Annotated in this window: 50 protein-coding genes and 1 tRNA gene (2 of these 51 cut by a window edge); 6 read left to right on the top strand and 45 right to left on the bottom strand. The window is 65.1% G+C overall.

Annotation, left to right across the window (positions count from 1 at the left end; all coding sequences use genetic code 11):
• From VIN30_RS03160 to argC, 5 genes are all read right to left on the bottom strand, one after another.
• Nucleotides 1–923: the 5' portion of an argininosuccinate synthase gene (locus VIN30_RS03160; protein ID WP_338209230.1), read on the bottom strand. It extends 469 nt beyond the left edge of the window; 923 of the gene's 1,392 nt are visible here — the first part of the coding sequence; it begins with the start codon at nucleotides 921–923; the stop codon falls past the left edge of the window.
• Between the two features lie 592 nt (nucleotides 924–1,515).
• Nucleotides 1,516–2,751 (bottom strand): acetylornithine/succinylornithine family transaminase, encoded by a 1,236-nt coding sequence (locus tag VIN30_RS03155; protein WP_338209228.1) that lies wholly within the window; start codon nucleotides 2,749–2,751, stop codon nucleotides 1,516–1,518.
• 9 nt (nucleotides 2,752–2,760) lie between these two features.
• Entirely contained in the window at nucleotides 2,761–3,708 is a 948-nt protein-coding gene (gene argB / locus VIN30_RS03150; protein WP_326423919.1) for an acetylglutamate kinase, read from the bottom strand.
• On the bottom strand, nucleotides 3,705–4,997 hold the full coding sequence (argJ, locus tag VIN30_RS03145) for a bifunctional glutamate N-acetyltransferase/amino-acid acetyltransferase ArgJ (protein WP_338209225.1): 1,293 nt from the start codon (nucleotides 4,995–4,997) through the stop codon (nucleotides 3,705–3,707). Before argJ ends, argB begins: the two co-directional genes overlap by 4 nt.
• Nucleotides 4,998–5,008: 11 nt before the next feature.
• The gene (argC, locus tag VIN30_RS03140) at nucleotides 5,009–6,070 is read right to left on the bottom strand and encodes an N-acetyl-gamma-glutamyl-phosphate reductase (RefSeq protein WP_338209224.1); all 1,062 of its coding nucleotides are present in this window, start codon (nucleotides 6,068–6,070) and stop codon (nucleotides 5,009–5,011) included.
• 257 nt (nucleotides 6,071–6,327) lie between these two features.
• On the opposite strand from argC, the gene VIN30_RS03135 reads away from it, so the two are divergent.
• Entirely contained in the window at nucleotides 6,328–6,756 is a 429-nt protein-coding gene (locus tag VIN30_RS03135; RefSeq protein WP_326423924.1) for an FKBP-type peptidyl-prolyl cis-trans isomerase, read from the top strand.
• Between the two features lie 106 nt (nucleotides 6,757–6,862).
• Here the strand turns inward: VIN30_RS03135 and VIN30_RS03130 are convergent, their stop codons facing one another.
• The 10 genes from VIN30_RS03130 to VIN30_RS03085 all read right to left on the bottom strand — a co-directional run bounded on the left by VIN30_RS03130 (nucleotide 6,863) and on the right by VIN30_RS03085 (nucleotide 18,310).
• A complete protein-coding gene (locus tag VIN30_RS03130; RefSeq protein WP_326423925.1) occupies nucleotides 6,863–7,141 on the bottom strand; it encodes a hypothetical protein in 279 nt (92 codons plus the stop codon).
• 180 nt (nucleotides 7,142–7,321) lie between these two features.
• Nucleotides 7,322–8,470, bottom strand: coding sequence for a helix-turn-helix domain-containing protein (locus VIN30_RS03125; RefSeq protein ID WP_326423926.1), 1,149 nt, complete (start codon nucleotides 8,468–8,470; stop codon nucleotides 7,322–7,324).
• Nucleotides 8,471–8,479: 9 nt separating this feature from the next.
• Nucleotides 8,480–10,054 carry a U32 family peptidase gene (locus VIN30_RS03120; RefSeq protein ID WP_338209221.1) on the bottom strand — a complete coding sequence of 525 codons (1,575 nt, stop codon included), beginning with the start codon at nucleotides 10,052–10,054 and terminating at the stop codon, nucleotides 8,480–8,482.
• A gap of 177 nt (nucleotides 10,055–10,231) precedes the next feature.
• Nucleotides 10,232–11,791, bottom strand: a complete 1,560-nt coding sequence (cysS, locus tag VIN30_RS03115) for a cysteine--tRNA ligase (protein ID WP_338209220.1) — start codon at nucleotides 11,789–11,791, stop codon at nucleotides 10,232–10,234.
• Nucleotides 11,792–12,056: 265 nt separating this feature from the next.
• A complete protein-coding gene (locus tag VIN30_RS03110; RefSeq protein WP_338209218.1) occupies nucleotides 12,057–12,827 on the bottom strand; it encodes a GTP pyrophosphokinase in 771 nt (256 codons plus the stop codon).
• Between the two features lie 341 nt (nucleotides 12,828–13,168).
• On the bottom strand, nucleotides 13,169–13,849 hold the full coding sequence (locus VIN30_RS03105) for a hypothetical protein (protein WP_338209216.1): 681 nt from the start codon (nucleotides 13,847–13,849) through the stop codon (nucleotides 13,169–13,171).
• Nucleotides 13,794–14,405: an RNA polymerase sigma factor gene (locus VIN30_RS03100; RefSeq protein ID WP_338209214.1), complete on the bottom strand. Its 612-nt coding sequence runs from the start codon at nucleotides 14,403–14,405 to the stop codon at nucleotides 13,794–13,796. The genes VIN30_RS03105 and VIN30_RS03100 overlap by 56 nt, the downstream gene beginning before the upstream one ends.
• 155 nt (nucleotides 14,406–14,560) lie before the next feature.
• Entirely contained in the window at nucleotides 14,561–15,217 is a 657-nt protein-coding gene (locus VIN30_RS03095; RefSeq protein WP_338209213.1) for a helix-turn-helix domain-containing protein, read from the bottom strand.
• Nucleotides 15,205–15,900, bottom strand: a complete 696-nt coding sequence (locus tag VIN30_RS03090) for a DUF3990 domain-containing protein (protein ID WP_338209212.1) — start codon at nucleotides 15,898–15,900, stop codon at nucleotides 15,205–15,207. The genes VIN30_RS03095 and VIN30_RS03090 overlap by 13 nt, the downstream gene beginning before the upstream one ends.
• Nucleotides 15,901–16,030: 130 nt before the next feature.
• Nucleotides 16,031–18,310: an oxidoreductase gene (locus VIN30_RS03085; RefSeq protein WP_338209210.1), complete on the bottom strand. Its 2,280-nt coding sequence runs from the start codon at nucleotides 18,308–18,310 to the stop codon at nucleotides 16,031–16,033.
• 277 nt (nucleotides 18,311–18,587) lie between these two features.
• Here VIN30_RS03085 and VIN30_RS03080 point away from each other — a divergent pair, with 277 nt between their 5' ends.
• A complete protein-coding gene (locus tag VIN30_RS03080; RefSeq protein WP_338209208.1) occupies nucleotides 18,588–20,213 on the top strand; it encodes a response regulator transcription factor in 1,626 nt (541 codons plus the stop codon).
• Here VIN30_RS03080 and ispF read toward each other — a convergent pair.
• The 10 genes from ispF to tatA all read right to left on the bottom strand — a co-directional run bounded on the left by ispF (nucleotide 20,210) and on the right by tatA (nucleotide 33,392).
• A complete protein-coding gene (gene ispF, locus VIN30_RS03075; protein ID WP_338209205.1) occupies nucleotides 20,210–20,704 on the bottom strand; it encodes a 2-C-methyl-D-erythritol 2,4-cyclodiphosphate synthase in 495 nt (164 codons plus the stop codon). The two genes, VIN30_RS03080 and ispF, sit on opposite strands and share 4 nt — an antisense overlap.
• 297 nt (nucleotides 20,705–21,001) lie before the next feature.
• On the bottom strand, nucleotides 21,002–21,844 hold the full coding sequence (gene ispD, locus VIN30_RS03070; RefSeq protein ID WP_338209203.1) for a 2-C-methyl-D-erythritol 4-phosphate cytidylyltransferase: 843 nt from the start codon (nucleotides 21,842–21,844) through the stop codon (nucleotides 21,002–21,004).
• Between the two features lie 75 nt (nucleotides 21,845–21,919).
• Complete coding sequence (locus VIN30_RS03065; RefSeq protein ID WP_338209201.1) at nucleotides 21,920–24,448, bottom strand: homocysteine S-methyltransferase family protein; 2,529 nt, start codon at nucleotides 24,446–24,448, stop codon at nucleotides 21,920–21,922.
• A 13-nt stretch (nucleotides 24,449–24,461) separates the two neighbouring features.
• Nucleotides 24,462–25,217 carry a vitamin B12 dependent methionine synthase gene (locus VIN30_RS03060; RefSeq protein ID WP_338209198.1) on the bottom strand — a complete coding sequence of 252 codons (756 nt, stop codon included), beginning with the start codon at nucleotides 25,215–25,217 and terminating at the stop codon, nucleotides 24,462–24,464.
• Between the two features lie 12 nt (nucleotides 25,218–25,229).
• A complete protein-coding gene (locus VIN30_RS03055; RefSeq protein ID WP_338209196.1) occupies nucleotides 25,230–26,096 on the bottom strand; it encodes a methylenetetrahydrofolate reductase in 867 nt (288 codons plus the stop codon).
• Nucleotides 26,097–26,335: 239 nt separating this feature from the next.
• A complete protein-coding gene (locus VIN30_RS03050; RefSeq protein WP_338209194.1) occupies nucleotides 26,336–28,918 on the bottom strand; it encodes an ATP-dependent Clp protease ATP-binding subunit in 2,583 nt (860 codons plus the stop codon).
• Nucleotides 28,919–29,231: 313 nt separating this feature from the next.
• Entirely contained in the window at nucleotides 29,232–30,263 is a 1,032-nt protein-coding gene (locus VIN30_RS03045) for an ion transporter (RefSeq protein ID WP_338209192.1), read from the bottom strand.
• Between the two features lie 136 nt (nucleotides 30,264–30,399).
• Nucleotides 30,400–32,364: a lysine--tRNA ligase gene (gene lysS, locus VIN30_RS03040; RefSeq protein WP_338209190.1), complete on the bottom strand. Its 1,965-nt coding sequence runs from the start codon at nucleotides 32,362–32,364 to the stop codon at nucleotides 30,400–30,402.
• Nucleotides 32,365–32,552: 188 nt separating this feature from the next.
• Complete coding sequence (greA, locus tag VIN30_RS03035; RefSeq protein WP_338209187.1) at nucleotides 32,553–33,023, bottom strand: transcription elongation factor GreA; 471 nt, start codon at nucleotides 33,021–33,023, stop codon at nucleotides 32,553–32,555.
• 96 nt (nucleotides 33,024–33,119) lie between these two features.
• The gene (gene tatA / locus VIN30_RS03030; protein WP_326423954.1) at nucleotides 33,120–33,392 is read right to left on the bottom strand and encodes a twin-arginine translocase TatA/TatE family subunit; all 273 of its coding nucleotides are present in this window, start codon (nucleotides 33,390–33,392) and stop codon (nucleotides 33,120–33,122) included.
• Nucleotides 33,393–33,781: 389 nt separating this feature from the next.
• Here tatA and VIN30_RS03025 point away from each other — a divergent pair, with 389 nt between their 5' ends.
• Nucleotides 33,782–34,189, top strand: a complete 408-nt coding sequence (locus VIN30_RS03025; protein ID WP_338209185.1) for a metallopeptidase family protein — start codon at nucleotides 33,782–33,784, stop codon at nucleotides 34,187–34,189.
• Between the two features lie 65 nt (nucleotides 34,190–34,254).
• Here VIN30_RS03025 and VIN30_RS03020 read toward each other — a convergent pair whose 3' ends face one another.
• Entirely contained in the window at nucleotides 34,255–36,081 is a 1,827-nt protein-coding gene (locus VIN30_RS03020; protein ID WP_338209183.1) for an FAD-dependent oxidoreductase, read from the bottom strand.
• Nucleotides 36,082–36,353: 272 nt separating this feature from the next.
• Between VIN30_RS03020 and VIN30_RS03015 the strand changes: the two genes are divergently transcribed.
• A complete protein-coding gene (locus VIN30_RS03015) occupies nucleotides 36,354–36,956 on the top strand; it encodes a TetR/AcrR family transcriptional regulator (RefSeq protein WP_326423958.1) in 603 nt (200 codons plus the stop codon).
• Between the two features lie 28 nt (nucleotides 36,957–36,984).
• Here VIN30_RS03015 and VIN30_RS03010 read toward each other — a convergent pair whose 3' ends face one another.
• Complete coding sequence (locus VIN30_RS03010; RefSeq protein WP_338209180.1) at nucleotides 36,985–37,344, bottom strand: helix-turn-helix transcriptional regulator; 360 nt, start codon at nucleotides 37,342–37,344, stop codon at nucleotides 36,985–36,987.
• A gap of 244 nt (nucleotides 37,345–37,588) precedes the next feature.
• Between VIN30_RS03010 and VIN30_RS03005 the strand changes: the two genes are divergently transcribed.
• Nucleotides 37,589–37,882, top strand: coding sequence for a hypothetical protein (locus VIN30_RS03005; protein ID WP_326423960.1), 294 nt, complete (start codon nucleotides 37,589–37,591; stop codon nucleotides 37,880–37,882).
• A complete protein-coding gene (locus tag VIN30_RS03000; RefSeq protein WP_326423962.1) occupies nucleotides 37,879–38,295 on the top strand; it encodes a putative toxin-antitoxin system toxin component, PIN family in 417 nt (138 codons plus the stop codon). Before VIN30_RS03005 ends, VIN30_RS03000 begins: the two co-directional genes overlap by 4 nt.
• Before the next feature lie 360 nt (nucleotides 38,296–38,655).
• On the opposite strand, the gene VIN30_RS02995 is transcribed toward VIN30_RS03000, so the two are convergent.
• From VIN30_RS02995 to VIN30_RS02910, 18 genes are all read right to left on the bottom strand, one after another.
• Nucleotides 38,656–38,988 carry an RNA polymerase sigma factor gene (locus VIN30_RS02995; RefSeq protein ID WP_338209177.1) on the bottom strand — a complete coding sequence of 111 codons (333 nt, stop codon included), beginning with the start codon at nucleotides 38,986–38,988 and terminating at the stop codon, nucleotides 38,656–38,658.
• Between the two features lie 67 nt (nucleotides 38,989–39,055).
• A complete protein-coding gene (locus VIN30_RS02990; protein ID WP_338209175.1) occupies nucleotides 39,056–40,270 on the bottom strand; it encodes an acetate/propionate family kinase in 1,215 nt (404 codons plus the stop codon).
• 54 nt (nucleotides 40,271–40,324) lie between these two features.
• Nucleotides 40,325–40,401, bottom strand: a tRNA-Pro gene (locus VIN30_RS02985).
• 65 nt (nucleotides 40,402–40,466) lie between these two features.
• Nucleotides 40,467–40,943: a PaaI family thioesterase gene (locus tag VIN30_RS02980; RefSeq protein ID WP_326423967.1), complete on the bottom strand. Its 477-nt coding sequence runs from the start codon at nucleotides 40,941–40,943 to the stop codon at nucleotides 40,467–40,469.
• 6 nt (nucleotides 40,944–40,949) lie between these two features.
• Nucleotides 40,950–42,203: a lysylphosphatidylglycerol synthase transmembrane domain-containing protein gene (locus VIN30_RS02975; protein WP_338209171.1), complete on the bottom strand. Its 1,254-nt coding sequence runs from the start codon at nucleotides 42,201–42,203 to the stop codon at nucleotides 40,950–40,952.
• Between the two features lie 44 nt (nucleotides 42,204–42,247).
• Entirely contained in the window at nucleotides 42,248–43,912 is a 1,665-nt protein-coding gene (locus VIN30_RS02970) for a lysylphosphatidylglycerol synthase domain-containing protein (RefSeq protein WP_338209170.1), read from the bottom strand.
• A 123-nt stretch (nucleotides 43,913–44,035) separates the two neighbouring features.
• Nucleotides 44,036–45,904: a Spy0128 family protein gene (locus VIN30_RS02965; protein ID WP_338209168.1), complete on the bottom strand. Its 1,869-nt coding sequence runs from the start codon at nucleotides 45,902–45,904 to the stop codon at nucleotides 44,036–44,038.
• 178 nt (nucleotides 45,905–46,082) lie between these two features.
• On the bottom strand, nucleotides 46,083–47,237 hold the full coding sequence (locus VIN30_RS02960) for an ATP-grasp domain-containing protein (RefSeq protein WP_338209166.1): 1,155 nt from the start codon (nucleotides 47,235–47,237) through the stop codon (nucleotides 46,083–46,085).
• A gap of 83 nt (nucleotides 47,238–47,320) precedes the next feature.
• Nucleotides 47,321–48,031, bottom strand: coding sequence for an ECF transporter S component (locus VIN30_RS02955; RefSeq protein ID WP_338209164.1), 711 nt, complete (start codon nucleotides 48,029–48,031; stop codon nucleotides 47,321–47,323).
• Entirely contained in the window at nucleotides 48,028–49,818 is a 1,791-nt protein-coding gene (locus VIN30_RS02950; RefSeq protein ID WP_338209162.1) for an ABC transporter ATP-binding protein, read from the bottom strand. Before VIN30_RS02950 ends, VIN30_RS02955 begins: the two co-directional genes overlap by 4 nt.
• Nucleotides 49,791–50,687, bottom strand: coding sequence for an energy-coupling factor transporter transmembrane component T family protein (locus VIN30_RS02945; RefSeq protein WP_338209161.1), 897 nt, complete (start codon nucleotides 50,685–50,687; stop codon nucleotides 49,791–49,793). Before VIN30_RS02945 ends, VIN30_RS02950 begins: the two co-directional genes overlap by 28 nt.
• 66 nt (nucleotides 50,688–50,753) lie before the next feature.
• Nucleotides 50,754–51,257 (bottom strand): DUF4430 domain-containing protein, encoded by a 504-nt coding sequence (locus VIN30_RS02940; RefSeq protein WP_338209159.1) that lies wholly within the window; start codon nucleotides 51,255–51,257, stop codon nucleotides 50,754–50,756.
• 365 nt (nucleotides 51,258–51,622) lie between these two features.
• Entirely contained in the window at nucleotides 51,623–52,615 is a 993-nt protein-coding gene (locus tag VIN30_RS02935; RefSeq protein WP_338209157.1) for an XdhC family protein, read from the bottom strand.
• A gap of 262 nt (nucleotides 52,616–52,877) precedes the next feature.
• Nucleotides 52,878–53,501 carry a phosphoribosylglycinamide formyltransferase gene (purN, locus tag VIN30_RS02930; RefSeq protein WP_338209155.1) on the bottom strand — a complete coding sequence of 208 codons (624 nt, stop codon included), beginning with the start codon at nucleotides 53,499–53,501 and terminating at the stop codon, nucleotides 52,878–52,880.
• Nucleotides 53,501–54,574 (bottom strand): phosphoribosylformylglycinamidine cyclo-ligase, encoded by a 1,074-nt coding sequence (purM, locus tag VIN30_RS02925; protein WP_338209153.1) that lies wholly within the window; start codon nucleotides 54,572–54,574, stop codon nucleotides 53,501–53,503. Before purM ends, purN begins: the two co-directional genes overlap by 1 nt.
• Before the next feature lie 136 nt (nucleotides 54,575–54,710).
• Nucleotides 54,711–55,640, bottom strand: coding sequence for a class B sortase (locus VIN30_RS02920; RefSeq protein WP_326423986.1), 930 nt, complete (start codon nucleotides 55,638–55,640; stop codon nucleotides 54,711–54,713).
• Between the two features lie 57 nt (nucleotides 55,641–55,697).
• Nucleotides 55,698–55,823 (bottom strand): hypothetical protein, encoded by a 126-nt coding sequence (locus VIN30_RS02915; protein WP_326423987.1) that lies wholly within the window; start codon nucleotides 55,821–55,823, stop codon nucleotides 55,698–55,700.
• A gap of 159 nt (nucleotides 55,824–55,982) precedes the next feature.
• On the bottom strand, nucleotides 55,983–57,533 hold the 3' portion of the coding sequence (locus VIN30_RS02910; RefSeq protein WP_326423989.1) for a polyphosphate--AMP phosphotransferase. Its footprint extends 162 nt past the window's final position; 1,551 of the gene's 1,713 nt are visible here — the last part of the coding sequence; its start codon lies off the right edge, out of view; it ends in the stop codon at nucleotides 55,983–55,985.

Below are 57,533 nucleotides of genomic sequence, written 5' to 3'. Positions count from 1 at the left end.
AGGGTGAGGGCCGCCGGCGCCTCGTAGCACTCGCGGCTCTTCACACCCACGAGCCGGTTCTCCACCATGTCGATGCGGCCGAAGCCGTTGCCGCCGGCAATGTCGTTCAAGGCGTAGATGATATCGAGGAAGGGCATCGTCTCGCCGTTCAGGGCGCAGGGCACGCCGGCCTCGAAGTCGATTTCCACGTAAGTGGGCGCGTCGGGCGCCTCGGTGGGATCCACGGTCATGGTGTAGATGTCCGCCGGCGGCTCGCACCAGGGGTCTTCCAGCACGCCGCACTCGATGGCCCGGCCCCACAGGTTATCGTCGATGGAATAGGGCGCCTCGGCCGTGGCTTTCACCGGCACATTGTGAGCCGCGGCCCAGGCTATCTCATCGGCCCGGCAGCCCAGATCCCAGTCGCGCACCGGCGAGAGGATCTGAAGCGCGGGATCCAACATGAGCACAGAGGATTCGAAACGCACCTGATCGTTGCCCTTGCCCGTGCAGCCGTGGGCCACGTACTTGGCCCCGAACTGATGGGCCACGGCCACGAGGTGCTTGGCGATGAGCGGGCGCGACAGGGCGCTCACGAGGGGATACTTGTTCTCGTACATGGCGTTGGCCGCGAGCGCGCAGGCAAGGTACTCGTCGGCGAAGGACTGTCTCATGTCCACCACCGCGCATCCGATGGCACCGGTAGCGAGCGCCTTGGCCTTCACGGCCTCCAGCCCGTCGTGCTCCTGGCCGAGATCGCCTACCACGGCGATGACGTCGAGGCCGTATTCCTCCTGGAGCCACTTGATGCACACCGACGTGTCCAGGCCGCCGGAATAGGCGAGCACCACCCGCTCCTTCTCGCCCGGCCCGGGCTGGGACGAAAGCTGCGGAGCAGCGTGGAGCGATGAGGCGACAGGGCTGGTTTGGGTGTTCTGGGTCATGATAGTGCCTTTCACGAAGGGGCGTTATGCCACGGATACGGAAATGCCCGGTTCGCAAAGGCGCGATTTAAGAAGAGCGGAATGTGAGCACCATAGCTGTTCTCGCGGGCCCGGACGGCCCGGATTCGGTCCGTCGGGAAAAGGAGACGGACCGCGGGGAGAACCCCCGCGCGTTCGTCTGCGTTACGCGCGTCGGCGTCGCAGACCGCAGCTACGTCGGCGTCGGTCGGCGATGGCCATGGTGAAGATGGGAGAGGGCGCGCACGGGGCAGCCGCGGCCAAGCCGACGGCGTTCGCGATATGTGCGGTTCCGTGCATCACGGGTGACTTCCTCTCGTTGCCGCCCGGCCGTCCGAGTTATGGGGCGCGATGCCCTCGGCCGATGCGTTGGCGGTATTATGCCCTGAATTGCTGAGCCGTCAACCCATATTTCGGAAATTTTTTCGGAAACGGTGGAATTTTCGTTGTGCAGAGCCCTGTGCACATGCACAAAATATGTGCTGATTTACCTGGGAAATTGCTCATGCAAAACCGAGGGCGCTACCTTGCTTTTGTGCAGCAGCGCCCTCGGATCTTGTTCTTTGTGCAGATTCTACAGCAACTCGCGCAGCTTCTCCACGAGCACGTCAACCTCGGCTTCGGTGCAGATGAGCGGCGGCAGGAAGCGCAGGGTATGAGGGCCCGTGGCGTTCAGCACAAGGCCCGCTTCCAAACCCGCGGCCACCACATCGGGCGCAGCTGGCGCCTCGTGGGTGAGGTCGATGCCGTTCATGAGGCCCAAGCCCCGTACCTCCTGCACATGAGGCAGGGTTGCCAGACGCTCGCGCATGTATTCGCCCACCTTCTGGATGCGCACGTCCTCGCCGGGGGCGAGCAGCGTGGTGAGCGTGGTGTGGGCGGCGGCCATGGCGATGTTCGAGCCGCCGAAGGTGGTGCCGTGGTCGCCCGGCGCGAAGGTATCGGCGATGGAGGCGCGCGCCGCGCAGGCGCCGGCCACGATGCCGGAGGCGATGCCCTTGGCCATGGTGACGATGTCGGGTTCAACGCCGAAGTTCTGGAAGCCGAAAGGCAGGCCCGTGCGGAAGATGCCGCTTTGCACCTCGTCGCAGATCATGAGCGCGCCGTGCTCAGCCGTAAGCCGGCGGATGGCGCCGATGAACTCCTCGGTGCACGGGTGCACGCCGCTCTCGCCCTGGATGCACTCGATCATCACCGCGCAGATGCGGTCGCCCTGGGTGGCGAACAGCTGCTCCAGGGCCTCCACGTCGTTGATGGGCGTGGCGGTGAAGCCAGCGGGCAGCGGCTGGAAGGCCTCCTGCTTGGCCGGCTGGGCCGTGGCGGCCAACGTCGCCAGCGTGCGGCCGTGGAAGCTCTTCGCCAGGGTGACGATGAGGCGCGGCGCCAGCTCCGGGTCGCGCCCGGCCGCCTCGGTGCGACGGCGAGCGTACAGCCGGGCCAGCTTGATGGCGCACTCGTTGGCCTCAGCGCCGGAGTTCGCGAAGAAGGTCTTCCACACCTCGGGGTGCTCGGCGTCAACCTCGGCGTTCAGCATGCTCGACAGCAGCTGGGCCACTTCCCCGCGGCGCTCGATATAGTAGTAGTTGCTCACGTGGATGAGCTTGGCGGCCTGGTCGCTCACGGCGGCCACAATGGCGGGATGGCAGTGGCCGAGGCTGCACACGCCGATGCCGGAGAGGAAGTCGAGGTATTCCTTGCCGGCATCGTCAATGAGCGTCATGCCGCGGCCTTCCACGAATTCCACGGGCTTGCGGGCGAACGTGCCCATGACGTACTGGGATTCCAGGGCCTGTTCTCGGGCGAGGGTCATGGCTTCCTCCTAGCGGTTCTCGATGAGCTTGGCGGCGAACTTGCCCACCGGCGACAAGTTCAGGAACTGGGCGGACGCGAGACCGGTGACCATAGTGCCCATACCGGAGTCGGTGAGCATTTCCAGCAGCAGCGCGTGGGGCACCTTTCCGTTGATGATGTGGGCGCCGTTCACGCCCGACTCCAGGGCGCGCACGCAGCTGGTGAGCTTGGGGATCATGCCCGAAGCCAGCTTGTCGCCGCGGATCATGGCCTCAGCCTCGCCGAGCGACATCTCGGCGATGAGGGAAGCCGGGTCGGGATAGTTCTCGTAGAGGCCGTCCACGTCGGTGAGGAAGATGATCTTGTGGGCGCCGATGGCCGCGGCGATGTGCCCGGCGGCGATATCGGCATTCACGTTGTAGCAGCCGCCGTCCTCACCGATGGCGATGGAGGCGATGATGGGGATGTAGTCGTCGGCCACCAAGTCCTCGATGAGGGGGGTGTTGATGCGGGTGATCTTCCCCACGCGGCCCAGGCGCTCGCTAGCCTGCTCGGCCACGATGACGCCGGCATCGGTGCCCGACACGCCCACGCCCATGTTGCCGTGGGCGTTCATGGCCTCCACCAGCTGCTGGTTCACTTCTCCGGTCAGCACCATGCGCACGAGCCCCATAGCCTCATCGGTGGTCACACGCTGGCCGTCGACGAATTCCACGGGAATGTCAAACTTGTCGAACACGCGGTTGATGGCCTTGCCGCCACCGTGCACGAGCACCGGGTTGATGCCGATGATCTTCAGAAGCACGATATCGGCCATAACCTCGGCGGCCAGCTCCGGATTCTCCATGGCCGAGCCGCCATACTTGATGACGATAGTCTTGCCCGTGACCTGCTTGATCCAGGGCATGGCCTCGTAGAGGATTTCGCCGGCAGTGCTGGAGGGGCCGTCGGCGCGAACGACGTTTGCGTACTTCATGAGCGGTAGTCTCCGTTAATCGTTACGTACTCGTGAGAGAAATCGCAGGTCCACATGGTGGCCGACTCCTCCCCCGCATGCAGGTCCACCTCGATGGCCACCTCGGGCTCCTCGAAGCGCCGCAGCGCCTCGTCCTCGTCGAAGTCGACCACGAGGCCGGCGCGGCACACGGGCAATCCCAGTATATCGATGTCGACGTCTTCCTGCCTGAACTGCGCGCCGGAACGTCCGAGGGCGGCGGCAACGCGGCCCCAGTTGGCATCGTGGCCGTACACAGCCGTCTTCACGAGCGGCGAGTTCGCCACCGTGCGGGCGGCGGCATCGGCGTCGTCGGCCGTGGCGGCCCCGCGCACCCTGACGGTGATAAGGCGCGTTGCCCCCTCGCCGTCGGCGGCCATGGCACGGGCCAGCGTGGTGGTAAGCGCATCGAGCGCATCTTGGAAGGCGGCGAAGGCCGGGGTGCCGGGCGCGAAGGCGGGGCCAGCGGGAGCCGCGGCGCCCGAGGCCAGGGCGAAGCAGGTGTCGTTGGTGGAGGTGTCGGAATCCACCGTGACCTTGTTGAAGCTCTTATTCACCGATGCGGTAAGGGCCGCCGACAGGTCGGGGGCGGCCACGGGCGCGTCGGTGGTGATGACGGCGATCATGGTGGCCATATTCGGCATGATCATGCCGGCGCCCTTGGCCATGCCGCCCACGGTGAAGGTGGCGCCGGGATACCCAATGGCATCGCCTTCGAAGGTGACTGCGCCGTGCTTGGGGCGCGTGTCGGTGGTCATGATGGCCCGGGCCGCCGTAAGGCCCTGAGCGGTGCGCTCCTCGGGCGATGCGGCCACTTTCGTGGCTGCAAGGGCCGCAGGCACGCCCGTGGCAAAGGGCTCGAGGCGCAGGTGCTGGCCGATGACGCCCGTGGAGGCCACGAGCACCTCGTCGGCCGGGCATCCCACGGCGTCGCCTACGATCTCGCAGGTCTCGCGGGCCGTCTGAAGCCCGCGTTCGCCAGTGGCGGCGTTGGCGATGCCGGAGTTGATGACGACGGCGCGGGCGCAGCCGTAAGCGGGCTGGCCGGGTGCGCCCTCGTTCAGATGCTCGCGGGACACGCGCACCGGGGCCGCGCAGAACACGTTGGTGGTGAAGGTGGCCGCCGCCGCGCAGGGCTCGTCGGCCACCACGAGCGCCATGTCGAGCCGCTCGGGATCGGGTCGGAAACCCGCATGCACGCCGATGGCGGAAAAGCCCAGCGCCGAGGCGGGGCTTCCGTTCTCGTTGAAGGTGAAGGTCGCATCTGCCATGGGGTTTCTCCTTACACCGGGTTCGCGATTTCTTCCAAGCCGCAGGTTTCGGGCAGGCCGAACACGATGTTGGCGCACTGCACGCCCTGGCCCGCAGCCCCCTTGCCCAAGTTGTCGATGGCACCCGTGGCCACGATGACGCCCGCGGGGTGCGCGGCCACGCCCACCTGGGCGCGGCAGGTGCCCGCCACCGAGGCAGTGCGGGGCTGCACGCCGGCATCCATGACCGAGACAAGCGGGCTCATCTCGTAGAAGTCGCGGTAGAGGGCCACCAGTTCTTCGGTGGTGGGGGCCTTGACGCCCGGGGCCAGCGGCAGCGTTACCGTAGACAGAAGCCCGCGGTTGAGCGGCGCCAGGTGCGGGGTGAACACGAGGCGGCCCTCAAGCCCCAGAATCTGCTCGATCTCGGGGGTATGGCGGTGGGTGCCCACACCGTAGGCCTCCACATTCTCGTTCGCGAAGCAGAAATGCGTGCGCTCGGTGGCCTTCTTGCCCGCGCCGGTCACACCGGAAACGGCGTCGGCCACCACAGGTGCAGCAGCATCCACGAGTCCCGCGCGGATGGCCGGGGCCGCGGCGAGCGACGTGGCCGTGGGGTAGCAGCCGGCGCAGCCCACGAGCACGGCCTCGCCCGCCGCCCGGCGCTCGGCCGCGGCAGCCAGCTCGTCGCCAGTGAGCTCGGGCAGGCCGAAAGCGGCGCGCGCCAGCAGGTCGGGGGCCGTGTGCGGCGCGTACCACTGCTCGTAGACAGCAGGGTCCTTCAGACGGAAGTCGGCCGACAGGTCGACAACCGTGGCGCCGGCGGCCAGAAGATCGGGGGCCATGCCCATGGCGGCCTTGTGCGGCACCGCCAAGAACACCACGTCGCAGGAACCGAAATCGGTGCCCTCGTGGGTGGAGAAGGCCAGGTCGGTCACGCCGGTGAACGCCGGGTACACCTGGGCGATGCGCGTGCCGGCCAGTGCATCGGACGTGGCGGCCACCAGTTCGAACTCGGGATGGCGCGCCAGGATGCGCACCAACTCGATGCCGGCGAACCCGGCAGCTCCCACAACTCCAGCTCGGTAGGTCATAGCGACTTCCCTTCCTCGTATCCGACGGGGGCGCGCTGGGCGCGCTCCCTCAGCCAGGCTTTCTCCGTGGCGCCGCTTTCTTGAGCGCCTGCACAAAGTTTAGCTTTCCCGTTGCCATTCCATCATACCCCCACTGCCCGAGCTGCGAAAGCAGAAAGCGTCGTTTATGACATCTTGGAGCAGCTTGGCCCGCCTTCCCCGCCCGAGCGCGCCCTTCCGTTAGACTGAAACGCACATCTTTTGGAAAGGAGCTCGCAATGAGCAACAAAGGCAAGAAGGTCAAGGTGCACTACACCGGCACGCTGGACGACGGCACCAAGTTCGATTCGTCGGTGGACCGCGGTGAGCCCATCGAGTTCGTGTGCATGGCCGGCCAGATGATCCCCGGCTTCGACGCCGCCGTGGAGGACATGGCCGTGGGCGAGAAGAAGACCGTGCACATCCCCGCCGCCGAGGCCTATGGCGAGCGCAGCGACGAGATGGTGCAGAAGGTGCCCGTGGACCAGATCCCCAACGGCGACCAGCTGCCTGTGGGCCAGACCGTGTACATGATGGGCCCGGGCGGCCAGCCCTTCCCCGTGTTCGTGGAGTCCATCGAGGACGGCATCGTCACCTTCGACATGAACCACGAGCTGGCGGGCAAGGACCTGAACTTCGACATCGAGCTCGTCGAGGTCGAGGACTAACCGTCTCCGCCCCTCCACTCACAACGAGACCCCGCAGCCTGCCAGCTCGCGGGGTCTCTTTACGTTCGGGGAAAACCTCCCGGAAGGCGCCGGGCAGCCGGCACGCCTACGCCAGCGCCTCTTGAGCGGGAGCGAACGCATCGGAAGCGGCAACGGTCGTTGCGGACTTCTTGGGGAAGAGCCCCTTGAAGGCACTGGGCAGCGCGGCCCAGAAGCCCGGCTGGGGCACGGCGTCGGCCTCCACGAGGGAGACGACGGCATCGGAGGCGGTTTTCGGGCTGATGCCCATATTCGCGAAACGCTGCTCCAGCTTGGCGCAGTAGGCGGCATCGGCGGAATCAAGGGTGGCAATGGCGGCAGTGGCCTGGTCGTTGAACAGTTTCATGGCGATCTCCTTTCGACGCCGCCTAGTTTAGGCGCACGGGAAAGGTCGGCATTTGGTCGATCGGATGAAGTCGCGCGCATCTTGTTGTGCAGACGCACAACAAAAGGACGCAGGCGGGGCGGGCGGGGCAAAGCCAGAACGAGCCGCGGGGGCGGGCGCTGGCCGACCCAACCGCAGTCGCTAGGCCAGGTACACCAGCTGCAGCAGGGCCGCCAGTTCGCGGTCGCCGATCTCGGGCACGCCGAGGACGTCCTTAATCTTCCGCAGGCGGTAGCGCACGGTGTTCGGATGCTGGAACAGCACCTCGGCAGTGCGGCTCACCTCGCCGAAGGAAGCGGCGAAGGCCTCGGCCGTGGTACCGAGGTCGCTTCCGTGCTCGGCGTCGTAGTCGAACAGCAGCGAGCGCAGCAGATCGGCCGCTCGCATATACAGGCGATCGCTCTTGGCCGCGGCGCGGAAGGCGTCGAAGCGCAGGGTGGACCAGCGCACGATGCCAGCGTCCTCCACCTCGGCGGTGCGCAGGGCGGCCATGGCCTGGCGCACGGCCAGATCGCCCTCCCCCAGACTCACCTCCTGGCTGATGCCGCACACGAGCGGGCCGGCCGTGGCGACGCACTTCTCCAGATCGGCATCGGAAATGGCGATGGCCTTCAGCGGGGGCCTCTTGAAGGACACGAACCCCAGAAGCATCCCGCGGTAGCGGCACACGAAGGTGCGTTCCACGTCGTCCCAGCGCTCGCCATAGTTCGCAAGCACCCCCTCCAACACCCGCTGCAGCGCCCGCAACGACGCATCGTCGTCGGTCACGGCCCGCACAGCCATGCACTGGATGGTGGCGCCGGTCACGCCGGCGATGGTGAAGAACGTGGCGCGCACGGCCTGCTCGTCGGACGAGGCGAGAATGGAGTCGATGAGGCTCGTGCGCTCCCATTCCGCAGCGTCGTCGTCCAGGGCGTTCATAAGGTCGGCGATAACGCGCTCCATGTAGCGGCCCTCGTAGAAGAGCACCGGCACGCCCCGGGCCGCCGAGGCCGCTGCCACGCGCTCGCCGACGGCCTTCAGCACCACCGGCTTCACGGCGACGGCGGCCACGTCGCGGTCGATGAGCTCGAGGAGCGCCTGCTCGGCCAGCTCGGGGTGCATGGCGGCAAAACCGAGGGTGGTGAAGATGAACTCGCCGCTCGTGAACAGGTCGTAGGCACCCGTGAAGGGTTCATGATCGAGGGTGCCCACGCCCGTGACCTCGCGCGCCGCCGCCCCCTCGCAGGGGGCTGCGAGCCAGATGCGGTCGAAGGCCCTCATGTTCATAACGTCGCCGACGGTGATCATGGTATTCCCCTAACTGCCATGGCGGGCGGAACGGCGGAAGGTGCGCTTGCGCAGAAACGCGCCCGGAACCACGGGGGCATCCGCGCGCATACGGTAGAGGTTGCACGAACGGTTGGCCGCGGCGGCGGGTGCCCAGTCGGCGGCGGTGGCGCGGGCGAGGGCCTCTTCCACCGTGGCCGGCGCGTCCTCGTCGTGGACGTCGGGTCCGAAGGTGTTGAGCCAGTGCAGGTCGCGCACGGTGATCGCACGGGCCGGCTCGTGAGGCGCGAGGATCTCCAGCTCGTCGCCTTCCGCAAACCGATTGCGACACAACAGGTACAGATACTGCGAATCGTCAGAAGATCCTTCGACTTCGCGCTGCGCGCTTCGCTCAGGACGACACGGGGTGGTGGCGCGCCCGGAATGTGGGTCGGATACGGCGACCTGCGCAGGGCGTGGGGCAAGCGAGCTGGCGACGACGTCGGCCATGTGCATGGTCTCCTGCTCGTAGCCGTCGTAGGCGGGTGCCTGCTCGGCCTCGGAAAAGTAGAAGCCGGTACCGTAGGGGCGGTGCGACACAGCCAGAAGCTCGTCGGCCACGGCCTCGGACGGCTCGCCGTCGAGCACGCGGCGATAGGCGCCCACCACGCTGGCCACGTAGAAGGCCTTCTTGTTGCGACCCTCGATTTTGATGGAATCAACGCCCGCACAGGCCAGCTCGCGCAGGTGGGCGAGCATGTTCAGGTCCTTCGCGTTCATAATGAAGGTGCCGCGGTCGTCTTCCTCAATGGGGAAGAACTCGCCGGGGCGCTTCTCTTCTTCCAGCAGGAACTCCATGGGACGCTCTTCCGCCGCAACCCCCGTAGGGGCGGACTTCAGTCCGCCCGGGGTGCCGACGGCGTTTCCGCTTTGAGGCAGCCCAATCACGCTTGCGGGCGAGGGGCGACCGAGGTCGCCCCCTACGGGTTCGTCCAGCCATGCTGCTTCAGGACCCGCGGTGCCCAGTTGGTAGCTCCAACGGCAGGGCTGGGTGCAGTGGCCCTTGTTGCCCGAGCGGCCGGTGAGGTAGCTGCTGATGAGGCAGCGGCCGGAAACGGCCATGCACATGGCGCCGTGGGCGAAGGCCTCGATTTCCAAGTCGGGCGGCGCGTCCTGGCGCAGGCGGGCAATGTCGGCAAGCGACATCTCGCGGGCACACACCACGCGCTTGGCCCCCAGGGAGTGCCATACCCGGGCCGCCGCGCCGTTGGCCACCGAGGCCTGGGTGCTCACATGGCGCTCCACCCGCGGGGCCACCTCGCCGGCCACGGCGAAGGCGCCCAAATCGCCAATGATGAAGGCGTCGACCCCCGCCGCATCCAGCGCGCGGAAGTACGCCGGCAGCCCGTCGATGTCGTCGGGATGCATGAGGATGTTGCATGTGACGTGCACCTTCACGCCGCGCTCGTGGGCGAAGGCCACGGCTGCGGGAATTTCTTCCATAGGGAAGTTCGCCGCCCGGGCCCGCATGCCGAACTTGTCGGCCGCCAGATACACCGCATCGGCCCCGAACAGCACCGCGGCCCGCAACTGCTCCATCCCGCCCGCCGGCGCGAGAAGCTCCATGGGGATATTTCGATTGGCCAGCATTACGACAGGAATTGAATGCCGAGGAGATGCCGGACGCCTTGACCGAGCGAATTCCGCAGCGACTGAAACAGCCCAGTAGACCGTTTCACAAAGCGAGGACTGTCCGAGCGAATCAAGATATCCGGCATCTCCGACGGGCGGTGAATCACTACCCTACCCCTCGTAGGTGACGCGGGCGCCCTGGGGGGTGTCCTCGATGGTGAAGCCGAGGCCGGCCAGGCCGTCGCGCACGCCGTCGGCCACGGCCCAGTTCTTTTCCTTGCGGGCAGTGGCGCGGGCCTCCAGCAGATGCGCCACGGCAATCTGAGGATCGTCGCCGTCGTAGCCGGCCAGGTCGGCGGCGAGTGCCACCACCTCGACCGGATAGGCCTCCCCCGCCTCGGCGGCCGTCACGTCAATGCCGAGCACGTCCATCAGCTCCACGATGACGTCGCGGGCCGCACGCCCCGCTGCAGCTTCCTCGGCCGTGAGGGTTTCCACGTCGGCCACAAGCGCGTTCACGTCGCTCACGAAGGAGAAGATCTCGCCCAGAGCCGCCGGCGCGTTGAAGTCGTCGTCCATGGCCGCGGCGAAGTTGTCGCGCAGGGCGGCGATGCGGTCGGTGAGAGCGGCAGCATCCAGCGTGGCGGCAAGCTCGGCCGCGGGATTCTCGGGCGAGAGGGCCTCCGCCCCGCGGGGGGTTCCCGTTTCCAGCAGCCAGTCGAGCGCCTTCACGGCATTCTCGATGCGCGTGAGCGCCGCATCGGCCTCGGCCACGCGCTGCTCGCCGAACACGAGCGGGCTGCGGTAGTGGCTTTGCAGCATAAGCATGCGCAGGGCCGCCGGGCGCACCTGCTCCAGCACCTCGTGCAAAAGCAGGAAGTTGTTCAGCGACTTCGACATCTTCTCGGTCTCGCCGGTCTCGGCGTTGGCAATCTGCAGCATCCCGGAGTGCATCCAGTAGTTGGCAAAGGTGGAGTCGCAGGCGCATTCCGACTGGGCGCGCTCGTTCTCGTGATGAGGGAACACCAGGTCGGCCCCGCCTCCGTGGATGTCGAAGGGCAGCCCCAGGTACTTCTCGGACATGGCCGAGCACTCGATGTGCCAACCCGGACGACCCTCTCCCCAAGGGGAGGCCCACGCCGGTTCGCCGGGCTTGGCGGCCTTCCACAAGGCGAAGTCCAGCTCGTCGCGCTTGCGCTCCTCCAGGCCCTGGCCGTCGGCGCGCAGCTCGCGATGGCCGCTTTCGGCCTCGTCAACATCGCGACCCGAAAGCTGGCCGTAGCCCGGGTAGGAGCGCACGTCGAAGTACACGTCGCCATCGGAGGCGTAGGCATGCCCGCGTTCGATGAGCCGCTCGATGAGCGCGATCATGGTGTCGATCTCCTCGGTGGCCTTCGGGCGAATATCCGGGTCCTGCACGCCGGCCGCGCGCATGTCTTCGATGAACAGGCGCGTGTACTCCTCGGCCACCTCGGCGGCGGTGCGGCCCTCCTCGCCGGCGCGCTTGATGATCTTGTCGTCGACGTCGGTCACGTTCTGCACGAAGGTGACGTCGAAGCCGCGCCAAGCCAGGTAGCGGCGGATCATGTCGAAGGAGATGAACGTGCGGGCATTGCCGATATGGATGCGGTTGTACACCGTGGGGCCGCACACATACATGGACACCTTCCCCGGCTCCACCGGCTCGAAATCGACTTTCTGGCGCAGGCGCGTGTCGTACAGCTTGATCATGGGAGGCTCCTTCGGGTGCTCATTCAGAATGAGAGCCATTGTAGCGCATTGCCCGTGCTGGGCGTTGCAAAGCACGGGCAATGTCAGAAACAGCTTAATTGGTTCCCGAGGACAATACCAAACCCCTTGTTTTCGCCCAGCCCTATGACCAGGGGAAATGCATCATAATGCCTGGTAAACCGCTCGTGAAAAGTTCGCCAAAAATCAGGAGTTTGGTCCCCTCCCCAGGAACCAAACCGGCCATTTCCGCCATGCCGTACGTGTCCTACTCTCCCCCAGCGTCGAGGAAGTTGCGCAGGGCTTGCATGCGGGCGTCCAGATCGGCAGCGGCATCGGCCAAATCGGCCAGTTCGGCGGCCACAGCAGCGGCGTCTTCCTCGGCGAGGCTCTTCTTGTAGCGCAGCTGGTGCTCGAGCGATGCCCAGAAGTTCATGGATATGGTGCGCAGCTGCACCTCCACCTTCACGTGGCGCTTCTCGTGCTCCAGGAAGATGGGCACCTCGATGATGAGGTGCAGGCTGCGATACCCGCTCGGCTTCGGGGCGGCCACGTAGTCGCGGCGTTCGATGAGCCGCACGTCGTCTTGGGCGAGCAGCGACTCGGCCAGCGAGAACATGTCCTCGGGGAAAGTGCACACCACGCGCACGCCGGCCACGTCGAAGATGTTCTCCTCGATGGAGTCCACCGACATGGGGAAACCCTTGCGCACGAGCTTCTTCGCCAGGGAGTCGGTGCTCTTCAGGCGCGACTTGATGGACTCGATGGGGTTTCGGTCGTGCTGCAGGCCGAACTCGGCGTCCAGCACGCGGAACTTGGTTTCCACCTCCATCATGGCGCACTCGTAGTAGGTCATAAGGCGACGGTAGGGCGCGAAGTTACGCTCGAGCATGGCGGCGAAGTCGTCGCTGCCGGCAAGCCGCGCGAGCATCTGGTTCGCCAGCTCCTCGCGATGCTCGTGCAGCGTGTCAAGCGCGCTCTGCCCCTCGCGCAGACGCACCACCGCATGATTGAACATCTGCTCCACCTGCTTCGCCATGCTCGTTTCCTTCCTTCGGCGTCTCGATTCTATTGTGCGTCGAAATGGCTTGGAATCGCCGACTTTGTTACCGAATTCGCGCGAGAAACACCAACGGTAATACATCATCTGGCAAAACGGCTGCCAGGTATTACGCCTAGAGCCGAAAACGGTTGTTCACGGTAACAAAGTCGGCGATTCCGAGCCAATTCGGGGCCTCTGAGATAATTCAGCGATTCCGAGCTAATTCGGCGCCTCCAGGCCATTGCGACACCCCGATGGCTCTCGCAAAAAAAACTCCCGTCCCAGGATGTACCCGAGACGGGAGTTGCAGGTCGGCAGAAACCGCAGGATATGAAGCCCTACTGCGCCTCCACGCTGGCAGCTGGCGCGGCCTGGGCGGTCGCGTCACCTTGTGCCTCCACGTTCACGTTCCAGTTGCCCGGCTCGCCAGATACTTGGTAGACATAGGTGATGCCGTTCGCTTCGTAGGTGCCCGTCGCAGCGCCCTTGGCCGCCAGCTGGTCGGTGATGTCGACGGGCTCGACCGCGGCGCCGTCGCCCGGGGCGAGCAGCACGTGGCCGTCGTCAGATTCCAGCACCATGGCACCCGCCGCGTCCGCCGCGCCGGCACCTTCAGCGGTGTAGTCCTTGATTTCATAGGTGGTCCCGCTGAAATCGCCGCCTTCCGCCGACATGGTGATCGCGACATCGCCGCCGGTGCCATCGGCATCTTCCGCGGTGTACTCGATCGTGCCGACAACGGTGTCACCGTCCTGCTGCATCTGCACATCCATCTCCATCGGCTCGCCGTTCACCCACACGGTGGCCTTCTCCACCCAGGTCTCACCCGTAGCGGCATAGCACACGCCGTTGGTCACCACGAACACGCCGAGCAGGCCCGCACACGTCGCCGTGGCCAACCGCAGCGCGATGCCGCGCTTCTTCGTCTTCTCCATGGGAATGCCCTTTACCTTTCCGATCAGATCAGCAGAGGCATGGACCTCGCCCATCATGGCCCGGTAGCGGCTCTGGTTGCTCATCGTCCCACGCCTCCTTCAACGATTGCTTGAGTAGTTTCCTTGCACGGACAAGTCGGGTGCGCACCGTGGGCTCCTTGATGCCCAGCGTCGCGGCGATCTCGCGCGTGCCCATGTCCTCGAAGTAGAACAGGTGCACCACGATGCGGCACTTCTCGGGCAGCTCGCCGAGCGCCGCGTACAGCGCCTCGTGCGCCGGTTCGGAGAATGCCGGCTCCTCGAAAGGCGGCGGCTCGTCGTCGCGAATGTCCCGCAGCTCGACCCGCTGGCGCCATAGGCTGCGCCAGAGGCTCTTGCACTCGTTCACTGTGACGCGGATGAGCCACGCACGCAGACGCTCGTCGCGGGCGTCTGCGCATTCTGCGACGACTCCCGCGGCGTGCTTGCCGTCGGACCCGGCCCCATCGCCAAACCACACCGGTGGCTTCTCGTAGAGCTTCAGGAACACCGCCTGTACCACATCCTCGGCATCGGGCACCCGTCGCGTCTGGTTGAGCGCGATGCGGTACACCATGTCAGCGTGGGCATCGACGATCTGTCGGTACTGGCGGTTGTCCACGAAACTTCCCTCTTGTCCACATGGTCGACGGGGCCGGGCAGCCGCTAGCCTGCCGCCCGGCCCCGTCTTCCGTAAAAGGCCTTTCAAGGGTAATACGTTTGGGACGTTGAAAATGTGCGATGGTTCGAGAAATTATTTGGAAAGCGAAAATCAATCTAGAACTGCAGCAGGCCCTCCATGGAGCAGTGCAGGGCGCAGGCGAGGCGGTAGACCGTCTCAGCTGAGGCGCGGTTGATGTTCTTCTGCCGCTGCTCGTACATTTGGATAGAGCGCAGGCTCACCCCCGACTGCTCGGCCAGCTCCTCCTGGGTTATACCGCACAGTTCGCGCTGGCGCTTCAGTCGCGTCGGCAACGGTGCGGCGGCCAGGCGCGCGTCCAACACCTCGACGAACTTCGCCTCGGGTGCCTCGTGCAGCGGATAGTACATGCCCAAAAGCTCATCAAAGGGCACGATATCGAGCACCTGGCGGTACGGACGCCCCGTACGCACCTGGTAGAAGCCGAGGATCCAGCCCAGCCAGTATTCCTCACTCGGACTCACGCGTGCTTCCTGGGGAGGCTCGTCGGTAGCCGCCACAAACGGCGCAGCTATCTGCAGCAGATCGAGCGCCGACTTGCCGGCCACGAAAACCGGGTTGCGCCGTTCGAACTCACGGGCAATGCCCGATGCGAGGAAGGCCTCGGCCAGGGCCTCTCCCCCAACGCCCCACTGGTTCACGCCTATGTCGAAAAAGGCACCCAGCGTCTCCTGAATGTCTTCCAGATAGGTGTCGTCGCGCAGCGAGATCACGGCGTATTCTACGCGCCCCATGAGGCACCTCTCATCAAGTCGATCACACGCACGTCGTCCCGGTCGTACAAGGACTCCACTTCCAGAGCTTCCCACGCCGCCCGGGCTCGACTGTCGCGAACAACGCGGAGCGGATTCCACACCTGCCCTTCGGCCAGAGTGCTTTGCTGGAAGGCGATGTGCCCGAACGCCTTTTGCGATCGCAAGACGATCTGGTAGCCGAGACCGCCCTTGAACAACGCCTTTTCCAAACCTCGGACGCCGATGCGATTGTCAAGGAAGGCTCGGGCGAAAGCGAAGTACGAATCGTCGGCCCGATAGCCATGCACCAGGTCGGCTCCTTCCAGATTGACTCCATAGGTTTCCACCATGAATTGCCGCGCCTCCGCCATAGCCCCGGGGCGCAGCTCGAAGGCGCGATGCCCAAGCAGCACGGCAATCCAGTTCAGAACGGAGTACTCGGTGCTGGAAAGATCGATCAGCGCCAACCCCTGCGTTTGCAGAAGGTACTCGTTCACGTAGCCGTCCTCCAAGGTCGGGCAAGCCCACTCGCTTGCGAGCTGTGGCGACTCGGTGCAGTAAAAGCCGCGACCGTAGTCGTTGTGCACGTTGCCTCGCCCGAACGCGGGCCGCGCCACTACCTCCCGCGACCCATGGAAGAGGGCAAGATGCCCGCGCCCAAAGAATTCCCCTGCATCAAGCACAGATACCCCTCTGCCATTGTTACTATCACTTTAGTGATAGCATAACATATCGGTAGCCCACGAAAAGGAAGAAGGCCGACGCGAGTCGGCCTTCTGCTTGGGAGGGTGAGGATGGGATGCGCCGCGCGTCCTAGCAGTTGCGGGCGGTGAGGTTGCCCGTGGTGATGGCGTTCTGGATGCTCAGCGGCTCGGCGGCGTCGCCGATCACGTGCACGTCGAACTCGCCGGACAGCTCGTCGGCCAGGGCCGTGTTGGGGCTCATGGTGGAGGCATCCACCACGCAGTCGCAGACAAGCGTGACATCCATGCCGAAGCTGTTCGTGACGACGATCTCGCCGTTGCCCACACTCTTCAACGTGCACTCGGGCATAAGACGACCACCGGCGGCGAAGAAGGCAGGCTTCACGAAGGCGTTCAGCATCATGGCCTGGCCGGTGCCGAAGGCCTCGACAGGCTCCGGCGCGATCACCGTCACCTTCTTGCCCTGGGCGATGAGGTAGTGGGCCGTATCAGTGGCCTGGGCGTTGAACCCGAGCACTGCCACGCGCTCGCCGATCTCGCTGGAAAGGAAGTCGATCACGGAGATGACCGACGTGGTCGCGGTGCCCGAGGCCGCCAGCTCCGGACGCACGCCGCCGGTAGCGACGATGACCACATCGGGGCTCTGCTCGCGCACGAAGGCGGCGTCCACTTCCTGACCGGTAACGACGGTGACGCCTTCCACCTCCAGCATATGGGAGAGATAGGTGCGCAAACGGCCCAGGCTCTCGTGCTTGCCCTTCACCATTTCGGCGAAGTCCAGAAGGCCTCCCAGGCCGTTCTTCTCGTACAGCGTGACGGCGTACCCGCGCTCGGCGGCCACGCGCGCCGCCTCCATACCGGCAGGGCCGCCGCCGATGACCATGACGCTCTTGTCGCCGTCGGCCGGACGCACCTCGTAGCCCTCGGGCATGGCGTCGGTGAACACCGAGTTGTTGCAGGGGTTCACGCGGCACAGACCGCCCAGGCAGTTCAGGCAGCGGCAGCAGGGGCGAATCTCGTCGATACGACCCTCGCGCAGCTTGTTGGCGTACTCCGCATCGCAGTTGGCCACGGGGCGGTGCATATAGATCATGTCGAGCCACCCCTCGTTCAGGGCGTTCTCGAAGTAGTCGGGGGCGAGCGCCGGATCCATGAACACCACGCCGCCCACGGGGATGCCCACGTGCTGCTTCACGTAGCGGCAGGCGCCCATGATGAGGCCGCAGCCGGAATGGGATCCGTCGAGCAGCCCGCTGAAGTGGCTGTCGAAGTCGTAGAAGGTACCGAAGCTGGTGGCGCCGTCGTAACCGTAACCGGCGAAGGCACCGTCGTTGACGAACTGGGCCTCGTGGAAGGCGAAAGTGCCCAGGCGCAGCTCCAGGGCGTCGGCACCGGCGGCTTCGAGCGCCTGGCAGATGGCCGCGGTCTCCTCGGGGGTGTTCACCAGCGCGTTGTCGCCGAGAGCGCCGTCGTTCTCCTCGGCGCCGTTGACGAGCACCTGCACCACGAAGTCCGCGCCGCAGCGCTCCTTGATGCCGCGAACGACCTCGCAGGCGATGCGGGTGCGGCTCTCAATGGTGGCCGGACCATAGGGGTCGTCGGCGGCGCGGTCGTTGCCGAAGCGCGAGAAGAACCGTGCAGGCAGGTTGTCGCCGGCGGCGTTCAGGTCGATGCCGTCGAAGCCGAGGGCCTGCAGGCGGGCGGCGCCGTCGATGGTGTCCTCGATATACATCTGGATGTCGGCGGCCGACAGCAGGCTGGCCTTGTGGGTCTCGCCCTCCTCGCCCATGTTCTCCCACAAATATACGATGCCGGGGGTCGCCGTCTTCATCTGGATGAGACAGGGCACGTCATGGCTGTGCACCTCGTCGCAGATGGCCTTGAGCGGGCTCTCTTCGATGGTCATGCGCATGTCGTTGTCGGCCACGTTCACGCGCTTGTCCAGCCGCTCCAGCATGATGTAGCTGCCCTCGACAAGCACAGCGCCCATGCCGCCGGCGGCGATGCGGCCGTGATAGGCCACGGCCTTCTGCTCCTCGTTGGGCACCATGGAGCTGGCCGCCGACTTGATGAGGCGATTCTTCAGCGTCAACGAGCCGATCTTCAGCTCGGAGAACATGGTGGTGCTGGCGAAGTCCTCGATGCTGTTGGTCGTGAAGCTCCAATCCTGGGGATTGATCTGCGCGTAGGGCGATGCGGCGCTTCCCGTCTGCGACAGCGCCGGGGACGATGCATCACCGCCGGCCTCAGCCGCCTTGGGCTGTGGCGCGCATCCGCCCAGAAGCCCGAGGCCGAGCGCGCTGGCGCCCAAGGCCGCCGCGCCCATGCCGCCCAAGAACCCGCGGCGGCTCACCGCTGCTACTGTGTTCGTCTCTTCCATCGTGCTCATAGCCGAGCCTCCCTTTCTCTCCTTCGGCACGTTTCCGTTCCGTCTTCCTGCTTCGCCTGGCACCTCTGAAAGCCTGCGTGCTTACCAAAACTTTTCGTCACCTCGGCATGGGGCTTTGAGGCGCATCTGGCGGGGATGAGGGCACTTTAGGGCGGATGCCCAGTTCAGCGCATCGACCCGATGGACGTAAATGGAGAAATTTTTCCAGCATCGACCCATTAGTACGATAGGAACAAGGCAGGGTGAGCCTTTATAATCTACGAAGAAAGGAGGGACCGTGACATTCAAGTCCGCAAAGCCGCTGTCTGCGGGCATCGGTCTTGGCTGCTATTTCTGGCTGGCGCTGAGCACGCTGCTGTCGGGTGCGCTGTACCCCTCATTGGCGGTGGGCACCGCCTGCCAAATTCCGCTGACATTGTCTTGCGACGCGGGACTGCTCGCGGGCTTCGCGGGATGCCTGGCGGCGGCGCGGAGCAATGGGGGCGCATTCGGCACGCCGGTCCTTACGAGTGGTAGCCACGCCCCGAACACCGTCGCGCCGCCGTTCTTGCTGGCCTGCACGACGAGCGCCGCCATCTTGCTGCGGACGGGAATGCTCTTCGACGAGGCAGCAGTACCTATGATTCTGGGCGACGCGCTGCTCGGCGCCTCCTTGGCCGCAGCCGGGTACCTCTGGTGGCTCGCCTTTTCCGACAAGGCGCCGCGCGACGCGCTCCTTCAGGTCGTTCGCGCGTTGCTTGGCGCCAGCATCGCCTTTGTCGCCCTCAGCCTCATGCCGCGCGGCATCCTGCTGCTCGGAGCCTGCCTGGTAGCGCCCGTCGCCATGGGCCTGGGCCTGGCGGCGCAGCTCGGCGAACCGCGGGCAGGCGCGAGTGACCTTCCTTGCGACGACGACGCCGACCACCATTCCGGGGATGCCGACAACACAGCGCAGGCCGAGTGCTTCGCTCCGGCATCCGCACCCCTCCCCCGAGTGCTCTCGCTCTCCATCATCATCTCGGTGTTCGTGGCCGACTTGCTGCTCAGCCTGTTCCCTGTGTCGCTCTTCTCGGAGGCGAGCCCCCTGTTCGCGCCGCTGACCGGCGACCCTGCTGCGGCGGCCCTCGGCAACCTCACCGAGCCGGCCCTCATCGCCGCACTGCTCATCGCCCTGTTCTCCGGTGCCGCCCTTCTGCTTGAAGAGCGCGGGCACCTGCGCCTCCCGCTGGTGTGCTCCGTGGGGTTCTTCGCCGTGGCGGTGGGGTTCGTGACCTTCCCCTACCACCTTCCCGGCGGAGCACCCATCAGCGTCGCCGAGGCCGGACGCGTCATCATCCTCGTCTTCATCATCATGGCGCTGCTGCGCTACTACCAGGACTGCCCACCGCGCGCGTGGCTTATTCCCCTCGCCCGGCTCGCGTGCCTGTGCGCGCTGGCCATGACCGTGGCCGACGTGCTCGTCATGACGTTATACTTGAATCCGGCCCTCGACCTGTTCGACTTCACCAACCGCACCATCTTCGGCGGCGCGGGCGTACTGGTTCTGGTGGCGCTGCTGCTGGGGCCCATGCCCCATGTCTACGAAATCGTGCGACGCGGGGCGACTTGTCGTCCGAGCGCTGCCGAAGACGATGTCGAAAACATCGGCGAAGGAACCGAGGATGCGCCAACAGCCGCCCTCCTTCAGCATGAGGACCTCGCCGAGGCCCATTTGGATGCGTTCGCCCAGGCCCACCGCCTTTCGCCCCGCGAGCGGGAGATCCTGGGGCTCATCTCGAAAGGCCGCGACGTTCCCTACATCGAACAGGAACTGGTGCTTTCCAAGAGCACCGTGAAGACCCACATCCGCCACATTTATGAAAAATGCGAGGTGTCCTCCCGCCAGGCCCTGATCGACCTTCTGCAATCACATCCGGAAAACTAAGCGGAGCGATACACGAGGCAGGTGGCCCAGGCGGTGATGCCCTCCTCACGGCCCTCGAAGCCCAAATGCTCGGTGGTGGTGGCCTTCACGCCGACGTTCTCCACGGGAAGGCCCATGGCAGCCGCCAGGTTCTCGCGCATGGCGTCGCGATAGGGCGACAGCTTCGGCGCCTGGGCGGCGATGACGCTGTCCACATCGATGATTTCGAAACCCTGTTCGCGCACAAAGGCGGCCACCTCGGCCAGCAGTTTCAGCGAGTCGGCATCTTTGTAAGCCGGGTCGGTATCGGGGAACAGCTTGCCGATGTCGCCCCCGCGCACCGCCCCCAGAAGCGCGTCGGAGATGGCGTGGGCGAGCACGTCGGCGTCGGAGTGGCCCAAAAGGCCCTGATGGTGCGGGATGTCAACCCCGCCCAAGATGAGCTTGCGGCCTTCAGCGAAGGCATGCACATCCATCCCCAGGCCCGTGCGCAGGTTGCGCAGGTCGTTCATGTAGGCTCCTTTCGCCCTCTCCCTTTCGGTCGTCGAAAGGGGTTGATTTTGCAGCAAATCGGGAGTTATGAGCGTCAAGAAGAGGCATCTGCGCGCATTCCGAAATTGTCGTTTTACAAAACACCAGGTCACAAGCTTGCGATTTTTGAGCGATGTGGAAGGGCCCCTCTGCAGACGCTCATAACTCCCGATTTGCCGCAGAAAAAGCCTCTCTCGCCGACCGAACCCACTCGCCCCGCTGGGGCAAACGGCGCGCCACCGGTGCCCCGAACCCAGAAGAATGCCGCGAACGGCGCGCTATCGATGTTCGGAGTTCAGAAGCATGGTGCGCACGGCACTGGCCAGAAGCACGTAGTCCTCGGGCACCGTGAGCTTGATGTTGTCGCGCTTGCCTTCCACCACGAGCACGCGGCCACCGAGCCGCTCGATAAGCGACGAGTCGTCGGTGCCTACGAAGCCGTCGGAAAGGGCGCTCGCGTGGGCGCGGCGGTAGATGCCGGTGCGGAACACCTGGGGCGTCTGGGCATTCCAGAACACGCTGCGATCGGGCGTGCCCACGATAACGCCGTCCTCCACCACCTTCAGCGTGTCCACCGCCGGGTGAGCCACCACGGCACCGTCGGCGTCGAAGTTGCCCTTCACGGTGTTGATGGTGTGCTCGATCAACTCAGGCGACACGAGCGGCCGGGCGCCGTCGTGCAGCACCACGTACTCGTACTCGTCGCCCACCATCTCCAGTCCCGCAAACGCCGATTCCTGGCGGATGGAACCCGAGGGCGCCAGCACCACCGGCGTGACAAAGGGGAACGGATCGATGGCCCGCGACAGGTACTCGCGCATGCGGTCTTCAGGGCACACGATGACGATAAGACCCACATCGCCCACGGCGTCGAAGGCCTCGGCTGACCAGGTGAGAATGGGTTTGCCGGCGATTTCCACCAGCTGCTTGCCGCCCTCCTTGCCGAAGCGTTCGCCCGTGCCGCCGGCTAGAATGATGGCCGCGGTCTGCGGGTTCTTGTCCACTTTGCCCTGCAGTTGCAGAAGCGGGCAGGCTAGGGCGTCAAAATTGAAATCTTCTCCGAGCAGCGTGGGCTCTTGCAGAACCGAAGGCTCGAAGATCGGGTCGATAATCTGGGTCATGGCATCCCCCTTGGGGCGCGGTGTTTTCAGTGTCGTTCCTAGTATAGTGCAAAGACGCGCGAAGACACGCCGCCATCAGCCGAAGAACGCCGTGGCGATGCGCGCCGACTCGGCGGCATCCTTGGCGTAGAAGTCGGCGCCGATGGAACGGGCGAAGTCCTCGGTGACCACCGCGCCGCCCACCATAAGCGCCACCTCGGGGCACGCCTCGTGCACGAGCGCGATGGTGCGCTCCATGGCGCCCACCGTGGTGGTCATGAGCGCCGAGAGCCCCACGAGGCGCGCGCCGGTGTCGCGCACGGCGGCGAGCACTGCCTCGGGAGCCACGTCGCGGCCGAGGTCGATGACGGGGAAGCCGTAGTTCTCCAGCAGCATCTTCACGATGTTCTTGCCGATGTCGTGGATGTCGCCCTCCACCGTGGCCACGATGATGGCACGCTCGCTGTCGACCGCGGAGGCGGCAGCACCGGGCGCGGCGTCGGCGGTTTGGGCGCGGATGACGTCGAAGCCGGCCTTCACGGCCTCGGCGGAAGCCATGAGCTGGGGCAGGAAGAAGGCGCCCCTGTCGTAGCGGCGGCCCACCTCGTCGAGCACCGGCACGAACACGTCGTTGATGATAGCGATGCCGTCGTGGCGCTCAAGCAGGTCGGCCGTGGCGGCGGCCATGGGGGCGTGGCGTCCCTGCAGCACGAGCGACACCATGGCGCGCACGGCCTCGGCATCGTCGGCGAAGGCCTCGGTCACGGCCACGGGGCACTCCTCGGCGGCGGCAGCGGAAGCGGGCGCAGCCGCAGCACCAGGGGAGCTGGGGGCACCAGTGGCGGCCGGACCGTCGTAGGGGTCGGTCGCGGCGGCGTAGCCTTCCAGAAACTCCATGGCCCCTGCGTCCTGGCCGTTCAGCACGCGGAAAGTGGCCACCGTGTCGGCGTAGCGGGCCGAAAGCGGGTTCAAAATAGGCATGTCGAGCCCGGCCCCGAAGGCAGCTGCCAAAAACACCGAGTTCACAAGCGGGCGCGCGGGCAGTCCGAAGCTCACGTTCGACACGCCGAGCACGGTGCGCACGCCCAGCTCCTGCTTGCACAGCGTCACCGCCCGCAGAATCTCGCGCACCTCGGCCTGGTTCGTGGCGGCGGCCATGACCAAGCAGTCGATGGCCACATCCTCGCGGGGAATGCCGTGCGCCTCGGCGGCGTCCACGATGCGCCGCGCGATGGCGAGGCGCCCCTCGGCCGTGGGCGGGATGCCGTCCTCGTCCAGGGTGAGGCCCACCACCGTGCAGCCGTAGCGCGCCACCACGGGCAGCACCGCCGCCAGGTTCGCCGCCTTCCCGTTCACGGAGTTCACCATGGGGCGTCCCGCATAGCGGCGCGCGGCCGCCTCGACGGCGGCGGGGTCGGCGGAATCCAGCTGCAGGGGCGCGGGACAAGTGGCCTGCAGCGTTTCCACGGCGCGCAGCAGCACGGCCGGCTCGTCGATGCCGGGCACGCCCACGTTCACGTCCAGGATGTCGGCACCGGCCCGCACCTGGGCCACGGCCTCGCCCACCAGGTAGTCGAAGTCGCCGGCCTGAATGGCGGCCTTGAGCTTCTTCTTCCCCGTGGGGTTGATGCGCTCGCCGATGACGGCCACCTGCGCCTCGCCGGCCGGCAGGTTCGTCATAGCCTGGGCGCCCGTCACTGTGAAGGCCGGCGCGTAGGTGGGCGCGCCGCATCGCCGATCGCGCAGCAGCCGGGCGAGGGCGGCGATGTGCGCCGGCGTGGTGCCGCAGCAGCCGCCCACCACGGTGGCACCCGCATCCAGAATAGGCTCCATGGCCCGGGCGAACTCGTCGGGCCCCACATCGAACACGGTGCGGCCGCCTTCCACCCGCGGCAACCCCGCATTGGGCTGCGCCATGAGCAGCCCCCGCGCGAAGGGCGCGGCCTCAGCGGCCAGGGGCGCCAGCTCGTCGGGGCCGAGTGAACAGTTGAGGCCCACGGCCGCAGCGCCCAGCGCCGACAGCGTGGACGCGGCGATGGTCGGGGTGGTGCCGAGGAAGGTGCGGCCGTCCTCGCCGAAGCTCATGGTGGCAAACACCGGCAGCGCGGTCTGCTCCACGGCGGCCAGCACCGCAGCCTTCGCCTCCAGAAGGTCGGTCATGGTCTCCACCACGATGAGGTCGCACCCGGCCGCCTCGGCCGCGCGGGCCTGCTCGGCGAAGATGTCGTAGGCCTCGTCGAAGGAAAGCGATCCCAAGGGCGCGAGCAGGGCGCCGGTGGGCCCGATGTCGCCGGCCACGAGCGGCGCCCCGGCCGCGCGCGCCAACCGGGCGGCGGCAGAGTACACCTCGGTCACCGCGGCACCGGCCCCTTCCAGCTTCAGGCGGTTTGAGCCGAAGGTGTTGGTGGTGATGCACTGGGCGCCGGCCTCCACGTAGCGGCGTTGGATGGCCGCGACCTCATCGGGGTGCGTCAGGTTCAGCAGGTCGGGGTTCTCGTGAACCGACGCGAGGCCCGCCTCCTGCACGAGCGTGCCCATGCCGCCGTCGAAGAGCAGGAAGTCCTCGCGGGCGAGCACTCGCCGCAGGTGATCGTTGGCTATGCGCACATCGCGCTTGCATCCCATGGCATTCTCCCTTTCACTTTTCCCGCAGAGCGGGGTTGCGGAATCCGACAATGGCCGTGATGCTCTTCGAGGGCACGAGCATGTTCGCCGCCGTGAGCGTGATCCCCAGCGCGCGGCCGGCGTCCAGCGCCTCCAGAAAGGGCCCCTGCACGGTGAGGGGCAAGTCGCCGTAGCCGGGGCTGAACCGCCAGGTGGCCTCGCGCCCGCACCGGGCGGCGGCCGCGTCCACAGCCTCGTTCAGCACGCCGGCCGCCTGCTCCACGAGCGACGAGGCGCAGGCGTCGACGAGCATGCCGCCCGTGGCGCTGATGGCGGCCTCGCGGCGCAGCACCATCTCGCTGGCCGGCCCCAGGGTGACGGCCAGAAGCGCCACCTTATCGCAGCCGCGCAGGTGCCGCGCGATAGACTCACCGGGAAGTACCAGGCCCGTGCCCTCCACCGCAACGCCCGCATCAGTGGCGGTCACAGGAAAGATGTGGAACATACCGCGAGGCGCAAGCTCGCGCTCGCACAGGGCGGCGGCCTCTTCCAAGCGCGCAGCCAGCTCGTCGTCCACAGCCTGGCCGCGATGCCCCAGAAACGCCCAGGCCTCACGGCGCTTCACCGAAGCCGTCAGCGCGCAGGGGCGCCCCTCGCCGGCCAGAGGGCCGGCCGAGGCCGCGAACTCTTCGGCGCCCACGGACCGAGCCGGCCGCAAACCGGCCTCTGCAGCCCCTTCCACGCGCAAGCACGCGTCGCAACCGAATCGCTCGCCGCCCTCCCCCATCATCGCCTTCCCCACCTAGCCGCGGAAGCCCGCGTCGGCCAGGGCCCGGGCGGCGGCCTGGGCGATGTCGGGGTGGTTCATGGAATACACGTGCACGCCGTCCACCTGGTTGCGAGCCAAGTCCACCAGCTGGCGGCAGGCATATTCCACGCCCGCCTGGCGCAGGGCAGCCGGGTCGTCCTCGTACTTGGCCAGCAACTTCACGATGGGCGAGGGCAACGAGCTGCCGCAGAGAAACACCATGCGCTGGATCTGCGACTTCCCCAGAAACGGCATGACGCCGCAGGTGATGGGCCGCGTGACGCCGGCAGATAGGGCACGCTCGCGGAAACGGTAGAAGTCGGCGTTGTCGAAGAACAGCTGGGTAACGAAGAAGTCGGCGCCGGCGTCCTGCTTCGCGCGCAGGTAGCGCACGTCCTCGTCCAGATCGAGGCAGTCGATGTGCCCCTCGGGGTAGGCCGCCGCGCCCACGCAGAAACCGGCGTCCTTCAGAAGCGGGATAAGGTCGGCGCCGTGGCTGAAATCGCCCGCCTCGGCACCCGGCACCTTGTCGCCGCGCAGGGCGAGCACCGTGGTAATGCCGGCTTCCTTCATGACCGCAATAGCCGCCTCCACCGTCGCGCGCGTGGAGTTCACGCAGGTGAGATGCGCCACCGCGGGGATGTTCGCCTCGTTCTGGATGAGCGCGGCCACATCCACGGTGTGGCCGCCGTTGCCGCTGCCGCCGGCCGAGCAGGTGACCGAGATGAAGTCGGGTCGGGCCAGCGCCATGCCGCCCACCACCTGGCGGGCGTCCTCAAGGGTCAGCGAGCCTTTCGGCGGAAACATCTCCACTGAGAAGGGAATCGAGCGCGGGGCGAACAGCTGGGCGACACTTTGCATGGGAACTCTCTCTTTCCGTAACGTGACCACCCATTATACGGCCGCGCGCCCCCGCCATCGCATCCCCATCGCCCGACGGCAGAGCGGAAGCGCCTCGCGCGACAGGGGCCGGGGCGCCCTGCCCAGTATGGTGTCCAGGCCCTAGCCCCCACAAAAAAAGGAGGCCCCGCAGAGCCTCCCCGTTGCAACCGGCAGGAAAACCGGGCGCGTTACCCGGTAAGGTGTCCCAGCCTCGACGCTTACTCGCCGCCAGCGATGGAGCCAGCGGGGGCGCCCACCCCCGAACCGCTGCCGAGACCAGCACGGCCCAGATCATAGTTCGTGAGCAGCAGCTCGGCGTCGCGCGCGATGGAGTCGCGCTTGCGGGGCGCGGGAATGCTGCCCGTGCCCTCGGAAAACACCAGCTCCTCGCCGTCCTCGGAAACGGTGACGTCCACCACCGAGCCGGAAGTCCAGCGGCCCTCCAGGATCTGCTCGGACAGCGGGTCCTCCAAAAGGCGCTGGATGGCGCGGCGCAAAGGACGCGCGCCGAAGGCGGTATCGGTGCCCTCCTTGGCCACGAGCTTCTTCGCCGCCTCGTCCAGGTTGATGGTCATGTTCTGGGCGATCATGCGCTCGCGCAGCTCGGCCACCATGAGGTCCACAATCTGCACAATCTCGTCCTCGGTGAGGCTCTTGAACACGATGATCTCATCGATGCGGTTCAGGAACTCGGGGCGGAACGCGTTCTTCAGCTCGTGCATGACGCGGCTCTTGATCTCCTTATCGGAAAGCCCGTTCTGGCCCGAGTTGGAGAAACCGAGCGTGGTGGTGGTCGTGATGTCGCGCGCGCCCACGTTCGACGTCATGATGATGACGGTGTTGCGGAAGTCTACGGTGCGACCCTGGGCGTCGGTAAGACGCCCCTCCTCCAGAATCTGGAGGAGAATGTTGAACACATCGGGGTGCGCCTTCTCGATCTCATCGAAGAGCACCACCGAGTAGGGGCGCTGGCGCACGGCCTTGGTGAGCTGGCCGCCCTCGTCGAAGCCCACGTAGCCCGGAGGCGATCCCACCAGGCGCGACACCGTGTGCTTCTCCATGTACTCGGACATGTCGAAGGACAACAGCGCGTCCTCGGAGTTGAAGAGGAACTCGGCGAGCGATTTTGCGAGCTCGGTCTTGCCCACGCCCGAGGGGCCCAGGAAAATGAACGAACCGGCGGGACGCTTCGGATCCTTCAGGCCCGAACGGGAGCGGCGGATGGCCTTCGAAAGCGCGGTCACAGCCTCGTCCTGGCCGATGACGCGCTCGTGCAGCACGCCCTCCATGCGCAGCAGCTTCTCGGTCTCGGCCTCGGTGAGGTTACTCACGGGCACGCCGGTGGACATGGACACCACATCGGCGATGTCCTCCACGGTCACCTGCTGCACGGTCTTGGAGGTGTCCTCCTCCCACTGCTTCTCGGCTTCCTCGCGCTCCTTCTTCACGGCCTCTTCCTCGTCGCGCAGCTCGGCGGCGCGCTCGAAGTTCTGGTCGCCGATGGCCTTGTCCTTCTCGGAGCGAATCTTGCGCAGCTTGTCGTCCAGATCGCGCAGCTCCTTGGGCAGCGTCATGTTGCGGATGCGCATGCGGGCGCCGGCCTCGTCCATCACGTCGATGGCCTTGTCGGGCAGGTAGCGATCCTGGATGTAGCGGTTCGCCAGCTGCACGGCGGCGGTCAGGGCCTCGTCGGTGAAGTGCACGCCGTGGTGCGCCTCGTACTTGTCGCGCAGGCCCTCCATGATGCGCACGGCCTGCTCCTCGTTGGGCTCGCTCACCGTGATGGGCTGGAAGCGACGCTCCAGAGCCGAGTCCTTCTCCAGGTGCTTGCGATACTCCTCGAGCGTGGTGGCGCCGATAATCTGGATCTCGCCGCGCGACAGCGGCGGCTTCAGGATGGCGGCCGCGTCGATGGAGCCCTCGGCCGAGCCGGCGCCGATGATGGTATGGATCTCGTCGATGAACAGCAGCACGTCGCCGGCGTCCATGACCTCCTTGATGACCTTCTTCAGGCGCTCCTCGAACTCACCGCGGTACTTCGAGCCGGCCACGAGCGCCGACACGTCCAGCGTGACGAGGCGCTTGCCGCGCAGGATGTCGGGCACCTGGTTGCTCACGATGAGCTGGGCCAGGCCCTCGGCGATGGCCGTCTTGCCCACCCCGGGCTCACCCAGGATGAGCGGGTTGTTCTTCTGGCGGCGCGACAGGATCTGCATGACGCGCTCGATTTCCGCCGCGCGGCCAATGACCGGGTCCAGCTTGCCCTCGCGGGCCTTCTTGGTCAGGTCGGTGCCGAACTCGGTGAGCATGGAGTCCGACGACGCCGGGCCGTCGAAGCCGCTGCGGCCCGCGTACACGGGCGACTGGCCCACCAAATCGTTCAGGGCACCGCGCACGTCGTCGCCGGTCACGCCCAAACGCCCCAGCACCTCCAGGCCGGTGCCCTCGCCCTCGCGGGCAATGCCCAGCAGCAAATGCTCGGTGGAGATGTAGGACTGGCCCATCTGCATGGCCTCGCGCAGGGAGTTCTCCAGCACGCGTTTCACGCGCGGCGTGAACGACAGGTGGCCGGACACGTCGGCGTCCTCGTCGATGGTGACCACCTGGCGGATGGCCTGCACCACGCCGTCGTAGGTGACGTTCAGACGGTCGAGCGCCTGGGCGGCCAAGCCGTCCTTCTCCTGAATGAGGCCGAGCAGAATGTGCTCGGTGCCCACGTAGGGCTGGTGGAGCGCGCGCGCCTCATCCTGAGCCAGGACAAGCACCTTGCGGGCCTTGTCCGTGAATTTCTCGAATGACATGGCTTCCTCGTTCCTTCGTTGGTGCCCGCCTGCAGATACTCTCTCGCGATCTCGGGTGCGCCGGGCACGGAATATAGTTCCCGAGCAGTTTAGCACTCACCCGGCCGAATTGCTAAACCTGGGTCTCGGGAATCCTCCATTTGTGGGCACGTTGTGAGGGGCGAAACGCGTCGAAATGCACCCGGCGCACGCTTTCGGAGGATCCCTGCAGAGAAAAGCACGATTGGGCGAGTTCAAGCCGCCGTTTTCGCTCCCGAATGCAGAGAAAATGACGATCGAGCGAGTTTTCGTGACTCCGGAACTCGCTCGATCGTCATTTTTGTTGCACATTCGGGGAAGAATCCTGCGCGGGCACCTCGTCGGCCGAGGCGGTGCCGCCCTTCTGCGCGGGCGCACTGCCATCCGAGTCGCTGCCGCCCTTTTGCGCCGTCCGTTCCCGCTCGTCGCGGCCGTCCTGACGTGCATCCTCGCGACGCACGTCGCGCTCGATCTTGCGCAGGTTCGCGTTCTGGAACTCGGCTACGAAGCCGGCCGAGAAAATGCCGCCCGGAATGGCCACAAGCGCCACCGACAAAAACATGATGACCGAGCCCACGATGCGCCCGGCCGGCGTGATGGGCACCAAATCGCCGTAACCGGTACCGGTGACGGTGGTCACGGCCCAGTACACGCCCGACAGCAGATTGTTGAACTTGTCGGGCTGGGCCGGGTGCTCGATCTCGTACATGACCACGCTGGACACCACCACCAGCATGGCGATGACCAGAAACGCCGCCACGATCTCATGATAGTGCTTGGCGATCACACGCCCGATGGTACGCAGGCCACGCATGTAGCGGGATATCTTTACAAGACGCACGAGACGCACCACGCTGATGATATCCTGCACCTGAGGGGTAATGGGAACGAACCACGCCACCAGGTTCGGCCCGAACGACAGCAGGTCGATAATGCCCCAGGGCGAAAAGATATAACGCAGCCGAGCCCGGGACGGCGAGCAGTTGCCGTAGGCCAGGTCGGCAATCCAGATGCGCGCGAGGTATTCCAAGCAGAAGCACACCGTCGAGAAGCGGTAAAAGCCCTGGATAACGCTGGCCGCCACCGGATCGAGGCCCGGCTGAGTGGAGAAAAACACCACCACGGCGTTCAGCAAGATGAGCGTGAACAGGGCGCCGCCCACGATCTTCGCCGGCCAGTTCGCCTTGCGCAGGTTCTCCAGGGCGTAGAACGTCTGGCGCTTGAACTCGGGAGCGCGCGACACCTTGAGACGGCGGCGAAAGCGATCCACACGCTCACGATGCCGTTTGCGCTCTTCGTCCCGCTCGCTCTTGTCGTCGCTTTCCATGGCCGCACCTCCTCTCGCATCGGAGCGGCTGCCGCACTGCAGCGCCTCGGCTCCTTCGTCGATGCCTATTCTAGAAACGGATGGGCCCGCGCTCCTCAGCACGGGCCCATCCGTAAGTAAGTTGGTAACTGTTCGCCTAGTACAGCTTGGCGCCGGCGGGGATGGCATCGTCCACCATCAGCAGGTTCAGACGCTCCTCGGGCTCGCCGTCGTCGCCCGGCACCTCGTGCACGGCGCTGATGATCATGCCGCAGGAGTCGATGCCCATCATCTTGCGTGGCGGCAGGTTCGTGATGGCGATGAGCGTGCGGCCCACCAGCTGTTCGGGCTCGTAGTAGGCATGGATGCCCGAGAGGATAACGCGGTCGGTGCCCGTGCCGTCGTCCAGGGTGAACTGGAGCAGCTTCTTGCTCTTCGGCACGGCGACGCACTCCTTCACCTTCACGGCGCGGAAGTCCGATTTGCTGAAGGTGTCAAAGTCCACCTCGTCCTCGAAAAGCGGCTCGATGACCACGTTGGAGAAGTCGATGGGAGCCACGGACGCGGCGGGCGCGACAGGAGTGGCAGCGGCGGCGGGGGCAGCCGCCTCGGTACCCTTCCCTGCCACAGGAGCTTCGTCCTTCATGTGGGGGAACAACAGCACATCGCGGATGCTCGGCGCGTCGGCCAGCAGCATGACCAAGCGGTCGATGCCGATACCCACGCCGCCCGCCGGCGGCATGCCGTATTCCAGCGCGCGGATGTAGTCGGCGTCGTAGCCCATGGCCTCGTCGTCGCCCATGTCCTTGGCGGCCACCTGGGCGCGGAAGCGCTCGGCCTGGTCCACCGGGTCGTTCAGCTCGGTGAAGGCGTTGGCGTACTCGTGCCCCAGGATGAACAGCTCGAAGCGCTGGGTGAGCTCGGGGTTCTCCGGATCCTTCTTGGCCAGCGGCGAGATCTCCAGGGGGTGATCGATGACGAAAGTGGGCTGGATGAGCTTCTCCTCGGCCACGGCCTCGAAGATCTCGGAGATGAGCTTGCCCTTGCCCCAAGCCGCTTCCGCGTGGCCACCGTTCTTCTCTAGAATAGCCACGAGCTCATCGCGGGTGCGCTCGAAGGACACCTCCTCGCCGGCATGTTCGCTCGCGAGCTCCATCATGGAGGCGCGGCGCCACGTGCCCGACAGGTCCACCGGCGTACCCTGATACTCGATCTGAAGGCCGCCGCAGGCCGCCTCGGCCGCGGCCTTGATGCAGCCCTCGGTAAGGTCCATCATGCCGTCCAGGTCGCTGAAGGCGGCATAAGCCTCCATGGTGGTGAACTCGGGGTTGTGGTACGGGTCCATACCCTCGTTGCGGAACTGGCGGCCGATCTCGAACACTTTCTCGAAGCCGCCCACGAGCAGGCGCTTCAGCGGCAGCTCGGTGGCAATGCGCAGGTAGTAGTCGCGATCGAGCGCGTTGAAGTGCGTGATGAAGGGCTTCGCGTTCGCGCCGCCGATGATGGCGTGCAGAAACGGCGTCTCAACCTCGTAGAAGCCGGCGTCCTCCATGTAGCGGCGGATGGCCGACACGATCTTGAAGCGGCGCTCGAAGGTGGTGCGCACCTCGGGATTCATGACCAGGTCCACATAGCGCTGGCGGTAGCGGGTCTCCTTGTCCGTGAGCCCGTGGAACTTCTCGGGCAGAGGACGCAGCGACTTGCTCATAAGCTCGAAGGAATCAACCGCCACGGACAGCTGGCCGCGCTTGGTGCGCATCATGGTGCCGGAAACGGCGATCCAGTCGCCCACGTCCAAATCGCACAGTGCCGCGAAGGCCTCCTCGCCAAGCGCGTTGATGCGGCAGAACAGCTGGATGTCGCAACCAGACTCGCGCAGCTCCAGGAAGGCGATCTTGCCCTGCACGCGCTTGGCCATGATGCGGCCGGCGATGAGCACCTCGTCTTCCGTGGACTCGCCGTCCTCCAGGTGCGCGTACTTCTCGTTCAGCTCGCCCACGGTGTGGCTGCGCTTGATGGAGTGCCCGTAGGGGTCCACGCCCGCGGCGATGAGCGCCTCGCGCTTCGCCTTGCGCACCTCAATGGGATCGTCTTCGATTACCTCAGCGATTTCTTCAGCCATGGGAATTCCCTCGCAACCCTTACCTCGTTTTGTCGTTCAGAAAAGAAACAGGCAGGGCCGAGACGCAGGGTGTGCCTCCGCGCGCAGTTCCGCAGCGAACGGAACAGTCCAGCGGACTGTTCCGCCGAGCGAGGACTGTCTGAGCACGGAGGTATGCCCTGCGGCTCGGCCCGAACAGCCTTCGAAAACTAATGCTCGATCTTCAGGATGGTCAGCTTGATGTCGCGACCGGTGGGGCCGGTGGTAACCACCTCGTCGCCCTTCTTGCGGCCCAGCAGCGCCTGGCCCACGGGCGGCTCGTTGGAGATCTTGCCCTCGGCGGCATCGGACTCGGCGCCGCCCACGATAGTGAACACACGCTCGCGGCCGTTCATGTCCACGGTCACCACCGAGCCAATGTTCACCTTGCTGGAACGCTTCGGAGTGTTCACCACCGTGGCCTCCGAAAGAATGCGGCTGATCTCGGCAATGCGCGCCTCCATCATGCCCTGCTCATTCTTGGCGTCGTCGTACTCGGAGTTCTCAGAGATGTCGCCGAACTCGCGGGCCACCTTGATACGCTCGCCGATCTCGGCGCGCTTCTCGGTTTCCAGGTAGTGCAGCTCCTCTTCCAGCTTCTTCTTGCCCTCTTCGGTCAGTACGTAGTTCTCATTTGCCATGATATGTCCGTTTTCTCTCTTTATACACTGGTGGTGCGCCCGCACCACCGCGCGAGCGCACCACAATTTACCAGTTTATGGGAAGAAGCGCCTCGGTTACTCGGCCTTCTTCTTCACGACCTTTTTCACGGTCTTCTTGGGGGCGGCCTTCACGGGCTCTTCCTCCACCTCTTCGACGACCTCCACAACCTCTTCGTCGTCGGCGGCCTCCTCGATGTCCTTGCTGCCGGCACCCATGCCGTCGCGCAGGTTCTTCACCGTCTTGCCCAGGGCGCTGCCGAGTTTGGGCAGGTTCTTCGGGCCGAAGATGAGCAGGATGACAACCAGGATGATGAGGAGCTCCGGAACTCCCATGCCCAAAATCTTCATGCATTCCTCCGTTTGATGGGGCAAGGCTCGCCTTGCCGCGTTCGTGTGCCTTATGGCGGCGCGTGCCGCGTCCCCCAAAGGCGCGGCGTTTGCGTGCCGACAAGGGTAGCACAAACCCCGACCAAGCGACCGAACTCGCACAAATACTTCAACGAAGCCAGGGGTACCACGGCACGATTGGTCGCGCGCCCAGCCGTCTTCGCACGCAGAGCAGCCACTTCGCCTGAAATGGCTTGGAAATTGCGCTTTTGTTACCAATTCGCCCTCCTTCCGCTGGCGCCGAAATCCATGACCTGGGAAAATGCCATGGCAGATGTTTCGCGCAAGGCCGGTTTTGCTTATTGAGGTAACAAAGTCGCTCTTTACAAGCCATTTCGAAGGGATCCGCCATGCACCGCATGACTGACGAGGAATTCGAGACCGCCATCGCCGAGGCGCTCGATGCCATGCCCGACCAGTTCATCGCGGCACTGGAGAACGTGGCCATCGTATGGGAAGACGAACCGAGCGCCTATCATCTGGGCTACGATGAGTGGGACGACGACACCGAGGCCTTCGATGGAGAATTGCCCAGCGACTTGCTGGGGCTGTTCGACGGCCTTTCCCTGGTGGAGCGCGCCACGGGCGGTTACGACGACGACATCCCCGACGTGGTCACCATATTCAAGGGCCCCCACGAGCGCTGCTTTTCCAGCCGCGCGGAAATCGTCGATGAGATCGGCAAGACCGTTATCCACGAGCTGGGCCACTATTTCGGCCTGAACGAGGACCAGCTGGCCGCCATGGGGTATGAGTAGATCGAAGGCCCTGGCGGGGAGGGGCGCCAGGGCCTTCTTCGCAAAAGAGATAAGCCGGCGAGCAGTTACGCCGTCTTGCCCTTATAGGCATTTGCGGCGCTCAACACCGGCACGGGATATTCCACATCCATGAGGTCCATGGCCGCCAGCCACGAGGACACCACGTTGTGGCTCATGTTCAAACCTCCATAGTACTGAGCGTACATACCGTTGAAGAACCCGCCATGATCGAGGCCGACGCACTTCAGGCCCTCGATGCGCTCGCCCTCGGCCGTCAACGGCGTGTAGGTGTTGTCGACGCGCACACCGCTGAGGGTCGATAGCAGCCAACCAGCGAGCTTCGCAGCGTAGAATGGGCCCTGGTCGATCGCGGTCAGGCGGAACGGCGCCTTATGATAATCCTCATCGACGCCCTTGGAGGCAAGCTCGTTGTAGCGTTCGATGGTCGCCAGCGTCTCCTCCTTGGGCAGCCCCATCAGGTCGACGAGCTCCTCAATAGTATCCGCCTTCAGCAGAACGCCGTTCTCCACATTGGGGTCGATGAATACGCTCTGCCACTCCTCCTCGGAGGTGCAGGGGTAGTACTGACCGAGCAGCAGACAGTTTTTCGCCCCTTCGGCCGCCACCACACGCGAGCAGATGGTCGTGCCGAACGAGACGACGTCTTCCCAGCTGCTGGCATCGAAGATCTGCCACCAGAAGTGGCCGGGCTGCATGCAGGCCTGGTTGAACACGATGTCGTAGGGGCCGTCCTCATTGCAGAAACGTTTGCCGAGAGCGTTCACGCGCAAGAAGGGCTGGGAGCCGGGCCACCACAGGTTCGGGTTGTCGCCGCCCTGACCGTCCAACCCGATACCGCCGTTGGTGTCGTCGCCGGTAATGCACCCGCGATCGAAGATATTGCAGCTGCCCTCGCAGGCGTAATCGCGATCGGCGCCGGCCCAAACGGCCATGCGGATGCCATCGCCATGGGCATTCTCGGCACCAATGTGGTTGGAGCAGAACTTGTGGGAGATAACGCCCATCTCGTCCATCATGTCCTTGTTGCCGCCGAAGCCGCCTGTGGCCAGCATAACGGCCTTCGCTGTGTTGTACTGGACGTACTCGCCGTCCTTGGTCTGAGCGATAACGCCGGTCACTCGGCCGGATTCATCCTGCACCAGCTCCACGGCCGTCGTGTTGTACTCGACCTCGCCGCCGGCCTCGGCGTATAGTTCCAGCATGGCGGGAATGGCAATCTCGGAGCCCATCGAGTTGGCCGTGGGCTTCAGCGGAGGCTGGTAGGCCGTGTGCACCGAGGCCGGGGAATTCCAAATACCCTCGGGAGAGAACTTCTTGCATACGGTGTCGACCATAACGTCGAGGCCCTTCTTCTGCATCTGCTCCTGGTACCAGTCGATGAAGGCGCCGGCGTTGTAGGCCCACTGCCGGATAAGGGTCTCGTCCACTTTGCCCTGGCCGTAACGCACAAGGTCCTTGATAACCCACTCCTTGTCGATTTCGATACCGAGGTCCTTCTGAATCTGGCTATCGAGGGCGTCGATGTCACCCGCGTAAATTGTGCAGGCACCCGTCTGCTCGATGATCAGGGTCTTGGCCCCCAGCTGGGCAAGTTCCAAGGCGCCGACCACGCCGGAGTTTCCGCCGCCGACAACCACCACGTCGTAATCAGCCGTGCGGGAAACCTGATCGGCCACGGATGCCGGCTTGTCGAATACGGACGGCTTGGATTCGGCAGAGCCCTCCTTGGCGGCCTCGCCGGTTTCCGAGAGTTTCTTTTCGCCCTGCGACTGGGGAGCGCAACCTGCAAGTGCGCCGGCGGCCACCAGGGCACCCGAAGCCATCGCGCCGGTCAAGAAGCTGCGCCGGGAAAGGTTGGTCGAGTCTTTCATGATTCCTCCTCCGTGAGTATTGCCTGCGGCGTTCGCGCCGCGTCGCTACGCCGACGAGAATACGAATTGGGCCCGAATCGCTCAACCGACACTTTCGACAAACTGTCAGCCGCCCTTCCGAGAACCTGACAAACTGCGAAAAGTGTCAGGCGGGTTTTGGCCGTCGCACGGAAAGACACCGGGTTGTTTGGTATATGGTGGAGCCACGCGTCCTAAGCGAACCGCGGGCGCTTCATTGCGACTTGAGCGTGCACGTTGGGGGGAATGGAGCCATGGAGAAACAGGTTGAGACAAGGCTGAGATTTACCGAGGCCCTCAATCAGCTCATGAGGGAGGAGTCTCTCGACCGAGCTAAAGTCTCGCATCTCTGCGACCTTGCCGGCCTCTCGCGCGCCACGTTCTACGACTATTTCCACGATATCTTCGATGTCGCTGTATGGTATTGGGACTACCTTATGGAGCAGTCGCTGTACCGCATGGGACTCGATCAAAGCTGCTACGACGGTCATCTACGCAAGTTCGAGCTGCTCCTTGAGAACAAGGAGTTCTTCGTCAACGCCTTCAAGAGCACCAACTACAACTCCGTATGCGAGCACGGCGGCAGAACTTCGAAGCACCATATCATCGATCAGGCTGAGAAAAATGCGGGGCGTCATCTGACCGACTGGGAGCTTCTCGAAATAGAGTTCTACAATACCGGGGCCCAGTACATGACCCGCAACTGGGTTCGCGGCGGCATGAGCCGCTCGGCAGAGGAGATGACCCAACTCTTCCAGAACTTCACCCCTGCGTTTCTCGTGAATATGCTCGAGCCCTCCCAGGCAATATCGGAGGGCTCGCTGCGCGACAGCCATAAGCAACGCTCCCATTCGTAGGAAATTAAGTTCATCCAGTTGAAAAGCTTTAGTGCCAATAATGGTACTTTTCAATGAAAAGATCGCACAGGGTATCCAGCAGCTCTTGGCGCGTGTGCACGTCGAGCTTCGTGTAGATGGCCCGCAGATGCGAGTGCACCGTGTTCTTGGAAATGACGAGGGCGTCGGCGATCCAGTTGGCGGAGCGGCTCTGGGCGAACAGGTCCATAATCTCTATCTCGCGACGCGAGAGTTCGAAGCGCTCCTCCAGAATGCGGCACCGGTCCTCGAGCGCGGCCTCAGCAGCTTCCGCAGCGGCCTCGGCAGCGCTGTTGGCGACATCGGCGGCCGCGCTGTCGGCGCCAAGCGGGGCTCCGCCGAGCGCCCCGACCCGGAATTCCCCCGCCACTCCACCGGGCGCCGCGCAACCGGCGCAGGGCGCCCCGGCCGCAGCCAGACACCGCGTGAGCATCGAGAGGCATGGAGACCACCGGCGCCAGCAAGATGGCCTTGATATTGCGATCGGTGAACAAAAGTGTAGTGAGAACCGCCCCATCCCGCAAGATTCTTGAGAGCGAAAGTCATCCTATAGATTTCCACGATTATTTTCACTATAATTATCTCTATAATTCTTATTATACGAGAGGACCATCATGAACGTCTTCACTTCCACCGAGCTCGCTTCCAAAACCAAAGCGGTTTGCGCCACTGTGCGCGAGGACGGCTGCGCATTCGTTACCAACAACGGCAAAATCGACTGCATGATGATCGATCTCTCGATGTTCGACACCATCAACGAAGCCATACACTCCTACGATCAGTGGGTAGCCCAGCACGAGCTGGAGCGCATGTGGCAAAGGAACGCGGAAAGCACCGTCACCCTTGAGGACATCGACGCGGAAATCGCCGCCGTACGCGCCGAGCGCCGCGAGGAGGCCGCTCGATGAAGTACGTCATCCTCGACACCAATGTGGTGGTTTCCGCCATGATCTCGCATCTGGATCACGGGCATCCCGCCGCGCTTCTGCGACGCATGGCCGAGAGGAAGTTCGTCCCTGTCTACTCGATGGCTCTCATGGAAGAGTACGAGGAAGTACTGCGCCGCCCGAAGTTCAAATTCGACGAGCAGGACATCGCCATGGTGCTCGCGAAGATACGCCATTTCGGCATTCGCCAGGAACGGCTACCCGGCCTCACCTTCGTCCCGCCGTGCACCGACGCCGACGATCAGCCCTTCTACGACTTGGCCCTTTCCACCGACGCCCTCCTCGTCACAGGCAACACCAAGCACTTCCCCGAAGACAAGCGCATCTTCACCCCCGGCGGCTATTTCCGAACCCTGCGCTCCGAAGCACTCTAGCCGGCTTTTGCGCTGCGGCCCTCTTGGCAGCATCCCGCCGTTTCCGAACCATTGGCAGAAATTGAGGTTTTGTACCCCGGGCGGCGTTTTCGTGCTTGGTTTTGGCGAAACGCGAGGTTTGGTACCCCGATTTCTGCCAACTTCGGCGATTTGGTTCCCACAGCGTGAAGAAACGCCTGGTCGCGAAAAGCCCACTCGGCTTTCGCGGGTACCAAACCCCGCGTTTCGCCCGAGGGCGGGTACCAAACCTCAGATCTTGCCGCGAAAAGGTACCAAACCGCCCCGTTCTGTCGCGGATTCGCCTTCCCCAGGTACCAAATCGCCCATCTTGCCCGGACGGCGGCGAGGGAAGGGACCGAATCATCCATCTTGATCACAACCGGTCAAGAGGGATAGAAGCCTACTTGCCGCCGCCAGCGACCAGTCGTCGCCCGGCTCGTCGGGCATCTCGCCCCGGCGGCTCACCCGGGCACTGCGCAGCACATCGCGGCAGCGGTTCTGGACGCAGGTGATCAGCCACGCTTTCTCGTGCTCGGCATCATTGAACGTGCGAGGGCGCTCCACCAGCGAGAGGAACACCGCCTGGGCGGCATCCTCGGCCTCGGCGGCGCTGCCCAAAAAGGAATAGCACAGCCGATACACCGTCCCAATATGGCGACGGTACACAGTTTCCATGTCGGTTTGCGAGGCCACGGCTTCTCCTTCCCTTTTCCCTAACACGATTGGGGAAGGCGTTTTGTCGGAAGATTTTGGAAAATTTTTACCCCAGCTGGCTGACGAGGTTGTCGGTCTCGCGGGCGATGCGCATTTCCTCGTCGGTGGTGACGACGCAGATTTTGATGGGGCTGTCGTCGATGGAGATGATGCGGTTCACGCCGATCTGGCCCGTCACATCGTTGCGCTCGTGATCTAAGATCATGCCCATGTGCGCCAGCCCCGAGAAGATGCGCTCGCGCAACTCAGCGGAGTTCTCGCCGATGCCAGCGGTCATCACCACGGCGTCAGTGCGGGTCATGGCCGCGTAGTAGCCGCCAATGGCCTTCTGAATGCGGTACACGTACATGTCGATGGCCAGCTCCGCCAGCTCGTTGCCGGTAGCCGCCGCCCGGAGCACGTCGCGCATGTCGGCCGACACGCCGGACACGCCCAGAACGCCGCTCTGCTTGTTCAGCACAGCGTCCATCTCGTCGAAGGACTTATGCTCGCGGCGCATAAGATAGGTGACGATGGCCGGATCGATGCTGCCGCTTCGCGTGCCCATCATGAGGCCCTCGAGCGGCGTGAAGCCCATGGAGGTGTCGATGGACTTCCCGTGGTTCACCGCCGTGATGGAGCCGCCGTTGCCCAAATGGCACGTGATGAGGCCCAGATCGCGCAGCGGCCGCCCGAGCAGGTTGGCCGCCTGCTGGGCCGCGTAGCGGTGGCTCGTGCCGTGGGCGCCGTAGCGGCGGATTTTGTACTCGTCGTAGTAGCGCATCGGCAGCGGGTACATGTACGCTTTCGCCGGCATGGTGGCGTGGAAGGCGGTGTCGAACACGGCCACCTGCGGGGTTTCGGGCATGAGCTCGCGCATCATGTCGATGCAGGCGTCGGCCGGCGGGTTGTGCAGCGGGGCCAGTTCCTCGCAAGCCGTCAGCTTCTCGCGGGCCGGCTCGTCGATGACCACGGACTTGGTGAAGTACTCCCCACCGGCCACGATGCGGTTGCCAATGGCGTCGATCTGCTGAAGGCCGCTGATGGGGCTCTCGGGGTCGTCCACGAGCACTTCCAAAAGCTTCGCCAGACACTGGGCCACCGTGAGGTCGGCCACGTTGTAGGTGGTCTTGCGGAAGTCCGGCGCGAAGGACACGTTCATGTACGCTTCAGGCGTGCCCACCTTCTCGGCCAGGCACTTCATGAGCGACACCTTGCCGTCAGTCTCGATGAGCTGGCTCTTCAGCGACGACGACCCCGCATTTACCACCAGTACGCGCATGACTTCTCCCTTTCATACGACAAGAGCCGCCCGAAGGCGGCTCTTTGCATGCGATGGTCGGGATGACAGGATTTGAACCTGCGGCCTCTGCGTCCCGAACGCAGCGCTCTACCAAGCTGAGCCACATCCCGAAGTGCTCTTCTTACGAACAGCGAACGCTATGATACCACAGAAGCGCCGCAGCGCAAGGAAAAACTTAGCGGCCGCGCTCGGCTTCCTTTTTGGCGAGGTAGTCCTTCGGCACCACCTTCACCACGATGACGCCGTCGCTCATCACGTCGCCGGCGTCATCGTAGGCGGCCACGTCCCACATCAGCTTGTAGCCCGCCTTCGTGGAGGGCACGCGATCGGTCAGCTTCGCCACGCCGCGCACGCTGCCCACCTTGCCGCTCTTCTTGTGACGGATATCCACATGCACGCCGAAGGGCTGCTCGGTCTCCAAATCGCAGGCGAACTCGCCGCCGGCCGAGGCCACCGATTCCAGAAGCGCGATGGTGGCGCCCCCATGCACGAAGCCGAAAGGCTGCAGAATGGCCGGGGTGATGGGCATGACAGCCTCCACCAGACCGGGCTCGATCTTCGTGAACTTCACCCCCAGCGTGTGGTTCAGGCCCTGGGTCTCGCGCTTGCGGGCCACCTCGGCAGCCACGCCGGTCAGTTCGTTCTCGGTCACGGGTCGTCATCCTTTCACATTGTCGTTGGGCGTTTGAGCCGCAGCGGCGTCTCGGTCGGCCGCCTCGGCCTCCGAGCGCGCCCGCGATGCCAGGGCGGCGGCCTCGTGCGCCGCGGCCTCGGCCTCGCGCGCCGTTTGGCTCGCCATTTGGCTTTGGGCGGTGGCGGCTGTGGCGGCTTCCACCCGCCGGGCCTCTTGCTCCTGGGCCGGCAGGCTGGCGCTTACCTCGGCGGCCTGGCTCTGCAGGTCCTTGGTTTCCTTGGGCACGAATGCGCGCATCCGCTGGATGACGAACGCGCCCACCAAAAACGGCAGCCAGAACACAATGCCACGGTACACCATGACCACGGCCAGGCCCGTCGCGGAATCTACGCCGAACAGCGCGAATGCCACCGTTACGGCCGCTTCCACCACGCCGACGCCCTGAGGCACAAAGGAAATCATAGCAAACAGCGTAGCCACCACATACCCGCAGATCAGCGCTTCTGGGTGATGGACACCGAAGGCGAAGCCCACCAGTACGAAGCACCCCATCTCGCAAATGCTGGACAAGGTGGTCCACAGAAACGACTGCACCGTCTTGCGCGGGTTTTTCGTGATGAGGTGCGCTGCGCTGGAGAAGTTGTGGATGGTGCGGTCGACTGCGTCATCCACAGGCCCCTTCTTGAACTTCGCCAACACCTTGTCAGCCAACTTCACGAAGGGATACAGCACCTTCAGCACCAGGTTGGGCTTCAGGCCGCCCACGGTGATCATCAGCACCAGGCCGCCCACCAGCGCGATGGCCACCGCGCCCACGGCAAGCCATCCCGGTTGCAACCCCACGGTGAACGACAGAATGCCGAAAGTGACCAGCATGATGATGACGAACCCCGTATCGATGGACAGCTGCATCAGCAACGCCGCCGTGGTGCCCTTGCCCGCTTGCATGCCGTTCTTCGTGGCCGTGGCCATCACCAACGATGTGCCGGCCAGATTCATGGAAGGCGCCACCGTGTTCATGAAGAACGTGCCGAACACCAGCGACAATCCCGTGCCGTAGCTGATATGGCCGTTCACCGTGTTGAAGCAGGCTTGGAAACCGCGGCCCTGGGCCAGGTACTTCCCCACCTGGGCGGCCACGGCCAGGGCCACGAAGGCCGGCGTTCCCTGCTTGATGGTGTCCACCAATTTCACCAGCGAATCGCCGGAAAAGAAGATGAAGGCGAGCACGATGACGGCCACGATGCCGATCATGATCTTCTGCAAGTTCCCCCGCACGGGACCCACCTCCGTTGCCGTGGCGCAGGCCCGGCCGTCGTCCGCTAGCCCTCGCGCCCTTCCGGGCAGCTGCCCCACGTCGTCGCCTCGGCCGAAGCCGCAACGACGGGAACGGCACCCTCTGTCGTTTCGCTATTCCCCTGAAGGATACCCTCTTTGTGGGCCTTCTCGCTCAGCATTGCCCCATCTTCGGCCTGTCGTTCCCAACCTGTTGTCCGCCGTAAATCTTGGGAGGCAGACCGGCGGGCGGCACGGCGCTCTCGGGCACGCGCCCGCAGGCCGTCCACACGCTTGCGGGCGTGGCCCAGGGCGTCGTCCACGTAATGCTGCAGCGAGCCCAGCGAGAAGGGGCGGTCGAAGGCCGGGCGCTTCAGGAACAGCCAGATGGCCAGCAGAATGCCCGCGATGCCAATGTGAATGGTGCCCTGGAACAGGAACTCGGCGCCGGCCACCAGCACCAGCAGGCAGATGGTGAAGGCCCACGCCGTGCGGAACCGCAGGATAAGCCCCGCCGCCAGCACCAGCAACAGCATGGACCCGATGATGAGCGGGCCGCCCACGAATACCGTGGACATATCGATCCACGAGGTGAGCATGGTGTAGGGCGCGAACGACGAGGGAATGAAGGCCAAGCCGATGTTCACTAGGCCGATAATGGCCACCAGCGTGCCGGCGATCCAGCCGATGTCCTTGTGCTTCTGCTCCTCGCTGGCCGTTTTCTTACTGGCGAAAAAGCCCGATTGCGAAAGCAGCACCGCGCCGATGCAGAAGGGAATCCAGAACATGATGCCGCGGTACACCAGCGCAATGGCCGTGGCCGTGGCCAACGAGCAGCCGTAGGCCGTGAGAATAGCCGCGATGGCCGCCTCCACCACGCCGATGCCCTGGGGTGTGGGGCTGAGGATAACCGAGATGGCCGCCACGGCGAAGGCCGCCACCAGAGGCGCTGCCTGCTCGAAGCCGAAGGCGAACCCGATGGCCACCAGCGTGGCCATGTTCAAAATGGCCGAGAACGACGCATAGGCCACGGTGATGAACGTGCCGCGCGGATTATGGGCCAGAATGTTGGCCGTGTTCTCGAAGGAGTGGGCGGTCTTGCGGCCCCAACCGGCGCCGAGCGACTTCTTGAACACGCCCACGATGCGGTTCAGCACGTTCTGCAGCCCCAGGAAGAAGCGGTACAGTACCCGCGGCTTCAGATGGCCGATGAAGAACAGGCTGGAAAGCGCCACCAGCGTAACGGCCAGGCACAGCGCGCCGGTCACAAACAGGAAGTTCACCTCGCCGGCCACGAGCATCGTGATGAACCCGATGGCGGAAATGACGAAGATGGCGGCGAAGTAGCCGATCTGCGAGAGAATGGCACCGCCCGTGGACTGGCCCGCGTCGCAGCCCTCGCGGTGGGCGTCGTCGATGATGAAGGCAACGCCGGTGGCCCCCGAGAACAGGCAGAACGTGTTGATGAACACCAACGAGAAGATGAGCACCACGTTGTGCCAGAAGCCCGTAGCATGGCCCACGGCGTCGAAGGCGGCGTCGTAGGAAGCGGCCTGCACGAGGTGGCGCGCCAGCATCAGGATGATGGCCAGCACCAGCGGCAGAAAGGCGCCCGTTTGCAGGGTATCCACAAACGTTGCCAGGTAATCGGCGTTGCCAATGAGAAAGCACACGGCCACGATGCCCAAGATGAGCAGCAGGGCTTTCTTCAAAGGACGTCCTTTCCTCGGGTACATTTCAAGTGCGTTTGAACAGGCCCATTATATAACGGAGCGCGCCCCGTGAAGGATGACGCGCTCCATCATCATTGGTTCCGCATGGGGCCAGGCGTCGTGCTACTTCTGCCGACGGCGGCCGAGCAGCACCAGCGCGATGCCGCTGGCAATGACCACCGCGAAGGCGATCAGCATGGGCAAGCCCAGGTCGTCGCCGGTTTGGGCGAAGTCGGAAGAGGCCTTCGCGGCCGTTGCGGCACGATCGGCCTTGGCCTTGCCGGATGCGGTTGCCTGCTTATCGTCCGTCCTGCCGGTTGCGCCGTTGTCGGCAGGCTTCCCCGTGTCGGAGGCCACCTCGCCGGCCGCGTTGTGCGCATCGTCGCCCGTCGCGCCGGCAGCACCCGATGCATCCGCGCCGCCCTCGTTGCCGGAAGGCTCGTTCGTCCCGGCACCGTCGCCTTCCGAGCCCGTACCGCCACCGTCGCCGCCTTCATCGGGGTCGGTCGCCGTGCGCAGGCGGTTTTCCCATACCACGGGGCTGGGCTGGGCGTTCAGATCGACATCGACCCACTGGTCGCTGTCGGCCGGCTTCTTCCGCACATGGGTGATAGCCGCCTCCAGATTGTCGTCAGCGTCCTTGGCCACCTCCACGGTGATGACGTAGGAGCTCTCGTCGAGCACCACGTCGGAAGCCGCCCGGCTGGGCGCCGTCTGCTTCACCGCGTAGAAGAAGCGCCCCGGCTCGCCGTAGACCTCATCGGTGATGAGGCGCACCCCGGCGCCGCTGGACCCGTCGGATGCCGCACCGCACGGCACCGACGCGTCGTCGAGGATCGTGCCGTCCTCGGCCACCTCGCGCACCTCGAAGTTGAACTCGCCGGCGGCAATCTGGCCATCCGGCAGGTACACAGCCCCGTCGTAGGAGTCGAGCACGGCACCGCCGAAGATGTTGACGAAGCCCGCACCCGTGCCCGAGACGGCCTTCTCCGGCCGCCTGTCGAACGTGGCGTCGCCCAGGGGCAGAATGGCAATTTCGGGATTGTTCGAATCGATGCCCGTTTCATACACGTACAGGTAGATGCGCTTCACGGTGTCGTCGTAGGTAACGCCCTGATACACGTAGCGGCCGAGCACATCGTGCGTCACGCCGTCCTTCAGCGAGCCGTCGGCGTTACGCGGCGGCTGCTCGGCCACGGTGTAGCAGAACACCGTGCCGTGGGAGCGCTGGGTGCTCGTCTCACCGAGCGAGGCCTGGTCGAACGTGAGGGGCCCGAAGGAAACCGTGCCGTCGGCGCTGTTCACCACCATGTTCGACGCCGGCGTCGGCTGCAAGGCCGAGGGATAGTACACCAGGCCGCCATGGGCCACCAGCTCGTACTTCTCGGCATCGGAAAGCGTGCTGGAGCGCAGCTGGCTGGGAAGCTTCGAGGCCAGGGGTATCTTGGCAGCGCCGGCAGCGGCGATGCGGAAGGTAAACTCGCCGGCTTGCAACGTGCGGCCCTCGAGGTACTTCATGCCGGAAATCGTGAAGGAAGCCGGCTGGGCAGCCGCAGCAGTACCCTTCGATGCCGGAGCAGCCGGGACCGCCTTCGCCTGCCCGTCCTTCGCCGGATCGGCCGATTCGGCCGCTGTCGGATCGGCCTGAGCCGTCTTCGCCGGGCCATCCTTCGTCGGAACGGCCTGAGCCGCCAAGCCGGCCGGGGCCGCATCGGCCGAGTCGGTCGCCACGCTATCGCCTGCCGCTTCCCCGTAGGGGCGGGCTTCAGCCCGCCCGACCGGAGCCGTCGCATCAACCGGCACCGAAACCGCCGACGAAGCCTCAGCCGCGCGCAGGGGCAGCTCGTTGGTGCCGGGCGCGCGATCACCTTCGGCGGCCCCCGCCACCGAGGCCCCGGCCAGCACCAGGCAGCCGGCCGCCAACACGGCCAAAGCCGCCGTCCAAAACCGACGCCCCACGGTGCCGCGTTTCATTTCATGGTTCTGCGTCATTGCGCTCACCCGCCTTCTCGTAACGAGGGTGGCGCTGCGGCCTGAGCCACCGCGCCACCCTCAGCATAGGGGGTGAACCCTGATCATTTCCCTTCGCGAAAGGTTTGTTCGCGGTCCGTCATCCCGCCGTAAGGGGCGGGTGAACCGGCGCAGGCCGCAAGGTCGTCGCGGCGAGAACCTAGTCCACGAACTCCATGAGGTCGCTGTGCAGCAGCCAGTCGCGCTCGGCCGCGCCGGCGCCCTCCTTATCGGTTTGCAAGAACAAGAACCCGTAGAAGCCCACCGTTTTGGGGTCGAAATCATGGTACGACAGCACGTGGCTGAAACGCGCCAGCAGCGCCTGGCTGTTGAAGGGGCGCGCCAGGTCGGCTTCAGGCGCCGGGTTCAGCAACGACATAGAGAACACCTGGTCGGGGTGCGCCCCGTACAAGGCTGCCAAGTCCACCGCCTCGTTTTCCAAAAACGCCGCGTAGGTGCGCAAGCCCACGCCGAAATAGGCTACGTCGGTACCGCCCAGGCCCGCAAAGCGCAGCGGGTTGAACTCGATGGGGGCGATCACATCGCCGTCGACGCGCAGCTCCACGTGAAGGGGAATGTTACGCGCGCCCACCACCTCGTTCACGGCGCGCAGCCACTCCATGAAGCGCGGCTCCATCTCGTTCACTATGGCGGCGTCGGTCAGGTACAGGCGATCGGAGGTGTCCTCGGGATCGGCGAAATCGTGGCGCAGAATGTTCAGGATGTGCGGCGCGCCCTCTTCGTCGTAGTAGCAGTCCAGCGCGTATTCCACACCGCCAATGAAGCCCTCGATGATGTACACGTCGCCGCCCACCACGCTCTCGGGATAGCGGGAATGCCAGCCTTCCTCGCGCCGGGCGATGTCGGCCACGGCATCGGCCCAATCGTCGGGCTCCTCGATGATGTACACGCCCATGGAGCAGAAGCCCACCGACGGCTTCAGCACCACCGGCAGAGGCAGATCGTCCACGTTGATGGCGTCCAGCTCCTCGCGGCTGACCGTGGCGTAGAACAGATCGGGGTTCAACGACGCCAACTTCTCGCGCATGGCCGCCTTGTCCTTGAACAGCGCAATGGCGGCGGTGAGACCGGGGTTGTCCACGCGCTCCATGATCCAGGCCAGGGCATTCTCGGAATTGGTGTACACGCGCTCGCCCGCTTCCAGACGGCGGACGGCCTCGGCATCGTCCACCAGGTTGATGGCGCGCGTCGCGGCCAACGAACGCGAGAAATCGTTGGCGAACACCGGGTGGCCCGACGCCTCCATCCAATCGAGCAGCGGCACAGACGCATGGGGGGCATCGAGAATGATCATGGCAGCTCCTTCGTCGGGGGGGGATCGCGCGTTCATTATAGTCCTCGGCCCCTAGCCAAAGACCTCCGCCCGCCATCTGACAGCTATTCGATGCCGTACTTGCGGCGGAGGCGGGCCAGTTGGTTCAGCAGCGGATTGGCCGCGAACAGCAACGTGAGGGCCGTGGCTGCGCCGTGGATGGCGTTCACGGGAACGCCCGCCAGGTAAACGGCCGCGATGCTGGCCGAGTTCAGCGATGACATCAGCAAAAGCAGCGTGCTTGTGTCCAAAATGGGGCCGAGCACCACGAGCACGAAGGCGAAGCCGCCCGCCGCCAGGGCTACGCGCTGGGCGGGGCGCAAACGGCTGCGGGGCACCACGCCGCGCTGGGCCAGAAACCCGAACAGCGCGCCTGCGGCGCCGAAAGCGAGCATCTGAAACGGGGTCCACGGCCCCTGACCGAAGATGAAACCCGAAGCCAATGCCGCAAGCGCCCCCACGAGAAAGCCCGACCGCGCGCCCAGGGCAATGCCCGCGATGATGACCACGCCGGCCATGGGCTTGAAGTGGGGCACGAAGGCGAACACCGCCCGGGAAGCCACAGCCAGGGCGGCCAGCACAGCGATAAGCACCACCTCGCGGGCGCCCGGGCGCTCGTATTCGAAGGCGGCGAGGAAGGGCACGAGGCCCAGGGTAATAACGAGCGCCGCGGCCACGTACGGGCTTACGCGCAGCACCGTGAGCACGCCAACAGCAGCAAGCGCTATGAGCGTGGCTGCCACCAGGGCCACACGGCGAATGATTGCGCGCTTCACTGCGCTACACCTCCTAACGCGGAACGGGAGGGCTGCGCATCTCCCCTAGGACGCCCGTCGCCGTCGTAGTCGGCAACCTGAACGCTGCGGCAGCAGGCGATGACATCTTCCACGGTAACCGCACCGGGGAACACGTCGCGCGCCACACGGCTAGCGGCCGTGGTGTAGAAACTGGCAGCGGCGAAGATCTCGCGGGGAGCAGCGCAGGCCGCCACGACACCGTCGAACACGAGCGCCACGCAGCGCGACCATGCGGCGCAGAAGTCCAGGTCGTGAGAAGCTACGACCACGGTCGTCCCCTCGGCGGCCAAATCGGCGAGCAGCGCGCCAAGGGACGCCTTCGCAGCAGCATCGAGCCCCTTGGTCGGCTCGTCCAGAAGCAGCAGGCGCGGGCGTGCGATCAGCACTTTGGCCAAGGCCACGCGCTGGCGCTCGCCGCCCGAGAGGTCTAAGGGATGGGCATCCAGCAGGCCGTCCACCTCGCAACGGGCGGCCATGCGGGCAACCAGCGCCGCGTCACCCGACATTTCCTCCAACTCCGCGCGCACCGTCTCCCGCGAGAAGAGCAGCGTGGGATCCTGAGGCAGCAGGGCCACCGGCATCGCGGCAGGCCGCCGCAACGCTCCAAGCCGGCGGCCGAGCACCTCAACGCTCCCTTGATACGGCCGCACAAGACCGGCCAGCACCTTCAGCACCGTCGACTTCCCCGCTCCATTAGCACCGACGAGGGCCGTCACGGCGCCGGCGGGCACCCCGAGCGACAAGCCGCGCAGCACGTCGGCCCTATCGCGCCCGTAGCGAAAGCGCACATCGCGCAACCGCGCCGCAAGAGCGGCGTCCGCGGAACCCTGGCAGGCCGCCGGCAAAGGAGCGCCTGCGACCGCGCAACCCGCAGCCGCGTCATCTCCGGCAGCCACTGCGCCGTGCGCAACCGTGCGAGCGCCCGCGTTCTGCGCCCACTTTTCCAGCCAGCGACGCCCCTCGGCCACCGTCAGAGGCGCCGACAGCGCATCCTCCTCTGCCGACACCGCAGCGTGCACCCGCAGCGCCGCCGGGAGCGCGGTGGCCAACGGGCTTCCCGATGATGCCACCTGGGCCGCCACCATCCGCGGATCGCCGGTCTCGATCACGCGGCCCTTTTCTAAAACCACCAGCGTATCGGCATCGGCCAGCGCTTCTTCCAGACAATGCTCGGCCATGATCACCGTCACACCCAACTCGCGGTTCACACGACGCACCGCTGCCAGGAAATCGGCTGCAGCGATAGGATCCAGCTGGCTGGTGGGCTCGTCCAGCACCAGCACCTCCGGCCCCGCGGCCATCACCGACGCTAAGTTCAGCAGCTGCTTTTGGCCGCCCGACAAAGACAAAGTCGATTGGTGCAACCATGGCCCGATGCCGAAAAAACTCGTCATCTCGGCCACGCGCAGGCCCATCATCTCGCGCGCGCACCCGACGTTTTCCAAACCAAAGGCCAGCTCGGCCTCCACGCGATCGCAGACGATCTGCGCATCGGGCTCCTGCATCACAAATCCGATGCCACACGCCTGGTCGCGCGAGGAAAGCCCCTCGAGGGGCACCCCGTTCCACCGCACTGCTCCCGCACGCTCGCCGGCCGGAGCAAGCGGCGGCTTCAGGCAGCGCAGCAGCGTGGTCTTCCCGCAGCCCGACAGGCCCGCCACCACGGTGTAGCTACCCGGGGCAAAGTCGAGCGAAACGTCGTTCAGGGCGGCGCGCGCGGCCCCCGGATACGTGAATGTCAGATGTTCCAGAGCGAGCAGCGCCATCGCACCTCCCCCGCCACAGCCAGCATCGTGGGCAGCAGCACCATCGCCGTCCACGACACCCAACCGACAAGTACGAGGGCATCAGCTGCGGGCAGCTGGAATCGCGGCAGAAACTCTGCCGCACCGGCTCCCGCCGCAACCCCCGCGCCCATCCCGAACGCGAGCACCCCCAGCAGGGCCATCAGCGCCCCTTCCCGCCACCTGAAGCGGTAGCGGCCCCAGGCGGTGCGCGAACCCGAGCCGAAGCCCCGGGCGGCCAGGGAATCGGCCGTCGTCACGCCCTGCTCAAGCGACCACGCCGTCAACGACGACAGCAGCGTGGCACCGACGCGCACCTTTCCGCCCAGGCCATCGGCCTCAGACACGCCGAGCCCCACGCCAGCTCGCGCCTCGGCCAAAGCGGTAGCGCGACGCCCATAGGCCGGCACCAAGCGCAGCACCAGCGTAAGCACCGTCGTCAGTGCGGGCGCCCGGCCGCCAAACAGGTATGTCACCTTCTCGGCCGTCAATGCGCGACTCGCCACCGAGAACCAAAGCAGCGCGGCCCCCAGTGCACCGCCCATCGTACCGCCAAACATAAGGACCTCGGCGGTATACGGACGGCCGAACACCTCGAACAGCACGGTATCGCCCGCGGTGTTGAACAGCGGGTTCAACAGGGTCACCCCCGCCCCGAGCACCGCGATGCCACCGATAAGGGGCAGCGCCGACCGGCCGCGTACCGCCAAGCAGGCCATCGTCGCGCCCACCAACGAGAGCCCCGCGAACACGGGGCTCATCACGAGCATCGTCACGCCGATGATGCCCGCGAAATACGCCAGCACCACTGTCGGATGGCAATGGGAAAATATGTCGCGCGTGGATTCCATACAAGCAGAGCGGGGGCCGACGCTCAACAGCCCGGCCCCTGCACGCAACAGCTTGGCGATGGCGGCCTAGACGAAGAACGTCCACTCGACGGTGTCGCCGTCGGCCAGCTTGCAAACGTCGCAACCCTCCATGACCTGCTCGTTGTTCACGGTGAACACCCAGCCGCTCATTTCACCCTCGGAACCGTTTGCAATGCCGTTGATGGAGGTGACGTACTTGCCGTAGTCGCCGTCCTCAGCCTGCACGTCCCAGCCGGTAGCCACCAGCGCGTCGTACACGGTGCCCTCGGCGGGAACCGTCACCTCCACGTTCTCGGAGGCAGCGTCGGCACCCTCGGGCATCGTCACCGACACGGTCACCTTGGCCTCGGCCGCATCGGCCCCAGCCGCATCGCCCTCGGCAGAGGTGCCGTTCTGCTCAGCCGCAGCAGCCGCAGCGTCCTGGGCGTCGGCATTGTCGGCCGCCGTGCTGTCGCCCGCGCAGCCGGCCAGGGCCAGCAGGGCGGCAAAGGCCAGGGCGAGCAGGCTCGCAAACAGCTTCTTCGTGGTGTTCTGGGCATTCTGATACATGAGGCAAACCTTTCTTCTCCAGGGCTCGTGCCTCTCGGCTTGGTGTTCCGACTTCGTCCCGAACGACGGTGCGCTGCGAAGAAACACGCTTCGCAACAACCATCACGTCCGGGAACCTTACGGTTACTGGTATAGCGCGGGATTCGCACCCGCATTCCCCAAGGCAAAGGCGCCCGCGCGCCGGCACCCCGCCGACCGCTCGCGCCCGCACCGCATACTGCGGCCCGATGAGCCATTGACCCGAGCATTATGGCACAAAGAGGCCGTCCTGCAGGGGACGGCCTCCGTGTTCGTTGATTATTCCACCGCTCCCGTCATACGCGAGCGGAACTCCGGCGCCCACAGCGCCTTGGGGCAGTGAGCGTCTACGAGCGGCCGAGGCTCTTCTCGTGGCGCTCGCGGGCCTCGGCGCTGTAGCGCTGACGGTAGCGCACGTCCACCAGCTCGGCCACGATGGCAATGGCCAGCTCCGCCGGCGTCTTCGCCCCAAACTTCAACCCGATGGGACGCTTCACGCGATCCCAGTCGGCCTCAGAGACACCGCCAGCAACCACCAGATCGTGCACGGTGGAGTTCTTCCCCGCGCAGCCCATCATGCCCACGTAGTGCACGCCGTTCTGCAACGCCCAGATGCAGCTCTCGGGGTCAAACATGTGACCGCGCGTGAGCACGCACACGTAGTCATCGGGACGCGCGGGCATATTCGCCAGCTCGTCGAAATTGCCGCCGTGCAGCATAATGCGCTCGGCCGCGGGAAAGCGCTCCTCGTTCAGGAACGCCGGGTCGTGGTCGACCGCCACCACGTGGAAGCCCACGTGGTCGGCCAGCGCCGCCACTTCCACCGCCGCATCCGACGCGCCCAGCAGCCACACCCGCACCTTGCCGAACAGCGGCGCGCTGGCCCAGGTGAGGCCATCAAACTGATCGTTGTGCATGGAGGGGCCGCGAGTGACGTCCTTGGCCTGGAAGATATCGCGGGGCGACAGCTCGCGGGAGGCCACGATCTCCTTGGCATCGTTGCAGAAGAACACGAGCGGCTCGCCATCGGCCGAGCCCGTCTCGCCGTACTTCTTCGTCACCTCGTTATCCACGTTGGCCTGGGCCGCCGCAGCGTCATAGACCACCTTGAAGCCGAGCCACGCCAAGTCGCCCTCGTCCATGGCGCGCAGGGCGCGCTCGAAGGTGGGGGTGTCGGCCTCGGTCAGTGTTGCGGCAATAGTCGCAAGAGTTTCGGGCCCAATGTGCGGGTCGCCCGCCGTGGCCTCCTCGGAAAACGCCGGGAAGTCTTCCGCAGCGAGAGAGGGCACACGCCTCTCGCGCAGATCGGCGATGATCGCCTCGATGATTTCACGCTTCATTGCCACCTCCGACAAAAAGATCTTCCAAATATGGTCAGAAAATCGAGTTTTGTGCACCAAATGCGCTCGCAGAGGTCCTCAATACGCGAATTCGATGCCTATAGCACTCATTTTCGTCCATTACTGGCCAAAATGAGCGCTCCAGCTGCACAAAACTCGACTTTCTGACCAAAAAAATCCGAAACCTTTGTCGTCGGCGCCAACAAGAGCGGGGTCGGAGGCGCGAAACGCCCCGACGACCCCGCCAGAGGCGCACGATCCCCTAGACCAACGGCCGAATAGTGATCTTGCGATCTGAGTCCATGATCATGCGACCCTCGGCGATGGCACGCAGCACCTCGGGGTAGATGACGTGCTCGGCCTCGTGGATGCGCGCCTCCAAGGCGTCGATGTCGTCATCGGGCAACACGGACACCGCGCGCTGGACCACGATGGGCCCCTTGTCGTAATCCTCGTTGGCCAAATGCACGGTCACGCCCGTCACCTTCACACCGGCATCCCAGGCATCCTGAATGGCGTGGGCGCCCTTGAACGAGGGCAGCAGCGCCGGATGCAGGTTCAGCACATGATCGGGGAAAGCGTCCAGCACCACAGGAGTGAGTTTGCGCATATAACCGGCCATGACCAGGTACTCGGCGCCCGCCTCGGACATAACGGCGGCGATGCGCCCGTCGGCGGCCTCGCGATCCTCGTACACCGTGCGGTCGAACACCGTCACGGGAATGCCCGCGGCCCGCGCGCGCTCGATGCCGTAGGCATCGGGACGCGACGACAGCACGTGCACGATTTCCACGGGCAGGCCGTCCTCGGCGATGGCGTCGATGATAGCCTGCAGGTTCGTGCCGCTACCGGAGAGCAGCACGCCGATCTTCAGCTTGTCGGCCATTACAGCAGCTCCCCCTCGTTCGCGTACTGCACCTCGCCCGCACCTGCCACGATACGGCCGACGCGGAAGGTCTGCTCGCCCGCCGCGGCCAGGGCGGCCTCCACGGCCTCAGCCTGGGCAGGGTCCACGATGAGCACCATGCCGAGCCCCATGTTGAAGGTTTTCAGGGCCTCGGCCTCGGAGAGGTTCGCCTGCTCGCACGCAAAGCGCACCACGGGCGGAATGGGCCACGTGCCCAAATCCACCTCGGCGTTCACATTGGCCGGCAGGGCGCGGTTCAAATTCTCGGTGATGCCGCCGCCCGTAATGTGGGCAAGAGCGCGAATGCCGCCGGGCACCTGCTCCATCACGGCGCGCACCGGCTTCACGTAGATGCGGGTGGGCGTGAGCAGCGCCTCCAGAATGCTCTGGCCGTCCAAGTCTTCACGCGCCTCGCGCAGTTCGTCCTCGCTGCGACCCTCCACGCATACCTTGCGGGCCAGAGAATAACCGTTGGAGTGCAGACCCGAGGACGCCAGTCCGATGAGCACGTCGCCCTCGCGCACCGCCTCGGGATCCAGCATGCGGGGGCGATCCACCAGGCCCACGCAGAAGCCGGACAGGTCGTAATCATCCGGGTCCATCACGCCGGGATGCTCGGCCATCTCGCCGCCGATGAGCGCACAGCCCGATTGGCGGCAGCCCTCGCCGATACCGCCGACGATTTTCGCCATGGCCTCGGAATCCAGCTTGCCTACGGCCACGTAATCCAGGAAGAACAGTGGCTCGGCGCCCGTGGCCAGAATATCGTTCACGCACATGGCCACCAGATCGATGCCCACCGTGTCGTGCACGCCCAGACGCTGGGCAACCTTCAGCTTGGTGCCCACGCCGTCGGTGCCGGAGACCAGCAGCGGATCGGCCATGTCCTTGGCCGCGGCGATGGAGAACAGTCCCCCGAAGCCGCCGATGTCGCCCACCACCTCGGGGCGGTACGTGGAATGCACCGTGTCCTTGATGGCGTCCACCGCGCGGGCACCCTCCACGATGTCGACGCCGGCCTGGGCATAGGTCACGCTGTTCTGGTTCTCCATGGGATTCCTTTCAAAGATGATCCAACAGCTCAGCTTGCATTATAGATGACGCACACGCCGCCCTCCTGCAGGCAGCGGGTTTTTCGGCACCGCGCAAACCCGAGCGCCGAAGCGCCAGGAGCCGCCGACCTCGCGCCTACCGCAGGTCGTCGATGCGATCCTGGGTGGTGCCCTCCACCGCGCCGACGTCGTCGCCCGACACATCGCTGTTGCCGTGGTACTCGCCCGTGCCCACGTACTCGATGGGCACGAACTCGGCCGGCACCGCGAAGGTAATGTAGCGCCACGTGTTGTCCTCGCCGTCGCAGGTGCAGAAGCCGAACAGCTTCGTGGCGGCCAGGGCATCGGCCGACGTGTCCGGGTCGGGCGTAACCACCGACTGGCTGACCAGCCACTCCTTGAACTCCGTGAACTCCTGGTCGGTGGCGTAGTTCGGTGTGGCAATGGAACCATGGGTCATGGGCACATGCTCTACGGCGAACGTCTCAAGCCGGTAGTTACCCTGGGGGGTCAGCAGATAGATGGTGCGGTGCTGGTTGAACATCTCGTTCTCGTAGAAGTCGCCGAAAGGCGCGAACATGGCCCCGTTGCGCAGATGGTGGCCGTAGATGATGTTCACCTCGTCGGAGAAATCGCCGGCATTCTCGCCCGACAGCATGATGCAGCCGTACTCGGCGCCGTACTTCTTGCCGTAGTCGTTGCTGAAGTTGTGCTTCAGGTAGAACTGACTGTCGCCGGGCTTGTGGGCCACCGGGTAGTTGATGATGGTGTCGGGCACGTACACCCAGGCCACCACCTCGGGATTAATCGCGCGCAGCGCGTCCCAGTCAACCACCATGTCGGCCAGGGTGTTCGTCTGCTCGTTGGGGAAGGCACGAGCGGCAATTTCGTCGTATTCGTGCTGGCCCAGCCAGTACGTCCAGGCCAAATAGCCCAAAATGGCCGCTGATGCGATAAACACCAGCAGGGCGAGCCAGAACACAATACGCCACAGGCAGCCGCCCTTTTTCTTCTTCTTTTTCTCTTCGTTTTGAGTATCGTCAGCGGAAACAACCGAATCGGTCATCGATCCCCCTTGGTCAAAACAAAAAGGCCCCCGAAGGGGCCCGGGATAGTCTTCCAGTTATTTCTTCATCTCGTCCATGAAGCCCTTGGCGATGAACACCACAATGATGAGGACGACGATGGCCACCAGAGCCCAAATGGCCGCAACGGGCACCTGCATGCTGAACAGATCGATCGTATCCATAACGGAACTCCTTCTATGGAACAGGCGCATCGCGCACCTGCAAGGCTGGCTGATAATGGGTTCATAGTACCCTGAACCCCCTACTTTCGCAAGGGACGCAAGGCCTTCGGAGCCACGGTCGCGCGGTAGACGGGAGCCGCGGCCCGCGAACCGCAGCGGCTACCGGAACCGCTCCTCGCCCAAGCGCTCCTCCAGAGCGTCCACGATAATGCGCAGCGCCTTGATGCGAGCGTAGCGCTTATCGTCGGACTCCAGCACAATCCAGGGAGCGAACGTGGTGCTCGTCAGGCGGAACATGTCGTCGATAGCCGCCTTGTACTGAGGGTACTTCTCGCGGTTGCGCCAGTCGTCCTCGGTGATCTTCCACTGCTTGGCCGGATCGATCTCGCGATCCTGGAAACGGCGCAGCTGCTCTTCGGGGCTTACGTCCACCCAGAACTTCAGCAGAATGGCGCCCCAGTCCACCAGGTCGTGCTCGAACTCGTTGATCTCGTCGTAGGCGCGACCCCATTCCTCGGGAGTGGCGAAGCCCTCCACGCGCTCCACCAGCACGCGACCGTACCAGCTGCGGTCGTACATGCCCACGTGCCCCGCCTTCGGCAGGCGCGTCCAGTAGCGCCACAGGAACGGGTGCGCCAGCTCGGGCTTGGTGGGCGCCGGCGACGGGTAGATGTTGTAGGCGCGCGCATCCAGCGCTTGGGCGACGCGCTTAATGTTGCCGCCCTTGCCGGCCGCGTCCCAGCCTTCGTACATCAGAATGAGGGGCACGCGCTTCTGGTACATGATGTTCTCCAGGCGGAACAGGCGCGCCTGCAGCGCCCGCAGCATCTGCTTGTAGCGCACCGGATCCAGCGCCAGGCTGTGGTCGATAGCGTCCACCCGCGGATAATCGTCCACAATGGTGAAGCGCGAGGCGCGCGGCGCCAGCTCGTGAGCGGCTTCGGCCTGGGCACGAGCGCGCACCAGGGCGGCGCCGGCCAGCATGCCGCGACCGGGCTTCACCTCCACGGCCTCGCCGGGAGTGCCGGCCATGGTGGCCTCGTCGATAGCCGCCTCGAATTCCGCCAACCGCGCGGAGAAGGCACTGCGCAGGGCGTCGTTGGCTTCCTTCTGCACCAGACCGCGCTTCAAGGCGGCCACCAGCGTTTCCGCAATGGCGATGTTCGAGCGGCGCTTATCCTCGCCGTTCAGCAGCACCCAAGGCGCAAAGGAGTAGTTGCTACGCTCGAGCAGGCGGTCGTACAGCTCGTAGGCGGCTTCGTAGCCGTGATGACTGTGCAGCTTCTTGTCGGGCACGCGCCAGCGCGTAACCGGGTCGTCGTGCAAACGGCGCAAGCGCTCCACCTGGGCTTCCTTGGTCATGTGCACGAAGAACTTCACCACGATGTAGCCGTCGGCCACCAGCTGGCGCTCGAAGTCGTGGATGGAGTCCAGGTAATGGCGCTCCTCGTCTTTGGGCAGCAGCAGCTTCGCCGGGGCGTTGTGCAGCATGTGCTGGGTGACCGCCGAATACCAGCCGCGGTCGTAGAACGTGATGGAGTTGCGCTCGCCCAAAGCCTTCCAGAAGTCCTGCATGATGGGGTAATAGCCCGTCACGCCCATCTCGCGACCGGGGAACTCCCGCTCGGTGCCGGGATCCAGATCGAGCCCCACGTACACGCCCGTGGAGCGCGCATCCAGGTTGTACATCAAATCGGAAATGCGGCTGCC

The organism is Adlercreutzia wanghongyangiae (genome assembly GCF_035989245.1).
GTDB classification, from domain to species: Bacteria; Actinomycetota; Coriobacteriia; order Coriobacteriales; family Eggerthellaceae; genus Adlercreutzia; species Adlercreutzia wanghongyangiae.
This window is presented reverse-complemented; position numbering and strand designations above follow the sequence as displayed.

Bases quoted from the DNA above. Each gene is read 5' to 3' on its own strand.
- VIN30_RS03135 (WP_326423924.1), top strand. From the start codon at position 6,328: ATGAGCAACAAAGGCAAGAAGGTCAAGGTGCACTACACCGGCACGCTG.
- ispF (WP_338209205.1), bottom strand. From the start codon at position 20,704: ATGAACGACCTGCGCAACCTGCGCACGGGCCTGGGGATGGATGTGCAT.
- VIN30_RS03060 (WP_338209198.1), bottom strand. From the start codon at position 25,217: ATGATGGGGGAGGGCGGCGAGCGATTCGGTTGCGACGCGTGCTTGCGC.
- ispD (WP_338209203.1), bottom strand. From the start codon at position 21,844: ATGACCCAGATTATCGACCCGATCTTCGAGCCTTCGGTTCTGCAAGAG.
- VIN30_RS02945 (WP_338209161.1), bottom strand. From the start codon at position 50,687: ATGGAATCCACGCGCGACATATTTTCCCATTGCCATCCGACAGTGGTG.
- VIN30_RS02915 (WP_326423987.1), bottom strand. From the start codon at position 55,823: ATGGATACGATCGATCTGTTCAGCATGCAGGTGCCCGTTGCGGCCATT.
- VIN30_RS03125 (WP_326423926.1), bottom strand. From the start codon at position 8,470: ATGATCACCGTCGGCGACGTTATGAACATGAGGGCCTTCGACCGCATC.
- argB (WP_326423919.1), bottom strand. From the start codon at position 3,708: ATGAAGTACGCAAACGTCGTTCGCGCCGACGGCCCCTCCAGCACTGCC.
- VIN30_RS03025 (WP_338209185.1), top strand. From the start codon at position 33,782: ATGCACCGCATGACTGACGAGGAATTCGAGACCGCCATCGCCGAGGCG.
- VIN30_RS03105 (WP_338209216.1), bottom strand. From the start codon at position 13,849: ATGAGCAACCAGAGCCGCTACCGGGCCATGATGGGCGAGGTCCATGCC.
- VIN30_RS02950 (WP_338209162.1), bottom strand. From the start codon at position 49,818: ATGGCGCTGCTCGCTCTGGAACATCTGACATTCACGTATCCGGGGGCC.
- VIN30_RS03085 (WP_338209210.1), bottom strand. From the start codon at position 18,310: ATGAGCACGATGGAAGAGACGAACACAGTAGCAGCGGTGAGCCGCCGC.
- VIN30_RS02960 (WP_338209166.1), bottom strand. From the start codon at position 47,237: ATGATCATTCTCGATGCCCCCCATGCGTCTGTGCCGCTGCTCGATTGG.
- argC (WP_338209224.1), bottom strand. From the start codon at position 6,070: ATGACCTACCGAGCTGGAGTTGTGGGAGCTGCCGGGTTCGCCGGCATC.
- VIN30_RS02990 (WP_338209175.1), bottom strand. From the start codon at position 40,270: ATGCGCGTACTGGTGGTAAATGCGGGGTCGTCGTCGCTGAAGAGCCAG.
- VIN30_RS02920 (WP_326423986.1), bottom strand. From the start codon at position 55,640: ATGACCGATTCGGTTGTTTCCGCTGACGATACTCAAAACGAAGAGAAA.
- VIN30_RS02965 (WP_338209168.1), bottom strand. From the start codon at position 45,904: ATGACGCAGAACCATGAAATGAAACGCGGCACCGTGGGGCGTCGGTTT.
- VIN30_RS02940 (WP_338209159.1), bottom strand. From the start codon at position 51,257: ATGTATCAGAATGCCCAGAACACCACGAAGAAGCTGTTTGCGAGCCTG.
- VIN30_RS03110 (WP_338209218.1), bottom strand. From the start codon at position 12,827: ATGGCGAAGCAGGTGGAGCAGATGTTCAATCATGCGGTGGTGCGTCTG.
- VIN30_RS03055 (WP_338209196.1), bottom strand. From the start codon at position 26,096: ATGCAAAGTGTCGCCCAGCTGTTCGCCCCGCGCTCGATTCCCTTCTCA.
- VIN30_RS03130 (WP_326423925.1), bottom strand. From the start codon at position 7,141: ATGAAACTGTTCAACGACCAGGCCACTGCCGCCATTGCCACCCTTGAT.
- purN (WP_338209155.1), bottom strand. From the start codon at position 53,501: ATGGCCGACAAGCTGAAGATCGGCGTGCTGCTCTCCGGTAGCGGCACG.
- cysS (WP_338209220.1), bottom strand. From the start codon at position 11,791: ATGATCAAGCTGTACGACACGCGCCTGCGCCAGAAAGTCGATTTCGAG.
- VIN30_RS03000 (WP_326423962.1), top strand. From the start codon at position 37,879: ATGAAGTACGTCATCCTCGACACCAATGTGGTGGTTTCCGCCATGATC.
- VIN30_RS03095 (WP_338209213.1), bottom strand. From the start codon at position 15,217: ATGGGGCGCGTAGAATACGCCGTGATCTCGCTGCGCGACGACACCTAT.
- purM (WP_338209153.1), bottom strand. From the start codon at position 54,574: ATGGAGAACCAGAACAGCGTGACCTATGCCCAGGCCGGCGTCGACATC.
- VIN30_RS03045 (WP_338209192.1), bottom strand. From the start codon at position 30,263: ATGGAAAGCGACGACAAGAGCGAGCGGGACGAAGAGCGCAAACGGCAT.
- VIN30_RS03065 (WP_338209201.1), bottom strand. From the start codon at position 24,448: ATGGGATGCAAGCGCGATGTGCGCATAGCCAACGATCACCTGCGGCGA.
- VIN30_RS02935 (WP_338209157.1), bottom strand. From the start codon at position 52,615: ATGAAGCGTGAAATCATCGAGGCGATCATCGCCGATCTGCGCGAGAGG.
- VIN30_RS03050 (WP_338209194.1), bottom strand. From the start codon at position 28,918: ATGTCATTCGAGAAATTCACGGACAAGGCCCGCAAGGTGCTTGTCCTG.
- VIN30_RS03155 (WP_338209228.1), bottom strand. From the start codon at position 2,751: ATGACCCTCGCCCGAGAACAGGCCCTGGAATCCCAGTACGTCATGGGC.
- VIN30_RS03005 (WP_326423960.1), top strand. From the start codon at position 37,589: ATGAACGTCTTCACTTCCACCGAGCTCGCTTCCAAAACCAAAGCGGTT.
- VIN30_RS03015 (WP_326423958.1), top strand. From the start codon at position 36,354: ATGGAGAAACAGGTTGAGACAAGGCTGAGATTTACCGAGGCCCTCAAT.
- tatA (WP_326423954.1), bottom strand. From the start codon at position 33,392: ATGAAGATTTTGGGCATGGGAGTTCCGGAGCTCCTCATCATCCTGGTT.
- greA (WP_338209187.1), bottom strand. From the start codon at position 33,023: ATGGCAAATGAGAACTACGTACTGACCGAAGAGGGCAAGAAGAAGCTG.
- lysS (WP_338209190.1), bottom strand. From the start codon at position 32,364: ATGGCTGAAGAAATCGCTGAGGTAATCGAAGACGATCCCATTGAGGTG.
- argJ (WP_338209225.1), bottom strand. From the start codon at position 4,997: ATGGCAGATGCGACCTTCACCTTCAACGAGAACGGAAGCCCCGCCTCG.
- VIN30_RS03120 (WP_338209221.1), bottom strand. From the start codon at position 10,054: ATGGAGCTTCTCGCGCCGGCGGGCGGGATGGAGCAGTTGCGGGCCGCG.
- VIN30_RS03020 (WP_338209183.1), bottom strand. From the start codon at position 36,081: ATGAAAGACTCGACCAACCTTTCCCGGCGCAGCTTCTTGACCGGCGCG.